The sequence below is a fragment of the Stenotrophomonas bentonitica genome, from assembly GCF_013185915.1.
Classification (GTDB): Bacteria; Pseudomonadota; Gammaproteobacteria; order Xanthomonadales; family Xanthomonadaceae; genus Stenotrophomonas; species Stenotrophomonas bentonitica.
Window position 1 is genome coordinate 2,404,427 of record NZ_JAAZUH010000001.1, and the last position, 57,671, is coordinate 2,462,097.

Consider the following 57,671-nt stretch of genomic DNA (forward strand, 5'->3'; position numbering starts at 1 on the left):
ACCGCAGCAAGGACGGAACCGCGCCGGTGTACTGGAAGCTCTACAGCTGGTGAGCAGGACCTGCCGTACCCGATGACCACGCCTGAACGACGCAAGCCCATCGACCCCGCCGTACTGCGCGAGGGGCTCAGTGCCGAGCAGCGCCAGACGGTGGATACGCTGGAGCAGTTCGGCTGGCAGCTGCGTTTCGTGCGCCGCCCCATTTTCCGCGACGCGGTGCCGGTGCTGTACGACCGTGCCGGGCAGCGCTACGTGGTGGTGCAGGCCGATGGCACGCTGGATGAATCGCAGACGCTGACGATCCGGCCGTAATTCAACGGATCACCAGCACCGGGACCGTACTACGCGCCAACACCTCGGCGGTCTGGCTGCCCAGCAACACCCGGGTCACGCCGCGGCGGCCGTGGGAGGTCATCACGATCAGGTCGCTGTTGCGCTCGGTGGCGGTGTCGATGATGCCGTCGGCAGCGTAGCGGTCGAGCACGTGCAGGGTGGTCGAGCGCAGCCCCTGGGCCTCGCACGCCGCCTTGGCCGGGGCCAGGATCTTCGACGCGGTCTCTTCCCGGTCGGCCTTGTATTCCGGGCTGTTCATGTAGCCCACGCTCCAGCCCATGGCGTCGTACATGCCCACCGCCCAGGGCTCGGACACGGTGACGATGTCGACCTCCGCATCGAGGTCGCGGGCCAGCTCCAGACCCTTGAGCAGGCCCTTTTCGGACAGCTCCGAACCGTCGGTGGCAATCAGGATCCGCTTGTACATGGCACGCTCCTTGGCGCTGGCGATGGGACCACCATTGCACACCGGGTGTGCAGGCGATGCCTTGAGCGGGATCAATCGGCTCGTGACAGCCTTGCGTGGACCCGCTCCAGGGCAGTGCGGCCGTGCGCTGCTGCAGCCGGTTCAAGCGTGGCAGCAAGGGCGTCGGCCATGGCGTGCCGGACCCGGGCGGCGCGTGCCGGATCGGCCTGGATCCACTCGTGGATCTGGGCGGGATCGAACCGCGCCACCAGCGCGTTGCGGCGTTCGACCAGCCGCTGCGCCATCGCCTGCGGCGTGGGCCATGCCGTCGCCTTGGGCCAATGGCATTCGATCACCCGGGCAATCGTGGCATGCGGCAGCAGGGCCAGCCGGTAGCCCATCTCGGCCAGGGTGTCGGCGACCGCCGGATCCGGCGCCACCGGTGGACGGAACGAAGCAGCAACACTTTCGGACTGGAAGCCGTAAGGCCAGCCCAGGATGTCCTGCAGATTGCCGGGGTCCGGCCCGAACGCGTCGAATTCGACGACATTGGAAGCAAATGCGTCCGGTATCGGGAACAGGGAGGGCGGTCGCTGCGCAATGGCCGCCGTGCGGCTGTCGGCTTTGGGCAGCATGGCGCCCGACTGCGGGTGGCGGAAGCCGAGCGGACCGCTGGAGCCGAAGTCCAGCGACATGCCGACCCGCGCGCCGTCGCGCACGGTGTAGCCGAAGTTCTCCAGCCGGTAGTTGAGCTGGTCCCAGTTGCCCAGCCAGCGTGACACCACGTAATGGCGCAGCTGTTCGCAGCGCAGCTCCACCGGCAGCATGCGGTTCATCGCCTCCAGCGCGTCGAAGCGGGCCTGGTCGGTAGCCGCATGCCGTCGCGCGTCGGCGCCCTGCAGGGCCCACCAGTCGACCCCCGCCCCGCGCAGCAGGGCGGCGTTGTCGGCCACGGCCTTGGCATGCCACTCGCGCAGTGCGTCGTAGCAGCGGCATGCGTCGGGATCGCCGGCGGCTGCCAGATCGGCCGCCGCATCGCTGAGCAGGAAGTCGCCCAGGTCCTGGAATGCGGGGTCGTAGCGGGTGCCCACGTGCTGCCCGGTGTCGGCCAGGCCCTCCGCCGCCGACACCAGCGCGTGGTCGGGCGCCAGCAACCCGGTCAGCTGGAACAGCGCGCCCAGGGTGACTTCGATGGCGCTGCTGGCGCTGTCGGCGGTGGCCTTGACCCGCCAGCGCTCGTGGTCGCGCATCACCATCACCGCCGGCTGGCTGCCCGCGCCCTGCCAGGGCGTGGCCGGGCAGGGCGCCAGGTCGAGCGGGCGCGGGCCGACCGGCGCGGCGTTGCTGACCCGTTCCATTGGCAACCGGGGCGACAGCCCACGTTCGGACGGCAGGCCGCTTCGCCTCGGAAGCGCGGCCGGCGGTGACGCACCGAAGACGGTGTTGGGAATCAAGGGGCGCACCCGTCATGAACAGGGCACGGACACTAGCAGCGTCTGCCGACGTTGCCGGTTCGGACTGCGTGCAAAGTGCCTGGGCTTACGACGCCGCGAGCCGTCGCCGACGCGATGGACGGCTGCGGGTGGCCACCAGCACGACAACCATCACGCTGGCGGCAGTCAGCCAGAACACCCAGCCACCCAGCATCAGGTCCCGGGTCACCCCCGGCGGCGCGCAGCGCAGCTGCAGCAGGTCCAGGTGGCCGCCACTGTCCAGGCATGCGGCCACCTGGTCGAACAGGGCCAGCACCGGTGCTGCCCAGCCCGCCGACAGTGTCAGCGCGACCAGTGCCGCCATCAGGTACGGGATTCCCTTGTTCATGTGCGCGCTCCCAGCAGACAGCGCCAGACTCTGGGCGCGTCGCCGGGGCGCGACAAGGAGCACGCGACGAACTGGGTGAATTCCGGGATGAGTCGCGTTACCGCAGGGGCGAAGCTGATGCGCAGGAGCGGGGATGACCCGCCCCGCGCAGGATTCAGGCGACCTGCACGATGCGCGCGCCCTGGCACAGCGGATAGGTGGCCACCAGCTCGGCAATGCGCTCGCGCATCGTCTCGAACGAGGCGCCATACAGGTACAGCGCGGTTTCGCTGGGGCCCTGCCACCAGCTGCAGACCTCGCCGTGGCCGTCGATGCGTTCGACGATCTGGTCGAACACGTAGTTCGAGTCGCACTGTTCGTAGACCTCATCCGGCAGGTCGGTGCCGTTGAGGTACAGCGCCAGGCCTTCGGTGCTGCCGAATGCCAGGTCCGGTGCGCCTTCGCGCTGGATCAGCGAGCCCTTGGGCGCACCAAGTTGTTCGAGCGCTTCGATCAGGTTGGGCAGCGCGGCGCCGTCGTGCAGCAGGATCTCCAGATCGCCGTACTCGACCTCACCGTCTTCGGACAGCGCGGTGCCACCGCCCATGATCTCGCCGATGCCGGCGCCTTCCAGCATCGCATCGAGCGGGTCTTCGAACAGCTGCAGGCGGTGTTCGGGCTGCAGGCGGGCATTCAATTTGACGTTGAGGGAGAGCGGGGTCGTTGACATGGAATGAGCCGACAAAAAAGGTTGGTGGGATGGTTGCGTTGCGCGTCGTCCGTGACATGCCGTGGTCAGATCACCGTCAGGTTGGCGTACGCCATCACCAGCCACTTGCTGCCGGCCTCGGCGAACTCCACCTGCACGCGCGCGTGCGCGCCGCTGCCTTCGTAGTCGGTGACCATGCCTTCGCCGAAGCGGGCGTGGGTGACCAGCGCACCGAGCTTGAGCGGCGGTGCTTCCAGCGCGGCGTGGCCGGCCGGGCGGCTGGCACCGAGCGAGGCACCGCGTGAGACCTGCACCTTGGGCCGCACTTCATTGAGCAGTTCGCGCGGAATCTCACGCAGGAAGCGCGAGGGCACGTTGTAGTTTTCCTGGCCGTGGATACGGCGCGACTCGGCGTAGCTCAGCACCAGCTTCTGGCGTGCGCGGGTGATGCCCACATACGCCAGGCGACGCTCTTCCTCGAGCCGGCCACTTTCTTCCAGCGAGCGCGCGCTCGGGAACAGCCCGTCTTCCATGCCGGCCAGGAACACCAGCGGGAACTCCAGGCCCTTGGCCGAATGCAGGGTCATCAGCTGCACGCCCTCCTCGCCCGCCTGGGCCTGGCCTTCGCCGGCCTCCAGCGAGGCATAGGACAGGAACGCGACCAGCTCGCTCATGGTCTCGCCGGTCTCTTCGATGTCGTCCTCGCGCCGGGTGAAGCGCGAGGCCGCCGAAACCAGTTCGTCCAGGTTGTCCGCGCGCGATTCGGAATCCAGCGCGTTGCGGCTTTCCTTCGACCAGTGCTCACGCAGGCCGGAGCGGATCAACACATGGTCGATGCGTTCGGCCAGGGTCATCTCGCCGGCTTCGTGCTCCAGCTGGTTGACCAGGGTCAGGAAGCCGGCGAGCGCGTTGCGGGCGCGTGCGGCCAGTTCGTTGCCCTGGGTGGTCAGCATGGTGGCCTCCCACAGCGAGATCGCCTGGCTGCGCGCCAGCCGGCGCACTTCGTCCAGGGTACGGTCGCCAATGCCGCGGGTGGGCGTGTTGACCGCACGTTCGAAGGCGGCGTCGTCATTGCGGTTGGTCATCAACCGCAGGTAGGCCAGCGCATCCTTGATTTCGGCACGCTCGAAGAAGCGCATGCCGCCGTACACCCGGTACGGGACCTGCTCGGAGAGCAGCGCTTCTTCGAACGCACGCGACTGCGCGTTGCTGCGGTAAAGCACAGCGGCGTCGCCATAGCTGCCACCGTCGCGCACCCACTGGCGCGCGCGCTCGACCACGTACCGCGCCTCGTCCATTTCGTTGTAGGCCGCGTACAGGTCGATCGGCTCGCCGTCGCCGCTGTCGGTCCACAGTTCCTTGCCGATCCGGTCCGGGTTGTGCGCGATCACCGCGTTGGCCGCGCCCAGGATGTTGGCGCTGGAGCGGTAGTTCTGCTCCAGGCGCACGGTCTGCGCGCCCGGGAAATCCTTCAGGAAGCGCTGTACGTTTTCGACCTTGGCGCCGCGCCAGCCATAGATGGCCTGGTCGTCGTCGCCGACCACGAACACGTGGCCGCTGTCGCCGGCCAGCACGCGCACGAAGGCGTACTGGATGGCGTTGGTGTCCTGGAATTCGTCCACCAGGATCTCGCGGAAGCGCGAACGGTAGTGGGCCAGCAGCGCCGGGTTGTCGCGCAGCAGTTCGTGCGCGCGCAGCAGCAGCTCGGCGAAGTCGACCAGGCCGGCGCGGTCGCAGCGCTCCTGGTAGGCCGCGTAGGCCTGGCGCATGGTCTCAAGCCAGGCGTCGTTCGGCTCGGGCTGGATGTGCTGCGGGCGACGACCTTCGTCCTTCTGCTCGTTGATCCACCACGCGATCTGCTTGGGCGGGTGCTTGCTGTCGTCGATCTCCAGCTGCTGCACCACGCGCTTGACCAGGCGCAGCTGGTCGTCCGAGTCCAGCACCTGGAAGCTGTCGGGCAGCTTGGCGTCCTGGTAGTGCAGGCGCAGCAGGCGATGGGCCAGGCCGTGGAAGGTGCCGATCCACGCGCCGCGGCTGCCGTGCGGCAGCTGCACGTCGATGCGGTGGCGCATTTCGCCGGCGGCCTTGTTGGTGAAGGTCACCGCGAAAATGCCATGGGTAGGCACGCCGCAGACTTCATGCAGCCAGGCGATGCGGTGGGTCAGTACGCGGGTCTTGCCGGAGCCGGCACCGGCAAGCACCAGATGGTGGCCGGGCGGTGCGGACACAGCCTCGCGCTGGGCGGGGTTGAGCCCGTCGAGCAAATGGGAAACATCCATGCGCCCATTTTACCCCGTCGGCTGCCGCCGCAGGCGTGAACCCTGCAACCGGTTCAGGCGCTACTGCGCATTCACCGCAGCGGCGTGCGCCTGCACCCGCAGTTCGGGAATCGCCAGGCTTTCCCACAGGGTGCCGATGCGCAGGCTGCCGATCACCTGGACGTTCGGGTGCGGCTCGCCCTGCGCCGTGCGCAGATGGCCGGACGCATCGCTGTCCAGGCCAAGCCCGTGCGGACCGGGCCGGGCGTGGTCGTCGGCCAGCAGCTGCTGGACCAGTGGGTTGCGCATGCCCAGCGCGCGGGTTTCCACGCCGGTGGCGTTGATCACCGCGCCTACGTTCAGGGGTGCCAGTCCGCCCCGCGCACTGTGTGCGTGCAGCTGCAGGGTGTTGCCCTGCACCAGCAGCGCGTCCAGCCGGGCCCGGTGGCGCTGCAGCTGGCCGGAGTGCTCCAGCGTTTCCAGCTGGGCGTGCACGCTTTCGGCGATGCGGTGGCGGTGCACGTCCCAGTAGCGCACCACGTGGCGCAGGAAGCGGCGCTGGTCGGCCTCGTCCAGGCCCTGCCACAGCGCCTGCCCGAGCGGGCGCAGACGGTCCATCACCGCCTGCCACGGCACCCCCTGTGCTTCGGCGTCGCGCGCGTGCCGGCGCAGTGCGCGCAGGCGCGCGCGCAGCGGCAGGGCCAGCAGCGGCTGCGGATCGAAGTCGGCAGTGGCGCCATGCGCATGCGGCAATGGCAGCAGCGCATGCCGCGACAGTACGTGGATGCGGCCGCGATGGCCGGCGGCGGCCAGGGCAAGCGCGCTGTCGGCCATGCTCAGGCCGGAGCCGATGATCGCAAGGTCGTCGTCGCCGGCCAGCAGGCGCACACCGTCGTAATCCCAGGCATCGACCACGCGGCCTGGCGGGAGGGCCTCCGCTCCGGGCACGGGCAGCGGGCGCATGCTGTTGCCGCAGGCGAGCACTACCTGGCGGGCCTGCCAGGTTTCGCCGTCGGCCAGCCGAAGTTCGCACAGCGGCTCACCCGGGTGCAGCGCCACTACGGCGTCCTGCACGACCTGGAGCTGGGCCGGGCTGTCGGCCTGGGCCTCGTCGAGGCGGTGCTGAAGGTAGGCGGCGTAGTGGCGACGCGGCACGAACGTGTCGGCCAACACCTCGCGCGGTACACCCGGCAGCGCATCGGCCTGCAGCAGGTAGTCGAGGAAATCACCGGGCAACTCCGGCAGCGCGCTCATCTTGGCAGCCGGCACATTCAGCAGGTGCTCGGGCCACGGCGTGGCGTAGGCGATGCCCTGGGCCAGCGTAGAGGCGGGTTCGAACAGCGCGATCTGCACGCCGGTGGTGGCCTTGCGCAGCGCGTTCAGCGCCACCAGCGTGCCGGCGGCGCCGCCACCGATGATGGCCAGGTCTGCCTGGCGCGTGGAATCAGATGCAGTCATGCGCTGCATTGTAGGTCATGGGGGTGATGCGTCCTGTGCGCTACATCAAGGCATCGGCCAGACGCGCGATGCCTTCGCGGCTGCGCCGCCACGCCGGGCGCTGGCGCCAGGCCTCCAGGTCGAGCTGACGCGACTGACGCAGGTAGTCGGCCTCGATGTCGATCAGCTGCCGCACCAGCGTCGGCGCGTAGCAGAGCATGCCGATCTCGGCATTGAGCGCGAACGAGCGGATGTCCAGGTTGATCGAGCCGACCAGCGCGATGTCGTCATCCACGGTGAGGTGCTTGGCGTGCAGGAAGTGCGGTTCGTACAGCGCGATGCGCACGCCGGCGCGCAGCAGTTCGTCGTAATACGCCTCCTGCGCCCACGCGGTGAGGTGCTGGTTGTTGCTGGCCGACAGGATCAGCTGTACCTGCACGCCGGACAACGCGGCGATGCGCAGCGCACTGAGCGTGGCTTCGTCGGGCACGAAGTACGGCGTGACCAGCACGATGCGGCGGCGGGCCAGGTGGATCAGCGCGTTCACCGCGTCGCGCGCATTGCTGAAGGGATACGCCGGACCGCTGGGCAGCAGCTGGGTCGGCACGTCGTCGGCGCAGACCGGCTCGACCATCATCACTTCCAGGCGCTGGCCGGTTTCCATGTACCAGTCGCTGGCGAACACCGCCTCCAGATGCGCCACCGCCGGACCGCGAACGCGCGCGACCAGTTCACGGTTGGGGAAGCCGGGCACGAACTCGGCCTGGGCCAGGTTCTGCGAGCCGATGTAGCCGACCCGGTTGTCGATCACCGCGATCTTGCGGTGGTTGCGCAGGTCCATGCGCCCGCTGCGCCGCCAGCGCAGGCCGCCGGGCAGCATCGCGCGCACGTCCACGTCCACCGCCTGCAGGCGGTGGCGGTAGCGGCGCAGGCCGCGCTTGGCACCCACCGCATCCAGCAGCAGGCGGCACTGTACGCCACGCGCGGCGGCCCGCTGCAGGGCCTGGACGATCAACTCGCCGACCCCGTCGTCGAACATCAGGTAGTACAGCAGGTGGACGCGGTCGCGGGCCTGGTCGATGTCGTCCAGCAGGGCCTGCAGCGAGCCGTCGTAGTCGGTCAGCAGCTCGACCGCATTGCCGTGCACCGGCATGAAATCGCCCTGGCGCTCCACCAGCGGCACCATTTCCGCCGTGGCGGTGTCGGGCAGCGGGGTCCAGCGCAGCGGCGGCTGCAGGGCCTGTTCTTCACGGATGACCTGCGAGGCCTCGGCCTGGCGCTGTACGCGCTGGCGCGACAGCCACGGATGGCCGAACAGCAGGTACAGCGGCAACCCCAGCAGCGGCACGAACCCGACCAGCAACAGCCAGCTGCGCGCGGCCCCCGGCGTGGTGCGGCTGGGAATCCACAACAGCGCCGCCAGCCGGATCAGCCAGTCCAGCAGCAGCAACCAGGAACCCAGCAGCCATTCGAACAGCATCGGTTCGCCCGTGTGGGGGTGTGCGGGCATTCTGCCATGCATGGCCGGAAACGAAAGAACCCGCCGGAAGGCGGGTTCTTTCTTTGGCACTCAGGCAATCCGGCGGGGGATTACTTGATCTTGCCTTCCTTGTACGGGACGTGCTTGCGCACGACCGGATCGTACTTCGAGAATTCCATCTTCCCGGGGGTGTTCTTCTTGTTCTTGTCGGTCGTGTAGAAGTGACCGGTACCGGCGGTCGAAATCATACGGACCTTATCGCGCTTGCCTGCCATGATCGTCTACTCCTCAGACCTTTTCGCCGCGCGCACGCAGCTCAGCCAGAACGGAATCGATGCCGTTCTTGTCGATGGTGCGCAGTGCATGCGCGGAAACACGAAGCTTGACCCAGCGGTTCTCGCTGGCAACCCAGAAGCGGCGCTCGTGCAGGTTGGGCAGGAAACGACGACGGGTCTTGTTGTTGGCGTGCGAGACGTTGTTACCCGTCTGCACTCGCTTGCCGGAAACTTGGCATACGCGGGACATTGCGCACCTCGATGAAAGTATGTGTCAGCCCATAGCCCGGGCGACGGCGGCCTCGACGGTTTCCCGCCACACGTCATGAGAATCAAAGGGTTACGCTGACGAGGGCAGGCCGGATGACGTGTTCCCGGCCGCCAATCCGGACAAATCCGGACACAGCGAGCCGCGCATTATGCAGCAGCAACCCCAGCAGCGCAAGTTGTCCACAGATCCCCGGGGTGCCTGCCTGAACAGGCGCCGCCTGCACATGGCGGTCGCAGCCACTGGCGATACTGGTGCCTTTACGCAGGAGAACCTGATGCGGCTGCTTGCAGTGACCTATGGAACCGAAGGCGACACCCGGCCGCTGGTGATGCTGTGCCATGGGCTGCAGGCGGCGGGGCACGACGTGATGCTGCTCGCGGAGGGCGGGACGCTGGGCACGGCGCAGGCGTTGGGCGTGCCGCATGCGGCGCTGGAGGGCGACATCCATGATGAGGTGGTGGCGCTGGTGTCACGGGGTAACAACCTGGCGGCGGCGTCGCGGGGGCTGGCGCGGATGGCGCAGCGGCATGTGCCGGCGTGGATGCGGCAGGCCGATGCGGCGGCGGCCGGTTGCGATGCGGTGCTGACCGGTGGGCTGGCGGCGTTTGTGGGCATGAGCGTGGCCGAGCATCATGGGGTGCCGGCCATCGGGACCGGCATGATTCCGCTGACGCCTACCGGTGATTTCCCGTCGCCGTTCCTTCCGCGGGTATCGCTGCCCGGCGCGTTCAACCGGTTGAGCTACAGCCTGGTCAATCACGCGGTGTGGCGGACGTTCCGCAAGCCGATCAATGCGGCCCGGAAGGCAATGGGCATGCCCGCGCGACGCTCGCTCTGGCACGACCTGCCGATGCTGTACGGCATCTCGCCCAGCCTGATGCCGCCACCTGCAGACTGGCCGGCCGATCACCATGTGTGCGGGCAGTGGCGTGCGCCCGATGTGGACTGGCAACCCGAGCCTGCGCTGCAGGCGTTCCTGGATGCGGGCCCTGCCCCGGTCTATGTAGGGTTCGGCAGCATGACGGGCTTTGACCGCAGCGTGATGCCCTCGCTGCTGCAGGCGTTGGCGCCGCGACGCGTGTTGTTGTTCCCCGGCTGGGCCGGCGTGCCGGACGGACCGTTGCCTGCGAATGTATTCGTGGTCGGCCCTACCCCGCACGAAGCGCTGTTTCCGCGCTGCGCGATGGTGATTCACCACGGTGGCAGCGGCACCACCCATTCTGCATGTCGTGCGGGCGTTCCGTCGTTGGTCATGCCATTTGCCGCAGATCAGTTCTTCTGGGCAGCACGGTTGCAGGCCTTGGGCGTGGCGCCTGCGCCACTGTCGCAGAAGCGGTTGGATCACGACACGTTGGTGAAAGCGATTGAATTTGCCGAGTCTTCTGACGTCCTTACCCGTGCAACCTCACTGGGACAGGCGATGGCGAGCGAGCACGGCGTCCAGACTGCAGTGACGTTGGTTGAGAAAATGCTGAAGCGAGACCCAGTGCGTGCGTGAGCGGCTCAGGGATGCTGTAATCGGAGCACGACCTCGCCCTTGCCGCCGTCATTCAGTTGACCAAGCGGCTCGGGTTTGAAAAAACCGCCGTGAGGCGGTTTTTTCATGGGCGGACGTTTCACCCCGTCAGGGCGTTTCCTTCCTGTGCAACCACCGGTACAGCACCGGCAGCACCAGCAGGGTGAGCAGCGTGGAGGAGACGATGCCGCCGATCACCACCGTGGCCAGCGGGCGCTGTACTTCCGAGCCGGCGCCGACATTGAAGGCCATCGGCACGAAGCCGAGTGAGGCCACCAGTGCGGTCATCAGCACCGGGCGCAGGCGGCCGAGCGCTCCTTCGCGCACCGCATCCAGCAGCGGCATGCCGCCTTCGCGCAGGCTGCGCACGAAGCTGATCATCACCAGGCCGTTGAGCACCGCCACGCCGGACAGTGCGATGAAACCAACACCGGCCGAGATCGACAGCGGAATGCCGCGCGCGGCCAGCGCGAGTACGCCGCCAGTGAGGGCCAGCGGCACGCCGCTGAACACGATGGCCGCGTCCTTGACCGACCCGAATGCCCAGAACAGCAGCGCGAAGATCACGATCAAGGTGACCGGCACCACGATCGCCAGGCGCTGGCTGGCCGAAATCAGCTGCTCGAAGCTGCCGCCGTACTCGATCCAGTAGCCGTTGGGCACCTGCACGTCGCGGGTGATCGCCTGCTGAAGGTCGCGGACGAAACTGCCCAGGTCGCGGTCGCGCACGTTGGCGGTGACCACGATGCGGCGCTTGCCGTTCTCGCGGTTGATCTGGTTCGGCCCTTCGCTGTTGGCCAGGGTGGCCAGTTCGCGCAGCGGCACGGTGCGCGCGGTGCCGCTGGTCCAGCCGCCGGCCTGGCTGGATTCGTCGGCATCGCCACCGTCCAGCGCCGGCGCCAGCGACACCGGCAGGTCGGCCAGCGCGGCCGGGTCCTGGCGCAGCGCCTCGGGCAGGCGCACCACGATGTCGAAGCGGCGGTCGCCCTCGAACAGCTGGCCGGCCACCTGCCCACCCACCGCCGTAGCCACGGTCGACTGCACCTGGCCCGGATTGAGCCCGTACCCGGCCAGCGCGCTGCGGTTCGGGGTCACGGTGAGCAGCGGCAGGCCACTGGTTTCTTCCACGCGCACGTCGGCCGCACCGGGCACGCTGCCGGCCACGCTGGCAATGCGCTTGCCGACCGACAACAGGGTTTCCAGGTCGTCGCCGAACAGCATCACCGCCACGTCGGCACGCACACCGGAAATCAACTCGTTGGTGCGCATCTGGATCGGCTGGGTGAACTCGTAGTTGTTACCGGGCAGCTGCTCCACCGCTTTTTCCAGCTCGGCCAGCAGGGCGGCACGCGGTTTGCGCGGGTCCGGCCAGTCGCTGCGTGGCTTCATCATGATGAAGGTATCGGCCACCGACGGCGGCATCGGGTCGGAAGCGACCTCGGGCGTACCGATCTTGGAGAACACCTTGGCCACTTCCGGGAACTGCACCAGGCGGGTCTCGATCAGCTTCTGCATCTCGATGGACTGGCTCAGGCTGGTGCCGGGGATGCGCATGGCATGCATGGCCACGTCGCCCTCGTCCAGGTTGGGCACGAACTCGCTGCCCAGCCGCGTGGCGAGCAGGCCGCAGCCAATCACCAGCACCAGCGCACCGGCGACCATCCAGCGTCCGCGCCGCAGCGAGAACGCCAGCAGTGGCTGGTAGCGGCGACGCACCCAGGCCATCACGCGATTCTCTTTTTCCTGCACGTTGCCGCCCAGGAACAGCGCGATGGCGGCGGGCACGAACGTCAGCGCGAGCACCATCGCGCCGCTGAGCGCCAGCACCACGGTGATCGCCATGGGGTGGAACATTTTTCCTTCCACGCCCGACAACGCGAAGATCGGCAGGTACACCGCGGTGATGATGCCCAGCCCGAACAGGCTGGGACGGATCACCTCGGCGGTGGCGCTGGCGGTTTCGGCGAAGCGCTCTTCACGGGTCATGGCACGGCCCAGCGCATGCTGGCGCTCGCCGAAGCGGCGCAGGCAGTTTTCGATGATGATGACCGCGCCGTCGACGATCAGGCCGAAGTCCAGCGCGCCCAGGCTCATCAGGTTGGCCGAGACCCCACCGCGCGCCATGCCGGTGAGGGTGAACAGCATCGCCAACGGAATCACCGCGGCGGTGATCAGCGCCGCACGGAAATTGCCCAGCAGCAGGAACAGCACCACGATCACCAGCAGCGCACCTTCCACCAGGTTCTTCGCCACGGTCTGGATGGTGCGGTCGACCAGGCTGGTGCGGTCGTAGCTGGCGGTGACGGTGACGCCTTCGGGCAGGCTGCGCTGCGCCTGTTCCAGCCTGGCCGCGGCGGCCTGGGCCACTTCGCGGCTGTTCGCACCGATCAGCATCACCACCGTGCCCATCACCACTTCGTGCCCGTTCTGGGTGGCGGCGCCGCTGCGCAGCTCGGGCCCGTCGGCGACCTCGGCCACGTCGTGCACGTGGATCGGCACGCCTTCCCGACGGGCCAGCACGATGTTGCCGATCTCCTCCAGGTTGGCGACCTGGCCGGGAATGCGCACCAGGAACTGCTGGCCGTTGCGTTCGATGTAGCCGGCGCCGACATTCTGGTTGTTGCTTTCCACCGCCCGGGCCACGTCTTCCAGGGTGAAGCCCAGCGCGCGCAGGCGCGCCGGATCGGGCGTGATGTGCACCTGGCGCTGGAACCCGCCGATGGTGTTGACCTCGGTCACCCCCGGCACGTTGCGCAGCTGCGGCCGGATCACCCAGTCCTGCAGGGTGCGCAGGTCGGTGGCGGTGTAGGCACTGCCATCGGGTTTGCGCGCCGCCGGATCGGCGTCGATGGTGTACATGAAGATCTCGCCGAGGCCGGTGGAGATCGGCCCCAGCTGCGGGTCCAGCCCGGCCGGGATCTGCGACTTCACCTGCAGCAGGCGTTCGGCGACCTGCTGCCGCGCGAAGTAGATGTCGGTGCCATCCTCGAACACCACGGTGACCTGCGACAGCCCATAGCGCGACAGCGAGCGCGCCTGCTCCATGCGCGGCAGGCCGGCCATCACCGTTTCCACCGGGTAGGTGATGCGTTGTTCGGCCTCCAGTGGCGAGTACCCCGGCGCGGCGGTGTTGATCTGCACCTGGACGTTGGTGATGTCCGGCGTGGCATCGATGGGCAGCTTGGTGAAGCTCCACACGCCCACCGCGACCAGCGCGGCGGTGAGGGTCATCATCAGCCAGCGATGCGCGATGGAGGTGGCGATGATGCGTTCAAGCAACGCGGGGCGCTCAGTGCTCATGCGCGGCCCCTGCCTTGCCGATGTCGGCCTTCACTACGTAGCTCTGTTCGACCACCACGTCCTCGCCTACCGCCAGGCCGTCGAGTACCTCGACCTGCGTGGCGTCGCGCGCGCCCAGCCGCACGCTGCGCGCGGTGTAGGTGTCGCCGCTGCGCACGAACACCACGTCCTTGCCTTCCAGCGTCTGCAGCGCGCTCAGCGGCACCACCTGCGCGGCCGGCCGGGTGGCCACCACGATGCGCGCCTTCACTGCTGCGCCCGGCCGCCACAGGCCGTCGTCGTTGCGCAGGGTGGCGCGGGCCACCGTGCTCTGGCTGGCGGTGGCGGTGCCGGGCAGCACGCGTTCCAGCGTGGTCGCCTGGGTGACGCCGTCGGTCATGCGCGAGACGGTGACCGGCACGCCGGCGGTGATGTGCTGGGTGTCGTTGCCGAAGATGTGCAGGTCGACCCACAGCGTGGACAGATCGCCGATCTCGAACAGGGGAGTGCCCTCGCCCGCCACGCCACCGACCTGAGCCTGGCGCGCCAGCACCACACCACTGATCGGCGCGCTCACCGTGTAGGTGGTGAGGCTGAGGTTGCTCTCGATGCTGGCCAGCACCTGGCCGGCCTGGACCTTGTCGCCGACGTTGGCCCGCAGCGAACGGATCGGCCCGGGGAAGCGCGCCATCACCTGGGCCACGCGGCCGTCCACCGGCGTCAGCAGGCCCTGCACATCGTGCTCGTCGGCAATGGTGCCGGCGGCGACAGGCGCGACACGGATGCCCGACCGTTCAGCCATGGCAGCGGGGATGACGGTACTTTCCGGCGCATCGTCATGCTCGTCCCCGCGTAGCGACACGCCATGCGTGTCCTCGGAGTGCCCGTCACCCTCGCCCTCCCCGGCAGTCGGCGGTGCATCCTTGCCACACCCCGAAAGCGTAGACAGGCACAGCAGCAGGAAGGCCATGCGCGATGCACGCGAAATGATGGAGATGTTCATCGACGGTCGTCCTCTGGCGTGGCGGCGAGCATGCTCTGCCCGGTAAGGCGCTGGATTTCGATCAGGCCGGTCTGTGCAGCGATCGCCGCGTCCAGCTGGCGCTGCCGTGCTTCGATACGCATGGCCTGCAGCTGGGCCCATTCCATGTAACTGATGGCCCCGGCGCGCCACGCCTTCTCGGCCGCGTTCTCGGCGCGCTGCAGCTGCGGCAGCACATCACGCGTCATCCGCGCCGCTTCCAGCCGCGAGGTTTCGTAGCGGCCATGCGCCTGCGCCAGGGTGGTGTACAGCTGCAGCGCGCGCGCTTCGCGTTCCACGCCGTTGAGCGCGAGTTCGGCTTCTGCCGCGCGGATCTCCGGCGCGGCACGCGCCACGCTGCCCAACGCGAGGCTGAAGCCGCCGACCAGCGAGGTGTCGCGGCTGTCGCGGCTGTTGCGCACACCGACCTGCCAGTTGAAGTCCGACCGCGCCTGGGTGCGCGCCAGCTGCAGCTGCGCGTCGCGTACCCGGCGTTCGCCGGCCAGCACCGCCAGTTCCGGCGTGCGCTGCAGTTCGTCGGCCAGCACCTCGAACGGCTGCAGTGCCGGCAGCTGCAACGGGTCGCCGCTGACCACGTCGAAACCGGGCTCTCGCTCGCGCCACAGTGCGGCCAGCGCCACGCGCGCGGCGCGGTCGGCCTGCAGCGCGCGGTCGCGGTCGACTTCGGCCTGGGCCAGCATGGCCTGGGCGGTCAGCAGCACCGACTCGGGCGAGGCACCGGCCTGCAGCCGCAGCCGCGCGGCAGCCACCGCGCGGCGACGCTGCTCGATGTCGGTCTGGGCTATGGCCAGCTGCGCGCGCGCTTCGGTGATGGCCAGGTAGCGCTGGGCCACCGCCGCCATCAGGTCCAACCGGGCGATCTCGCGTTGCGGCGCCAGGGCGTCCAGGTTGGCCTGGGCCAGCACGCGACGGGCGTCGAGCTTGCCGCCCCGCTCCAGCACGCCGGCCAGGGTGACGGTGAGTTCGGCGGCGTCGAAGCCGCGGCTGGCGCCACTGCCCAGTGCGTTCTCCAGCTCAACGCCGACGGTCAGCGGCGGGCCGAAGGCGGCAGCGTCGCGGCGGGCCTCCCAGATCGGGCGCTGGGCATCGGCCAGGCGCAGGTCCGGGTGCTGCCGTGCGACGCGGGCGATGGCCTGGTCAAGGCTGAGCGGGGTGGCCGACGGCATGGCGACCGCGGGTGGGACATCGACGAACGGGGTAACAGGCGTGCTGCCCTGCGCATGCGCGCACGGCACGAACGCAATGGCAGCAACGGCTGCCAGACGCATCCACATGGGGAATCTCCGAGTTGCGGTTCAAAGGTGACATCGCGGCATCGCGCCGCGTGGGGTCACACCGCTATCGGGGGGCGCAGCAGGCTCTCGGGCGGCTGCGCCAGCAGCTGCGCAGTCAGCCCGGTCGGCACCGCGTGCGCGGGCGCCGTCGGCAACGACCAGGCCGAGGCGGCAAGCGGCAGCACGCCGCCATGGCCATGGCACTGCCCGCAATGCACCAGCGCGTGCAGCAGGCGCGCGCCGTCGTCGTCGTCGTCGTGGTTGGAATCGGTATCGTCCGCCGCTTCACCGGATGCGTGCGAGGCGGCATGCGCCTGCCCGGTCACGTCGGCATGCGACAGCGCGTGCAGGTCGCCCAAGGCCGAGGCCAGCGCGCCGCCGGCCGTGCCAAGCAGCAGCACCACCAGCATCAGCAGGCGGAGCGGCAGCGACAGGTGGCGGCGCAGGCGGGACATCATCGGCGCAGGGTAGCCGCGCCGATGTCCGTTACACAATCGCAGCGGGAGCGGCCGTTCATACCCTGCGCAGCGTTGCCGGTGTGTAACGGGCGTGGTGCAGGTCGTGCTGGCGCAGCGCTTCGGCCGCGCTGCAGGGGCCGGGTGTCCGCTCGCGCGCGCGACCGTCGCGGGCCGGCACCTGCAGCAGGTAGTCGCACTGCACGGTGCCGTCACTGCGGCCCAGGCTGCCCGGTACGCTGCGTACCGGGTCGCAACCGACCCGCACCCGCTGCGAAAACGACGGGCTGATGTCCTCCACCCGCAGGCTCGGCACGCCCAGGCGTTCCCCCAGCCCGACCGTGTCGTTGAAGTCACCGGCATGTCCGTCACTGACCAGCGCCACCCAGCGCTGCATGGGCGCGATGGCGCGCTGCTGCCGCTGATCGTGCTGGATGCGCTGGGCGGCGACATGGTTCATGACCTTGATGCGCAACTCCAGCGAATCCAACCCGGCCGTTCCCTGCGCGCCCTCCAGGTGGTAGCTGGCCATAAGGTCCAGCGCGACAACGCGGATGCCCGCCTCCGCCGCCGCCTGCACCAGGGCACGGAAAGTGCCGCCGCTGGCCGCATGGGTGTGGCGGCCCATGTCCTGCGAGTCCAGGAACCGCTCCAGTGCGTGCGACAGCGTGCCGCTGGCGCGCAAACGGTCAAGGTCGCCCTGGTGCAGTTCGCTCTGCAGGTGCTCCAGGTACAGGGTGGTGACCCCGAGACTGCGCAGCTCGGCCATGTGGTCGATCAACAGGCGCTTGCTGCCCTGGGCAGCGTGGTTCGCGCCGATCACCAGGCCGTTGGAGTACTGGTAAAGCCGTTCCAGCAGTTCGGCGTGACTGGATGGTGGCGAAAGGTCGGGCCACGGCCGACGCACGCCAAGCGCCTGCGCGGGATCACCCAACGCGGCATCCACCAGTTGCGCGCGCGTGGTGAAGAAGCTCTCGATCGCCCTGCGCTCGTCGCGGTCCTGCGACGGCATCGCGTACTGCGAGTCGAGCAGCCGTCGATACTTCTGCATCAACGGGGTCAGCACCTGGATATGCCCGGACGGCAGGGCGAAGCGCTGCAGCGGGTCCGGCTTGGGCGGGCGTGGGGGTGCCGTGTCCAGCCGATGCGCCGTGGCGGCGACGGGCAGCCGGTTGTGTACTTCGAGCAGGTGCGGCGTCGTGGCGGGGCGACGACGCGCCGCGCGCGGAGAGAGAGAAGAAATCAGACGGTACTTCAGTGCGGACAGGGCATCCAGCATGGTCGAGCTCCTTGTGGGGGCCGACCAGCCTAGTCATCTGCCTGGCGCACAGTGCGATGCGCTAAGCAGTTTCCGCATCGTGCCGGAGGGCCATGTGCCGATGCGTGCGCCAGCGCACATCGGCAATGGCCGTTGCCGACATCAGGGGGCGCGGTTCGCGTCGATGTACGCGCGGATCTGCGCATCCAGCACCGGCAACGGCACCGAACCCTGCTTGAGCACGGCGTCGTGGAAGGCCTTGACGTCGAAGCGGTCGCCCAGCGCCTTTTCGGCTTCGCCGCGCAGGCGCACGATCGCAATCTCACCCAGCTTGTAGCTCAGCGCCTGGCCCGGCCAGGAGATGTAGCGGTCCACTTCGGTGGTGACTTCGTGTTCGCTCAGCGCGGTGTGGTCGCGCAGGTAGGCCAGCGCCTGCTCGCGGGTCCAGCCCTTGTGGTGCACGCCGGTGTCGATCACCAGGCGCGCGGCGCGCCACATTTCATAGGTCAGGCGGCCGAAGTCCTCGTACGGGGTTTCGTAGATGCCCATTTCGATGCCGAGCCGCTCGCTGTACAGGCCCCAGCCTTCGCCATAGGCGGAAATGTAGGCGTTGCGGCGGAACTCGGGTTGTTCGCCCTGCTCGGCGGCCAGCGCGCCCTGCAGCGCATGGCCGGGGTCGGACTCGTGCAGGGTCAGTGCGGGCAGGTTGTACAGCGGGCGCGCCGGCAGGTTGTAGGTGTTCACCCAGTAGGTGCCCATGCCGCCACGGCCGGCGGTCCAGAACGGGGCGATGTCCGGCGGCACCGGCACGATCGTGAAGCGGGCGCGCGGCAGGGTCATGTACTTGCCGATCACTCCGTCCACGCGCTTGGAGATCCACGCGGCGCGGTGCAGCAGCTCGTCCGGGGTCTTGGCGTAGAACTGCGGGTCGGTGCGCAGGAAGGTCAGGAACTCGGCGAAGCTGCCCTTGAACCCGACCTGCTTGATGACGTCGTTCATTTCCTTCTGGATGCGCGCCACTTCCTTCAGGCCGATCTCATGGATCTGCTGCGGGGTGAGGTCGAGCGTGGTGTATTCGTGAATCTGCTGCTGGTAGTACGCCTTGCCATCCGGCATCGCTTCGGCGGCCAGGGTGGTGCGCGCCTGCGGCACGTATTCGTTGACGAAGAAGGTGCGCAGCCTGGCGAACGCGGGGACCACGCTGCCGCTGATGGCCTGGCGGGCCTGGGCCTGCAGTTCGGTCTGCTCGGCGGCCGGAATGCTGGCCGGCAGCTTCCTGAAAGGCGCATATAGGGGAGACTGGGTCGGGTCCTTCAGCTCGGACACGGTGGCGATGGAGACCTCGCGGCCGTCGAGCACGGCCTGCGGCACGCTGAAACCGCGCTTGAGGCCGGCGCGCATGTTTTCCGTCTGCTGGTCGAAGTAGCGCGGCACATCGTTGAGCCTGGCGATGTAGTTGCGGTAGTCCTTGGCGGTCTTCATCTCACGGCGCGCCATGAACGAGATGCCGGACCAGAACGAGGAGTCCGAATTGAACGGCATTTCGTACGCGCGCAGGCGCACGTCGGCGGCGAGGTTGTAGACCTGGTCGCGGTAGATGGCGTAGTTGACCTGGTTGGTCGGCGAGAGCGCCTTGGTATCGAGCTTGTCGAGCTGGGCCAGCACGTCGTCCCAGACCACCAGGCGCGCCTGCTGCGCGGCCGCGCCCACGTCGGGCATGCGGGTGGCATTGGCCGGGCCGTCGCTGTCTTCGCTGGCCTCACCGCCGCCGGTCTGGCGCCAGGCCCATTCCTTCTCGTAGATGGCGCGGAACGCGGCGTCGGCCGGAGACTCAGCGGCCAGGCTGGCCGGCGCGGCTGCGGTGGCCGGCGGTGCGGCCTGCACGGCGTGGGCAGGAAGGGCCAGGGCGAGCAGCAACGCAGCAACGAGCGGTGATTTCACGATCAGGGGTTCCCAGGGGACGGCAAACCCCGATCATGGCACCCCGGTCTGGCCCGCGCATGGACCGATTGTCATGCACCTCAGTGTTCCGCGCGGTCCCGTTTCCAGCCGCGGTGCTGGATATCCAACTTCAGGCTGTACAACGCCGTGAACGCCGGGAACAGGTTCTGCAGCACGCCGACCGAGTCCTGTTTGGCCGAAAACAGGAAGTAGCTCAGCGTCATCAGGCTGCCGACCACGCTCATGTACCAGAACAGGCGCGGGATCACCGGCTTGCCGGCGCGGCGCGAGGCCACGAACTGGACCAGCCAGCGCCCGCCGAACATCAGCGCGCCGGTGTAGCCGATCAGCTTCCAACCCGTGACATGCAGGCCGGTCCAGAACAGCCAGGTCAGCGGTTGGTCGAGCCAGTGCAGGGCCATCATCAGCGCTCTTCCACGGCAGTGCGCCGGCTGCGGGTAATCAGCCACGCCACGCCGCGCAGGTCGCGGATGCCGACCAGCGCACGGTCCAGGTTGTTGTACTTGGAGACCCCGGCGGTGCGGTGGCGGTGGTTGACCGGCACGCTCACGGTTTTCCAGCCGGCCCGCTGCATCAGCGCCGGCAGGTAGCGGTGCATGTGGTCGAAGTACGGCAGGTCCAGGAAGGCATCACGCTCGAACAGCTTGATGCCGCAGCCGGTGTCGGGGGTGTCGTCGCGCAGTATGCGCGCGCGGATCGCATTGGCCCATTTGCTGGCCCAGCGCTTGCTGCCGCTGTCCTGGCGGTTGACCCGCCAGCCGGCGAACAGCTTGACCTGCGTTTCGGCGCCGGCACGGGCGGCCAGCAGCCTGGGAATGTCGGCCGGATCGTTCTGGCCGTCGCCGTCGAGGGTGGCGATCCACGGCGCGCGCGCCTGCTTGACGCCGTTGCGCACCGCAGTGCTCTGCCCGCTCTGGGTAACGTGGTGCAGCACCCGCAGTTCCGGGTTGGCGGCCTTCAACGATTCGAGCACGGCCAGGGTGTCGTCGCGCGAGTTGTCGTCGATGTAGACGATCTCGAATGCGATCTGCCCGCGCAACGCAGCGGTGATCTCGTCGATCAGCGGCTGTACGTTGTCGCGCTCATTGAACACCGGGACGACGACCGACAACTGGGGGTGGCTCATGTTCGGGCTCTGCGAGGGGCAAGCGTGACAAAGAGCGCGCATTTTCCGCAATCAAGGTTATCCGAAGATGAACCTGCCGATGTGAGTCAGGCGCGAACCCCGAAATAATCGCGGCACCAGGCCACCACCGGCGGCAGGCCGCGCTCGATGGGCGTGGCCGGTTCATAGCCGAATGCGTCATGGGCACGGTGCGTGTCGGCCATGGTGCGGACCATGTCGCCGGGCTGCATCGGCTTGTACACCTTGTGCGCCGGGCGTCCTGCGGCGGCCTCGATGACCCCGATGAAGTGCTCCAGCTCGACCGGGGTGTGGTTGCCCAGGTTGAACACGCGGTGCGGCACGTCGTCGCTGGACGGATGCGCCAGCGCGCCGAGGATACCGGCCACGATGTCGGAAACATGTGTGAAGTCGCGCTGCATGCGGCCTTCGTTGAACACCTCGATCGGGCGTCCGGCCAGTACTGCGCGCGAGAACAGCAGCGGCGCCATGTCCGGGCGGCCCCACGGGCCGTACACGGTGAAGAAGCGCAGGCCGGTGGCATGCAGGCCGTACAGCTGCGCGTAGGTGTAGGCCATCAGCTCGTTGGCGGCCTTGGTCGCTGCGTACAGCGAGCGCGGCTTGTCGATGCGCTGGTCTTCGGAGAACGGAGGCGTGGCCGAATCGCCGTAGACCGAGCTGCTGGAGGCATACACCAGGTGGGCCACGCCGCGATGGCGGCATAGCTCCAGCATGTTGACGAACCCGGTGAGGTTGCTGTCGACGTAGGCGTGCGGGTTTTCCAGCGAGTAGCGCACCCCGGCCTGCGCGGCCAGGTGGATCACGCGGGTGGGCTGCAGCGCATCGAACAGCGCGGCCAGGCCGTCGCGGTCGGTGAGGTCGAGCACGCGGATGTCGGCATCCGGGCACAGCGCGGCCACGCGATCACGCTTGATCTGCGGGTCGTAGTAGTCGTTGTAGTTGTCCAGCCCGACCACCCGGTGCCCGGCATCGAGCAGGGCACGCACGGTGTAGGCGCCGATGAAACCCGCCGCGCCGGTGACAAGGACGGTCATGGGCTCAGTCCTTGCGGACGCGCAGCTTTTCGAGCACGCCGTCCAGGGTGTCCAGATCGGTGTAATGGATGATCAGCTTGCCCTTGCCGCCGCGGCCATGGTTGATCGCCACGCGCGCACCCAGCGATTCGGACAGCTCGGTTTCCAGCGAGGCGATATCGGCCTGCGGCGCGCTGGCAGTGGGCTTTTTACGCAGGTTGGCGGGCACCTTGCCGGCCGCGAACTGCTGCGCGCGGTGCTCGACCTCACGCACCGACCAGCCCTGGTCGGCCGCTTCCTGGGCCAGCTTGCTGGCCAGTTCCGGGGCCAGGGTCAGCAGCGCGCGGGCATGGCCCATTTCCAGCCGGCGGGTTTCCAGCAGCAGGCGGATCGCCACCGGCAGTTCCAGCAGGCGCAGCAGGTTGGACACCGAGGCGCGCGAGCGGCCCACGGCCTGGGCGGCTTCGGCATGGGTCAGCGCGAATTCGCTGATCAGCCGCTGCAGCGCTTCGGCTTCTTCCAGCGGGTTGAGGTCTTCGCGCTGGATGTTCTCGATCAGCGCCATCGCGATGACGGTGCGGTCTTCCAGCTCGCGCACCACCACCGGCACTTCGTCCAGGCCGGCCAGCTGCGAGGCGCGCCAGCGGCGTTCGCCGGCCACGATCTCGAAGCTGTCCGGGCCGAGCTGGCGGACCAGGATCGGCTGGATCACGCCCTGCGCCTTGATCGACTCGGCCAGCTCGGCGAGCTTGGTTTCGTCCATTTCGCGGCGCGGCTGGTACTTGCCCGGCTGCAGGTGCTGGACCGGCAGCCTGCGCAGCACTTCACCCGGCAGCGGTTCGACCACCGCGGCCGCCTGCACCTGTGTCACCGCGCCCTTGGGCCCCAGCAGCGCATCGAGGCCACGGCCGAGGCCGCGTTTCTTGCCGGGGGCGGGCTTGCTGCTCATCAGGCGGTCTCCATGGCCTTGCCGGCCGTGTTGCGTTGGTGGTGGCGGCGGATGATTTCGCCGGCCAGGCCGAGGTAGGCCACGCCGCCGCGCGAGGCGCGGTCGTAGCCGACAATGCTCTGCCCGTGGCTGGGCGCCTCGGCCAGGCGCACGTTGCGCGGCACGATGGTGCGGAACACGCGGTCGCCGAAGTGCTCGGTCAGTTCAGCCGACACGGCATTGGCCAGGTTGTTGCGCACGTCGAACATGGTGCGCAGCACGCCCTCGATCTCCAGGCTGGGATTGAGGTTGGCGCGCAGCGCGTCGATGGTTTCCACCAGTGCGCTCAGGCCTTCCAGCGCGTAGTACTCGCACTGCATCGGCACGATCACCGAATCGGCGGCGGCCAGGGCGTTGAGGGTCAGCAGCGACAGCGCCGGGGGGCAGTCGATCAGGATGAAGTCGTACTCCTCCTGGATCGGCGCGAGTGCGCGCTTGAGGCGCTGTTCGCGCTCGCCCTGGTCCATCAGCTGGATCTCGGCAGCGGTCAGGTCGATGTTGCCCGGCAGCAGGTCGAAGCCTTCCGGGGTGGTCACCCGGATCTCCGCCGCGGTGCTCTCGCCGAGCAGCAGGTCGCAGGTGGAGGCGGCCACTTCGCGCTTGTCCACGCCGCTGCCCATGGTCGCATTGCCCTGGGAATCGAGGTCGACCAGCAGCACGCGCTTGGGTGCAGCAGCCAGGGCGGCGGCCAGATTGACGGCAGTCGTGGTCTTGCCGACGCCACCTTTCTGGTTGGCGATGGCGATGATGCGAGCCATGCGGGTGAGCCTCATCGGCAGGGAGTGGGACTGGGCATTATGCGGTCAGCGGCCGTGTCATGCACTGTGAGATGCGCGCCGGCCCCCGTCATGGACCGGCCACCACGACCAGGTGACGCTCGCCGGTGAGGCCCGGGACCGTCAACGGCAACACCTGTTCGACCTGCCAGCCGGCCGGCAGCTGGGCGATCTCGTCGTGCGGGTACACGCCCTTCATCGCCAGCAGGCGCCCGCCCGGGCGCAGCAGGTGGCCACCGACCGCAATGATCCCGGCCAGGGTGTCCATCGCGCGCGCGGTCAGGTTGTCATACGCGCCCGGCTCGTCCAGCGCTTCGGCGCGCGACTCGGCCACGCGGGCGTTGCCCAGGCCCAGCTGGCGCACCGCTTCGCGCATGAAGCGCGCCTTCTTGCCGTTGCTTTCGACCAGGGTCACCTGCAGCTGCGGGCGGGCGATGGCCAGCGGGATGCCCGGCAGCCCCGGGCCGGTGCCGAGGTCGGCCAGCGTGCCCTGCTCCAGGTACGGCTGCATCGCCAGCGAATCGAGCAGATGGCGGGTGACCATCTCCAGCGGATCGCGGATCGCGGTCAGGTTGTAGGTCTTGTTCCAGCGATTGAGCAGGGTCAGGTAGGTCAGCAGCGGCGGCGCCAGGGCGGCGTCCAGGCCCATGGCGGCCAGGCCTTTTTCAAGCTCGGCAGCCACGTTGGAAGGAAGAGTGTGCTCGGTCATGCGCCCATTATCGCAGGGTGGCGCGGTTCGCACTGCGCGGATTCGGCGAAGTCAGAGCGCGTGCCAGGCCAGCGCGGCGCGGAAATCATCGGCCGCCTGCCATTCGCGCAGCTGCCAGCGCGCGGCCGGGCCCAGTTCCGGGTCGGCCCAGGCCAGGTGCAGCGCGCCGTCCGGGCCGGGGGCCAGCTGCAGGCGGTGCAGGCCGAATGAGATGCCCTGGCCCTGCGCCTTGAGGATGGCTTCCTTGGCGCACCAGACCCGGAAGAACCAATGATTGCGGGCGGTGTCATCCAGGCCGAGCAGCCAGGCCACCTCGGCCGGGTGGAAGAAGCGTTCGATGATCTCGGCCATGCGCGGGCGCGGGCGCAGCGGTTCCAGGTCCACCCCCAGCCGCACGCCCTCGCCCAGCCCGACCAGCAGCAGGCCGTGGCTGTGGCTCCAGCCGGTGCCCATGTGCGCCAGCGGGCCGTGCAGCTCGGGCCGGCCGCGCGGGTCGCGCTGCAGCGGCAGGGTTTCGGGGCGGCCGCCCAGCTGTTCGGCCAGCAGGACCCGGGCCTGCGGCTCGCCGCGGGTGCCGGGCACGTGCGGCAGCCGCCAGACCGTGACCGGGCCGAACCGCCAGGGGCCGTCCAGGGTGGCCGGCAGGCTCACGCGAATGCCCCGCAAAGGCCAGTGCACGACGATTTCACAGCACCTGCCGTCAACTGGCGCCGCTTCATCCACACAGAGGGAATCACCAACATGGGCATCATCATCTGGTTGATCGTCGGTGGCATCGTGGGCTGGCTGGCCAGCATCATCATGCGTCGCGACGCGCAGCAGGGCATCATCCTGAACATCGTGGTGGGCATCGTGGGTGCGTTGATTGCAGGGTTCCTGTTCGGCGGCAACATCAACGACGGCATCACGCTCTGGTCGTTCCTGTACTCGCTGATCGGCGCGGTGATCCTGCTCGCGATCGTGAACCTGTTTACGCGAAAGAGCATCCGGTAAACAACGCCGGTGGAAAACGGAAAGGCCCGGCACCCGCCGGGCCTTTTCCTTTCTCAGCCCAGCTGCACCCACGCCGGGGCGTGGTCGCTCGGCCGATCCCAGGTGCGCGGTTCGCGGTCGATGCCCGAGGCCAGCGCGCGCGCCTTGAGCGCGTCGGAGACCAGGGTCAGGTCGATGCGCAGGCCCAGGTTGCGGCGGAAGCCGGCGGCGCGGTAGTCCCACCAGCTGAACACGCCTTCTTCTTCGCTGTGCAGCCGGAACGCGTCGTGCAGGCCCAGCTGAAGCAGCTTGTTGAGCGCGCCGCGCTCGGCGGTGGAGGTGAGGATGTGGTTCTCGTTCCAGACCAGCGGGTCGTGGGTGTCGCGCCCTTCCGGGGCGATGTTGAAGTCGCCCATCACCACCAGCTCGGGGTACTTCGCCAGTTCGGCGGCGACCCAGGCATGCACGGCTTCGAGCCAGCGCAGCTTGTACGCATACTTGTCGGTGCCCACGTCCTGGCCGTTGACCACGTACAGGTTGATGATGCGCACGCCGTTGACGGTGCCGGCGATGACGCGCTTCTGCTCATCCTCGAAGCCGGGAATGCCGATCTGCACGTCCTGGGCCGGTTCGCGCGAGAGCAGCGCGACGCCGTTGTAGGTCTTCTGCCCGGCGAACACGCTGCGGTAGCCGAGCCCGGCCAGCACCGCGTCGGGGAACTTGTGGTCCTCCATCTTGGTTTCCTGGATCCCGACCACGTCCGGCGCGAACGCGGTGAGCCATTGTTCCAGGTGCGGCAGGCGCACGTTGAGGGAGTTGACGTTCCAGGAGGCGATTTTCATGAGGGCATTCTACCCGCCCCTACCGCACCAACGCCTTCAACAACCCCGCGATCTTCGAATACGGTGGCTTCAGCAGGTCGCTGGCCGCCCAGCGCGACTGCCAGAGGATCGGCAGCTGCTTGCTCATGGCGTCGAAACCGGCGCGGCCGTGGTACGCGCCCATGCCGCTGGGACCGACGCCGCCGAACGGCAGGCCGTTGATCGCGAAGTGCAGCAGCGTGTCGTTGACGGTGACGCCACCGGCCACCACCTGCCCGAGCACCTGCTCCACCGCTTCGCGGCGGTCGCTGAACACGTACAAGGCCAGTGGGCGGTCGCGGGCCTGCACGTCGGCTACTGCTGCGGCCAGGTCCGGATAGGCGCACACCGGCAGGATCGGACCGAAGATCTCCTCCTGCATCAGGTCCAGGTCCGCCGGCGGGTCGAGCACGATGGTCGGCACGATCAGCCGTTCGCGGCGTGCGCGCTCGGGGTCGACGGTGGCCAGTTCGATCACCGGCACGCCGCGTTCGCGCGCCTGGGCCAGGTAGCCCAGCAGGCGCTGGTACTGGCCCTCGTGGATGATGCGGGTGTAATCGCTGGCGTCGCTGAAGTCGCCGTAGCGCTCGCGCACCTGGGTCTGCAGCTGCTGCACCAGCTCGCGCTGGCGACGGCCGTCGATCAGCACGTAGTCCGGGGCGATGCAGGTCTGCCCGGCGTTGAACCACTTGCCGGTGGCCAGGCGCGAAGCGGCCTTCTCCAGCGGGTAGTCGCTGCAGACGATGGCCGGCGACTTGCCGCCCAGTTCCAGGGTAAGCGGGGTCAGGTGCTGGGCAGCGGCGGCCATGACCTTGCGGCCCACGGCGGTGGAGCCGGTGAATACCAGGTGGTCCAGAGGCGAGCCGGACAGCGCGGCGGCCAGCTCGCCGTCGCCCTGCACCACCGCCACGCGGTCGGCCGGGAACACCGAGGCGAGCAGGTCGTGGAGGAAGGCGCTGGTGCGCGGGGTGTGTTCGGACGGCTTGAGGATGACGTGGTTGCCCGCGGCAATCGCGGTAGCCAGCGGAATCAGCGCCAGGTTCACCGGGTAGTTCCACGGCGAAATCACCCCGACCACGCCCAGCGGTACCGGGCGCGTCTGCGCGCGCGCCGGCCAGAACCGCCAGCCCACCCCGACCCGGCGCGGGCGCATCCAGCCGCGCAGGTGGCCGAGCAGGTGGTCGATCTCGTTGAGCACGGTCATGCCGTCGGCGATCAGCGATTCCTGGGTGGAACGGTGGCCGAAGTCGGCGGCGATGGCTTCGGCCATCTCCGGCATGCGCGATTTCAACGCCGCGCGCAGGCGTTGCAGGTCGTTGCGACGCTGGACCAGCGTCGGACGGTTGGATTGCCAGGCCTGGCGCAGGGTGTGAAGCAGGGCCGGGAGCGCGCCGGGCGCGGTGTGGGTGGAGTTCATGGGGGGAATATAGCAATGGTTTCGGGAGGCACCGCGAGGACACGCATGGCGTGTCACTACGCGTAGCGACACGCCATGCGTGTCCCACGCGGACCCAAACGAAGAAGGGCCGCGGCAAACGCCGCGGCCCTCCCGTGCATCAATCACCGATACAGCTTACTTGGTGATATCCACACCCTTCGTTTCATGCAGGAACAACCCACCGACCACGACCGTCATCAGCGCGATGATGATCGGGTACCACAGGCCGTAGTACAGGTTGCCGGTACCGGCCACCAGCGCGAACGAGATCGCCGGCAGGAAGCCACCGAACCAGCCGTTGCCGATGTGGTACGGCAGCGACATCGAGGTGTAGCGGATGCGGGTCGGGAACAGCTCGACCAGGTAGGCCGCGATCGGGCCGTACACCATGGTGACGTACAGCACCAGGATCCACAGCATCAGGATGGTACCGGCGATGTTGATGCGCGCGTTGTCGGCCTTGGCCGGGTAACCGGCTTCGGTCAGCGCCGCCTTCAGCTCGGCGCCGAACGCATCGCCCTTGGCCTTCAACTCATCCTTGGTCAGCCCGGCCGCTTCGAACGAGGTGACCTGGGTGTTGCCCACGCTCACCATCGCCAGCGAACCGGCAGCGGCAGGCTGCACGTCATACGGCACACCGGCCTTGGTCAGCGCGGCGGTGGCCACGTCGCAGGAGCTGGTGAACTTGCGCAGGCCGACCGGATCGAACTGGAACGAGCAGGTGTTCGGGTCGGCAATGACCAGCGCCGGCGAGCTGCTGCGGGCTTCTTCGATCGCCGGGTTGGCGAAGTGGGTCAGGCCCTTGAACACCGGGATGTAGGTCACCGCTGCCAGCAGGCAGCCGGCCAGGATGATCTTCTTGCGGCCGATACGGTCCGACAGCCAGCCGAAGAAGATGAAGAACGGCGTGCCCAGGGCCAGCGCCGCGGCGATCAGCAGGTAGGAGGTGGTGGCGTCGACCTTGAGCATGCTGCTCAGGAAGAACAGTGCATAGAACTGGCCGCCGTACCACACCACGGCCTGGCCGGCTGCGGCACCCAGCAGCACCAGCAGCATCAGCTTGAGGTTGCCGCCCTTGAGGCTGTCACGGAACGGGGTCTTGGAGCCCTTGCCTTCGGCCTTCATCTGCTGGAACAGCGGGGATTCGCTCAGCTGCAGGCGGATCCACACCGAAATGCCCAGCAGGATGATCGAGACCAGGAACGGGATGCGCCAGCCCCAGGCTTCAAAGGCTTCGTTGCCCAGGAAGTAGCGGCAGGCCAGGATGATCAGCAGCGACATGAACAGGCCGAGCGTGGCGGTGCACTGGATGAAGCTGGTGTACAGGCCGCGCTTGTCCGCCGGTGCATGTTCGGCCACGTAGGTGGCCGCGCCACCGTACTCACCGCCCATCGCCAGGCCCTGGGCCAGGCGCAGCACGATCAGGATCACCGGCGCGGCGAAACCGATCGAGGCGTAGTTGGGCAGCACGCCGACCAGGAAGGTCGAGATGCCCATGATCAGGATCGTGACTAGGAACGTGTACTTGCGGCCGATGCGGTCGCCGAGGCTGCCGAAGAAGGCCGCGCCGAACGGACGCACGAAGAAGCCGGCGGCGAAGGCCAGCAGGGCGAAGATCATGCCCGTGGTTTCGTTGACCCCGCTGAAGAACTGCTTGGCGATGATCGCCGCCAGCGAGCCGTACAGGAAGAAGTCATACCATTCGAAAACGGTACCGAGGCTGGACGCGAAGATGACCTTCTTGTGGCCCTTGGTGAGCTCTGCCTTTGCAGGCAATGGTGTGGTGGACATGGGACGCTTCCCCTCCGAAGCAATCGTGGATGTCGCCGGCCCGTGGGCCGGCGTTCGTTGTATTTAGAAGCTGTATTTGGTGGTGAACTGCACGCGGTTGATGTCGCCCTTGCGGCCGTCTTCGATCTCGCGCACGCCGTACATGTACTCCGCACCGATATCGACCTTGGGCATCGGTGTGTAGAAGATGTTGCCGCGGATGCTCTGCACGCTCTTGGTGACCAGGGGGCCGAGCACGCTGTCGTTGTCGTAGTCGCTGCGCGCATAGATCAGGTTGGTGCGCAGCTTCGGGGTGAAGGCGTGGCGCCAGCCGACATAGCCGGCCAGTACCCCGGTCGGGTTGAGTTCGTCGCGGGCCACGTCGTACGCCGTGTCGGCGGTGACGCCCAGGCCCACGTAGCGGGCAATGCCTTCGCCGCCGCTGATCTGGTAGTGCAGGGTGTCGCTGTCTGCCATCACCCACTTGCCGCCCAGGGTCAGGCCGCCGCCGATCTTGTCGGCGTCGGCGCCGGTGGCCTGGTTGTCCACCTTCAGCTGACGCACGATGCCGCCCACCCCGAAGGTGCCCCAGTCGCCCTTCCAGCCGTAACGCAGGGTCAGGTCCGGCAGGGAGCCGCGGTCGCTGTTGCTGGCGGCATTGGTCCACGCGCCGGTGACCGGGTTGCGGGTGCCGGTGAGCACGGTGGTTTCCGGGTTTTCCAGCGCGACGCTGAAGCCGCCCTGGGTGTAGCGCACCTGGGCCTGGCGGACGAACAGCACGCCGTCGGTGGGACCGACGAAGTCGGCTGCTTCCGGCAGCGAGGCCGCGTCCATGAAGTTCGACCAGGTCTGGCCGGCCAGCCAGTTGTTCCAGTACATGTAGGCGTGACGCAGGGTGACGCCATAGGTATTGGTGGCGGTCTGGTTGCCCAGCGAGTTGCCGAAGAAGTCCATTTCGAAGAACGCACCGGACTTGTTGCCCTTGTCCGAGACGTTGTCGATGCCCAGGTTGAAGCGCGAGAACTTGGCGTGGGCGTTGAAGTCCACGTCCGACTTCTCGCCGCTGCCGCCGGCACCGGCCACCGGGGTCTGGCCCGGCAGGTACAGCGCACGACCGGTGGCGTCGTCGGCGAGCTGGCCGTCGCCGGTCTGGGTGAGCAGGAAGTCGGCCTTGATGAAGCCGCCGATCTTGACCGTGGTACCCGGCGCGGCGCCCGGGGTGATGGTGGTGACCTGGATCGGCTGCTTGCCGGCCGGCACGGCGGCCACGGCGGGCTGCTGCGCCTGCACGGCCTTCACTGCAGTGACGTCGGTCTGGGCCTGGCTGATCTGGCCCTGTTGCTGCTGGGTGGTGGACAGCAGCAGCTGCACCTGGCGTTCCAGTTCGGCAACGCGGGCTTCCAGCTGCTTCTCTTTGGCGGTCTCGGCAAACGCCATGCCAGGGGCCACCAGCGCGACCAGCAAACAGGTCGCCAGCGGCTTGCGCATGGTCTTCAACATACGGGTGCTCATGTTGCCCTCTCTCCCGGGTGGCAAGGTGATCGCCGCGTGTGGGGTCACGGTCGAGCCGAGCGTGCGGCCGGCTGACGCACGCCGGCTATTGGCAATTGGTAGTAGGTATGGACATATCCCCGGTCCGTTCGACCAAGGTCTAACCACACCGATACCGCGCGACCGGGTGGATGCGGCACACTGAGCAGGAACAGTCGCGGGTTATGCTGCGATCGCACAACCCAGTCCTAGTGCAAGTGAGGGTGCCATGGCCGATCTTTACCCCGTCAAGGCGGACGTTGCCGCCAAGGCGCGCATTGACAAGAACACTTACCAGCAGCTCTACCGCGAATCGGTGGAGAACCCCGACGCGTTCTGGGGCAAGGCCGCCGAGCGGCTGGACTGGTTCAAGAAGCCGTCCACGATCCGCAACGTCAGCTACCAGCTCGACGATTTCCGGATCAAGTGGTTCGAAGACGGCGAACTCAACGCCAGCGTCAACTGCCTGGACCGCCAGCTGGACAAGCGCGGTGACAAGGTGGCACTGCTGTTCGAACCGGACAGCCCGGACGCACCGGCGCAGGGCGTGACCTATCGCGAGCTGTACGAGCGCACCTGCCGCCTCGGCAACGCGCTGCGCGCGCTGGGCGTCAAGAAGGGCGACCGGGTCACCATCTACCTGCCGATGATCGTCGACGCCGCGGTGGCCATGCTGGCCTGCGCCCGCATCGGCGCGATCCACTCGGTGGTGTTCGGCGGCTTCGCCCCGAACTCGATTGCCGACCGCGTGATCGACTGCGGCAGCAAGCTGATCATTACCGCCGACGAAGGCCTGCGCGGCGGCCGTAAAATTCCGCTCAAGGCCAACGTGGACGCCGCGCTGAAGCTGCCCGGCACCACCACGGTGGAAACCGTGCTGGTGGTGCGCCATACCGGCGGTGCGGTGGACATGCAGGCTCCGCGCGACCGCTGGTTCCACGACGTGGTGGACCCGCAGCCGGCGCAGTGCGAACCCGAACGCATGAACGCGGAAGACCCGCTGTTCATCCTGTACACCTCCGGTTCGACCGGCAAGCCCAAGGGCGTGCTGCACACCACCGGCGGTTACCTGCTGTATGCGGCCTACACCCATGAAGCGGTGTTCGACCTGCGCGAGGACGACATCTACTGGTGCACCGCCGACGTCGGCTGGGTCACCGGGCACAGCTACATCGTGTACGGGCCGCTGGCCAACGGTGCGACCTCGCTGATGTTCGAAGGCGTGCCGAACTACCCGGACACCTCGCGCTTCTGGCAGGTGATCGACAAGCACCAGGTCAGCATCTTCTACACCGCCCCGACCGCGATCCGCGCGTTGATGCGCGAAGGCGAAGCGCCGGTGAAGCGCACCTCGCGTGCCTCGCTGCGCCTGCTCGGCAGCGTGGGCGAGCCGATCAATCCGGAAGCCTGGCGCTGGTACTACGACGTGGTCGGCGATGGCCGCTGCCCGATCGTGGACACCTGGTGGCAGACCGAAACCGGCGGCATCCTGATTTCGCCGCTGCCCGGCGCCACCGACCTCAAGCCCGGTTCGGCCACCCTGCCCTTCTTCGGCGTGCAACCGGCGCTGGTCAATGCCGACGGCGAGATCAAGGACGGCGCGACCGAAGGCAACCTGATCATCCGCGATTCGTGGCCGGGCCAGATGCGCACCGTCTACGGCGACCACCAGCGTTTCATCGACACCTACTTCCGCACCTACCCGGGCGCGTACTTCACCGGTGACGGCTGCCGTCGCGACGAAGATGGTTATTACTGGATCACCGGTCGCGTGGACGATGTGATCAACGTTTCCGGCCACCGCATCGGCACCGCCGAAGTGGAAAGCGCGCTGGTCTCGCACCCGAAGGTGGCCGAGGCGGCCGTGGTCGGCTTCCCGCACGACATCAAGGGCCAGGGCATCTACGCCTACGTGACCCTGGTGGCCGAAGAGACGCCGAGCGACGAGCTGCAGAAGGAGCTGATTGCGTGGGTGCGCAAGGAGATCGGTCCGATCGCCTCGCCCGACCACCTGCAGTGGGCGCCGGGCCTGCCCAAGACGCGCTCGGGCAAGATCATGCGCCGCATCCTGCGCAAGATCGCCGAGAACGCGCCGGACCAGCTGGGCGACACCTCGACCCTGGCCGATCCGTCAGTGGTCGCCTCGCTGGTTGAAGAACGCAAGGTCAAGTAGTTGGAGTTCGCATCCCCCATGCCTACCCTGCTGATTGCCGACGACCACCCGCTGTTCCGCGAAGCCCTGCGCGGTGCGGTGCAGCGGGTGATGCCGGGCGTGCAGCTGTACGAAGCCGACAGCGTGGAAGCGCTGTACCAGCTGGCCGAGCAGCATGCCGACGCCGACCTGGTGCTGATGGACCTCAACATGCCCGGCGCGCAGGGTTTCAACGCGCTGGTGCACATGCGGGCGTTGCATCCGCAGCTGCCGGTGGTGGTGGTGTCCGCGCGCGAAGAGCCGACGGTGATGCGGCGGGCGCTGGACCACGGTGCGTTCGGCTTCATTCCCAAGTCGGCCGACTCGGACACGATCGGCCATGCGCTGGGCGCGATCCTGGACGGCGAAACCTGGGCCCCGCCGGAGGCGCACAACGTGCCGCAGACCGGGCGTGAGGAACGTGAGGTCGGGCAGCGGTTGCGCGAGCTCACCCCGCAGCAGTTCCGGGTGCTGCAGATGCTGGGCGCGGGGCGCTTGAACAAGCAGATTGCGTACGACCTCAATGTTTCAGAGGCGACGATCAAGGCGCATGTGACCGCGATCCTTCGCAAGCTTGGGGTCACCAACCGCACCCAGGCGGTGCTGATGGCGGGGAAGCTGACGCTGGATGATGAGCCGTTGGTGTTGCCGCCTGAGGAAGATTGATATAGCCGAAGCTATATATCCCAGCACTCCCTGCGCAATTCGCCCATTCCGAGGTAATCCGCGTTCGCGGTGCTAAGCTTCGCGTCCCCTTGGGGAGTAGCCGGTTTCCCGCTGAAGGGAAACGCCCGCATCAACATACTCGGCCAGTGCGCCGTGGTGCGGGCAGCCATCATGGTTGGCGAGACCAGCGGTCCGCGTGCGCAACGACAGGTTGGGCGCGAACGCGGGCCGTTGCCCGTCATTGCCCGACCTGCTCGTGTCCCCGATGTCTCCCATTTCGATGTTGTTGATCGGCTTTGCCATGTCCACCGATGCCTTCGCGGCCGCGGTCGGCAAGGGTGCGGCCATGCGCAGGCCGCGCTTCCCCGATGCCCTGCGTGCGGGCCTGATCTTTGGCGTGATCGAGGCGATCACCCCGGTGATCGGCTGGCTGCTGGGCCGTGCCGCGTCCTCCTACGTGGAATCGTTCGACCACTGGATCGCCTTCGTGCTGCTCGGCGCGCTGGGCGTGCACATGATCATCAACGGCGTGAAGCCGGAGGCGGAGGAAGCCGACGAGGATGCGGACAGGCACCGCGGGTTCTGGCACCTGGCGGTGACCGGTTTCGCCACCAGCATCGACGCGATGGCGGTAGGCGTGGGCCTGGCCTTCCTGGACGTGCATATCGGCGTGATGGCGGCGGTGATCGGCCTGTGCACGCTGGTGATGGTGACCACCGGCATCATGCTGGGCCGCGTGCTGGGCAGCATGATCGGCAAGCGTGCGGAGATTGCCGGTGGCGTGATCCTGATCCTGGTGGGTAGCGCGATTCTGTATGAGCACCTGAGTGGTGCAGTGGGGTGATCGGGGTTGCCGGCCGGCGGCCGGCACTATTGTCATGCGTACCCCGGACGCTGTAGTGCCCGCCGCTGGCGGGCAACCCCTAGGACCGCGGGCGGTGGTAATCGACGATGTCGACCAGCTCGTGGCCGTCGCCGCAGTTAAGGTACAAAAGTCGCCACGCATTGCGGCCGGGGCTTTGCCGCCCTTCCAGATGAATGTCGCATGACATGTATTCCCTCCCGTTGTGGACGATGAGATGCCCACAAGGCCGTCCCGCGGCAAGGTCTTCTTCAATCCGGTTCAGCTCCCGCCACGTGCGGCTGGAGGGCGGCAGGCCGAGGTCCGTAAGTGTCCGCCGCAGGCGCGGACTGCGGGTCACGCGAGCGCTGGCGCAGGTGCTGGCAGCGCTCAGCTCGGTCGACCGGCGGCTCCCCCTGTTGCGCACGCCATGGTGCCCGGTAAGGCGCCGGTTTGTAACTTCAACCAGCGGGCCAATCTCGAAGGAGGTCTGCACCGGGCGCACGCACATCTCGCCACCGGAGTCGTCGGCCGCGAATGCATTCGCGTCTCGCAGTGCATTGTTGGCCAGATCCACGCGCAGATACGGGAAGTGCAGCTGACGCAGCACCGTTCCCGCGCGCGTACCCGGCTGGTTCATGCCATCTTCGATGGCGCGTCGCTGCTCCTCGCGAGCCGCCACCAGATAACACGCAGTCGCGCCCTTGCTGCTCAGCAGCATCACGCCCCGCTCGGCACAATGAGTCAGATAGAAGTGGCGGATGACCCCGGGCATCAGTGGATTGGGCGGCGTGTTGCGCTTTCGGCAGTAATCATTGAACTGCGAGATCATCCAGTTGAATTCCGCCTCAAGCGCGCCCGCCAGTTCTTTCAACGCGTCCAGGTCCTCAACGCTGGTGCCCACGTCAATCAGTCGCTGGCGAACGGCCGGGTAATCCACCAGCGCACGCTCATGCGGCTGCAGTTGGCGACTCGGCGTTTCCCGATCCAGGCAGCGCATCGCGTTCAAACAGCCGACGGCCATCCAACTGGAGACGAGCCCGGGCTTGATCACCTCGGCGAGGGTCCAGGCCGGACCTGCAGCATTGGTGCAGCCACGGAACACCGCCTCGAATCCAGCGCCCACCAGGAAGCCCACGGCGCCTGCGACAAAGGAGGCACCATCGTCATGCATGCGCATGGAGCGGATATCGGGTAACAGGGTAACGGGCATGCGAGCACCGGCGCAGTGTGGCTGGGCTGCGCAGCATAAGCCTCGCAAACGCGAAACTGCAGCAAGCCTGTCGGCTTCAGCCTCTCAAGGTCGAGTGCGCCGCCAGGTACGCGCGCAGCGAGGCCGGCTTGATCGGCTTGGTCAGCAGGCGGTAACCGCGGTCGCGTGCCATGCGCTTGAGTTCGTCGCGGCCATCGGCGGTGAGCAGGGCCCCGGGAATGTCGCGCCCGGCCTGCGCGCGCAGCGCCACCAGGGTGTCCAATCCATCCAGGCGGTCGTGCAGGTGGTAGTCCACCAGCATCACATCCGGCTGCGCCAGCACCTCCTCCAATGCCTGGTCCACGGTGCTCGCGGTGATCACCTGCACCTGCCAGCGGCCGAGCAGCGCGCGCATGCCGTCGAGGATTTCCTGGTCGTTGTCCACGCACAGCACGCGCATGCCGGCCAGCGAGTCGGTGCGCGTGCTGTGTTCGGGCACGGCGGCGGGCGCGTCGCTCGGCGGCAGTTCGGGCACCGCCGCGCGCGGCAGCAGGATCGAGAACATGCTGCCGCTGCCGACCTGGCTGCGGGCATTGAGACGATGGTCGAGCAGGCGCGAGATGCGCTGGCAGATCGAAAGCCCCAGGCCCAACCCCTGCTCGCCCCAGTCGAACGGCTGCTGGTAGCGATGGAACTCGTTGAAGATCTGCTGCATGTGGTGCTCGGGAATGCCCGGGCCGGTGTCCCACACCTGCAGTTCGATCTCCTCGCCACGGTGGCGCACCGCCAGCACGATGCGGCCCTGCCGGGTGTAGCGCAGCGCGTTGGCCAGGAAGTTCTGCAGCACGCGGCGCAGCAGGCGGCGGTCGCTGCGCACCCAGGCCGGGCGCGCGAACAGATCCAGGCGCAGGCCGCGCCCGGCCGCCACCGGCGAGTACTGCGCGGCCAGCTCGCGCATCAGCAGGCTCACGTCGAAGTCGCCGATCACCGGGTGCAGGCCGCCGGCGTCCAGTCGCGATACGTCGAGCAGGCCATCCAGCAGTTCTTCGGCGGCGCGCAGCGATGCATCCACGCGTTCGGCCAGATGCCGTTGCTCGTCATTGTTGTGGTGGCTGTCGCGCAGTGCCGAAGCGAACAGTCGCGCGGCGTTGAGCGGCTGCAGCACGTCGTGGCTGATCGCGGCCAGGAAGCGGGTCTTGGACTGCTGCGCCACCTCGGCTTCGTGCGAGCGTTCGGCCACGCGCTGTTCCAGCGTTTCGTTGGCTTCCAGCAGCGCGTTTTCGGCGTGCTTGTAATCGGTGATGTCGTTGTAGCTGGTCACGTAACCGCCGCCGGGCAGCGCCTGGCCGCGCATTTCGATCACCCGGCCGTCGCTGCGGGTGCGTTCGAAGATGTGCGGCGAACCGGCGCGCATGTAGCCGATGCGCCGGTTGATCTGCACGTCGATATCGCCCTCGCCCAGCTCGCCGCGCTCGGCGTTGTAGCGGATCAGGTCGGCCACCGGGCGGCCCACGTAGAGCATGCCGTCGGGGTAGCCGAACATCTGCTGGTAGCGGCGGTTCCAGGCGGTCAGGCGCATGTCCGGGTCGACCACGCTGACCCCGGCGCTGATGTTTTCCAGCGTGGTGGAGAGGATCTCGCGGTTGAAGCGCAGGTCCTGCCCGGCTTCGTCCAGCACCGCCACCACTTCGCCCAGGTCCATGCCCGAGCCGCGCAGCAGGCTGGTCAACAGCAGCCGCGCCGACGCCGCGCCGATCGAGGCGGCGAGCAGGCGCTCGGTGAACTGCACCCAGGCGCGGTCGGCGGCGGCCGAGGCCTGCAGCTCGCGGCCCAGCGACTGCGCCTGTTCGAAGAACGAGCGCCGCGCATGGCGGTCGCCGACCACGCGCGCGGCCAGCGCCAGCAGGTCGCCCACGTGCACGTGGCCGGGCCAGTCGCCGGCCACCGACGGGCGCTGTGCGTAAGGGTCCAGGAACGGCGCGGCGCGCAGGCGCTCGTCCACGCCGGGTCGCCAGCGCACCGAGACCAGCAGCATCGCTGCGGCGTTGATCAGCAGGGACCAGAACGTGCCGTGGGTGAGCGGGTCCCAGCCGGTCATGCCGAACAGGCCCTGGGGCTGCAGCCAGCTGATGCCGAACGGCCCGTCGCGCAGCCAGCTGCCGTCGGTCCAGCCGGCGTGGGTCAATGCGGGCAGCAGCAGCGTATAGATCCAGGTGCCGAAGCCGAGCAGGATGCCGGCTTCCACGCCGCGGCGGCTGGCACCGCGCCAGTACAGGCCGCCGATCAGCCCGGGCGCGAACTGCGCCACCGCCGCGAACGCCATCAGCCCGTACGAGGCCAATGTGCTGTCGTTGCTGCTGCCGCGGTAGTAGCTGTAGGCCGCCATCGCCAGCAGCAGGATCGCCAGGCGCCGGATCCACAGCACCCGCGAGGCCATGTCCGCCGCTTCCTGGTGGTCGCCACTGCGGCGCAGCAGCACCGGCATCACCAGGTCGTTGCTGACCATGGTGGCCAGTGCGATGGAGGCCACGATGACCATGCCGGTCGCGGCCGAGAAGCCGCCCACGTACGCGACCAGGGCCAGGAACTTGCGGCCTTCGGCCAGCGGCAGGGCCAGCACCATGCTGTCGTCGGCGACGCTGCCACCGGTGCCGAACAGGGTCACGCCGGCGGTGGCGATCGGAATCACCATCGCCGAGATCACCACCAGGTACCCGCCGAACATCCAGCGCGCGCGGCGCACGTCGCGTACGTCGCCGCATTCCACCACCGCCACGTGGAACTGGCGCGGCAGGCAGACGATGGCCAGGAAGCTGAGCAGGGTCTGCGAGATGAAGCCCACCGGCGGCAGCCCGGTGAACAGCGTATGCGCGCTGCGCACCACGGTTTCACCGCGGTCGGCCAGCCACAGGTAGGCGAACAGGCCCAGCGCGACCATCGCGATCAGCTTGATCATCGACTCCAGCGCGATCGCCAGCATCATGCCGTGGTGGTGCTCGGTGGCATCCACCTGGCGGGTGCCGAACAGGGTGGCGAACAATGCCATCAACAGCGCCACGTACAGTGCCGGGTCGCTGAAGTAGCCGGTCGGCCCCACGTGGCCGGTCAGCACCTGCAGGCTCATCGCCACCGCTTTGTACTGCAGCGCCAGGTACGGAATGATGCCGATCAGCGCGATCACCGCGACCAGCGCGGCCAGCCGCCGCGAGCGGCCGAAGCGCGAGGAAATGAAATCGGCGATGGAAACCACGTTCTGGCTGCGCGCGATCAGCGCCAGGCGCTCGATGATGCGCCAGCCGAACAGCAACAGCAGCAGCGGCCCCAGGTAGATCGGCAGGTAGCCGATGCCGTTGCGCACCGCCGTGCCGACCGCGCCGTAGAAAGTCCACGACGAGCAGTACACCGCCAGCGCCAGGCTGTAGACCACCGGGCGCAGCCACGGGCGGTCGGGGTACATCGGGCGCCGGTCGCCCCACCAGGCCACGCCAAACAGCAGCGCGGCGTAGGCCACCGACACCAGGAGCAGGATCCAGCTGGAAACCACGCGCACGTTTCCCCAAGGGCAGACCGGAGTGTAGCCGCTGGGACGGGCAGTGGGCACAGACGACAGGCGCGCGTCGCGTTTGCCGCTTGTCCGGGCAGGCCGTGGCGGTCAGCGTGCAGGCCCATCTTTTGAAGGAAGCTGCGATGCCTGTTGCCACCGTCCGCGACCCGTTGAGCCCGCTGCTGCGCCAACGCCTGGAAGCCTCGCTGTCGGAGGAATACCGCACGGTTGCGCTGCGCGACCTGGATTTCATGCTGTTGTCGGTCCGGAACGTTCCGCCCAAGACCTACTCGCCACCGCCCGTGGACCCAGGCAACCCTTGCCCGCTGGCCAAGGCGTATCAAGGCCTGACCCAGCACAGCGACGGCGCGCAGCGCGGCCCACTTACCGAAAGCGATGCGCACATGCTTCAGCAGCTGCATTACCTCTGCGAAGTACGCAATGCCCAGCGCATGCGGAGCGTGGGCGATCCGGGCAGCTACCGGCCACAGAGCCATGTCCACGCCCGCCTGCTACGGGAGGCGCGGCGCGAGTTCGCGCAGCTGCCGTTCCCCCCGCCGGCGGGGGGGTGGGAACGGTCCGTTCATACGGTCGCTGCCGATCTGCTGGTGAGGGCGATGCTTGCCGGCGTGCAGCCGAGCGAGGTTGCGGTCCTCGCTTCGCAGGAACTGCCCGCCCTGCCCGGCAGGCATCTTGGCGGTGTAAAGGTGCACATCGCGGCGTGGGACGCGGCGATGTCGCTCCCCGAGGTCTCCGACGCAACTGCCAACCCGAATGTCTGGGATCCCAGCAACCCGCTAGGCAATGAACCGGACCTGCGGCGCGCCCCGGTTCAGATGGAATGGAAGAACGTGTGGCCCCTCACCCCGCAGTAAACGGCGGCCGGCCTTACTCGGCCGGCACGCCCATTTCCTTCAGCAGTTCCGGCGCCGGGTAGACCTTGGCCAGCAGCCAGCGCAGGTAGCGCATGTCCACGTGCACGGCGCGCTTGAAGCGCGGGTCGAACCACCAGCTGGCACTGACCGACTCCCAGTTGCTGTCGAAGTTCAGCCCGATCAGCTCGCCGCGTGCGTTCAGCACCGGCGAGCCGGAGTTGCCGCCGGTGGTGTCGAGGTTGGTCAGGAAGTTCACGGTCTGGGTCTCCAGCACCGGGTCGGCGGTGCTGCCGAAGTCGCCCTTGGCGATCGCCGCGAGCAGCGGCTTGGGCGCGTCGAACGGATAGGCGTTGGTGTTCTTCTCGACGATGCCGGCCACGGTGGTGACCGGGTCGAAGTGCACTGCGTCGCGCGGCGACAGCGCTTCGACCTTGCCGTAGCTGATGCGCAGGGTGCGGTTGGCGTCCGGGTACACGGCGCGGCCCTGCTTGGCCCGCCACGCGAACAGGGCCTGCATGTAGGCCGGGCGCAGGCGCAGCTGTTCGCCTTCGCGGGTCTTGCGCTCGTCGTCCAGGCGCAGCTGCACGGCGACCAGCGGGCCGGCCAGGTCGATCAGCGGGTCGTGCGCGAGCGGCTTGCCTTCCTTCGCGGCGGCGAAGCGCGACAGGCGCTCGCTTTCGTCACCCAGCCGGGTACCGGCGTACAGGGTGTCCAGGGCCTTGGCCAGCGCGGTCGGGGTACGGCCGAACGCGGCGTCGAACTCGGGCACGCGCTGCGCGTCGGGCAGCTGCTGGTAGCGGGTGAACAGGTCGGTCAGCAGCGCCTTTTCCACCTCGGGTGCGTAACGGCGCTGGACCTGCTTGAGGGTGCCTTCGATCAGCGCCAGGTCGCGCTGCTGGTAGCCGCTTTCGCGCTCGGCGTCGGGCTTGGCCGACTCGATGCGCAGGCGCTCGAGCATCAGCGCCGAGCGCAGCAGCTGGCTCTGGCTGGCGGCCTGTTCCAGCACGAAATCGCGCTCGCCCATCGAGGCGCCTTGCGAGAGGGTGCCGAACAGGGCCTGGATGTCGGGGCGGTAGGCGGCGTCGGTGGCCTGCAGCATGGCGGCTTCGTCGGCGGCACGCTGGGCCTTGGCGTCGCTGCGCAGCAGGCCTTCGAGCTCGCCGGCGGCGCGCTTGCGGTTGTTCTTCAGCGACTGCAGCTGGGCGGCGTAGCGGGTACGTGCCTGGGCGTCCTTGGCGGTGGCCGCTTCGATGGTGTCGATCAGCTGCTGGAACACGGCCACGCGGCGCGGCAGTACGGCGTCGATCTGGCCGGCGAATTCGGCGGCAGTGCGGTGGCGGTAGGTGATGCCGGGGTATCCGGCGAGCATGGCGTAGTCGCCGGTCTTGGGACCGTCGATGGACATCTTCAGGTGCGCCGGCGGGTGGTAGGGCACGTTGTCGGGGCTGTAGGCGGCAGGCTTGCCGTCCTTGCCGACGTAGGCGCGCAGCAGGGTGAAGTCGCCGGTGTGGCGCGGCCACATGAAGTTGTCGATCTCGTCGCCGTAGTTGCCGATGGCGCGCGGCGGTGCGTAGACCAGGCGGACGTCGCTCAGTTCGAGCTGGCGGATGCGGTAGAAGTCGGTGCCGTAGTACATGTCGGCGACGCTGCAACGCACGTTGCCTTCGGCCTCGCACTCGGCCACGAGGCGCTTGCTGGCGCGGTCGACGGCGTCGAAGTAGGCACGGCCGGTCTTGCCGCGGGCGTCGCGCAGCACTTCATCGGTGACCTTGTCGAAGCCGGTGGTGACCAGCACGCGGAAGTCGGGGTTGGAGGGGCGTTCGTCGGCGCGGCCCTGTGCGATGAAGCCGCCGTCGATCAGGTTGTGCTCGGGCGTGGTGTTGTACTGGATCACGCCCATGGCGACGTGGTGGTTGGTCAGCAGCAGGCCGTCGGCGGAGACGAACGAGCCGGTACCGCCTCCGGCGCGGACCACGGCGCTCAGCGGCGGCGCGGTCACGTTGGCCAGGTCGGCGGGGTTGCCCTTGAAGCCGGCGGCCTTCAGCGGCTTGGCCAGGTCCGGCAGCTGGGTCGGCATCCACATGCCCTCGTCGGCATGGGCGGCGGCAGCGAGGGTGAGGCCAAGCGCCAGGGCGGCGCTGAGGGGCTTGCGTGCAGGCATGGGTGCATCCAGTACGGCGGAACGAGGGGGCACCTTAGCCACTGGGGGCGATTGGGGCAACGCCCGATGGTCGCGCCGCAGCCAAAATGACACGCCCGACCGACGAACGCGTCGCCACGCGCCATTGAAATGAAAGACCGACCGTAGAGCCGGGCCCTGCCCGGCTGCTCGGGTTGCATGCCATCCGTAGAGCCGGGCTCCGCCCGGCTGCTGTTGGGTTCAGGCGAACAGCCCAGGTCTGCGAGGTTTCCCTGGCGTGGGCCGTCGGGGGTGGGTTGGTGGGGGACGCCGTAAACCCATCCATGGGGGCTAAGTCGCCGCATCCATGCGGCTCATTCCCCCACCAACCCACCCCGCCGACCCTTCGATAGTTGGTCGCGGGCCATGGGAAACGCCGGTGTGCCGACCTGCGGTCGACACGAATCTCTGCTGCGCGGTTTACGGTGGACACGCACGGCGTGTCGCTACGCGGCACCGGGATGAGGCGGGTTCGGTAGGGTTGGTTCCCAAACAACCGCCGACCGTGTGCGCTATCGCTTTGACGCAGGGGCCCGTGCAATCCCGGGCCTGACGGAGGCTTGATGTCTGATCGGTGCAATGCCGTTACCGGGCGCGGGGTTGTTATCGGCAGTCGGCTGGGGCGCGACCCTACCAACAGCGCTGGCCGCGCAGGGCCGGGCCGGAGCCCGGCCCACGGCATTACGCGTACCAGCCTGCGCGACGGCAGGCTCTGCGCACGGTGGGCTTCAGGGTGCGAAGCAACACGCAACCGGGTGCAACCTGCACCGTGAGTCGCGCGCCGGGTTCGATGCCCGCGGTGGCCAGCCACATGCCGCGCAGGTGGAGGGACGGGATCAGGATTTCGCCCGGTTCGGGTTCGTGGTCGTCGTGGCGGATCGTGCCGACAAGGACAGTTCGGGGCGTGCGCCAGTGGTAGATGACACGCGGTTGGGTGCCGGCGGATGAATCACGTTCGTGGTCATGCATGGTAGGCATCTCCTGGATGTCTCCCTCGCCGGAATGGCGAGGGAGTCGGGAGGTTGATAGCCGTGCAGATAGGAACGGTGCGACGTATTTCCGCGAGGGTTTTGTATTTCGCCACCCACCCGACATGTTGCGTCCATCCTCTATCTACGGAGCTATCAAACTCCTCGGGTCCACCATGCGGACGTGGCGAAGTTAGCTCAATTCGATTGTTTCTGTTGAAACGCGCGGTTCGATTGACTGTGCCTAAGACGATGTCGGGAATGATCCAGATGCGGGCGCTAGGCGTTGTGGCGCATGCGCATCACAGAGTGTGATGCGTATCGCGGCGTATCATTTCCAACGCGTTTTCAGTTGTGAAGCGCCATTTTTTTCTTGCCGTTTTTGGCATGGATTGCGCGTGCGGATGCAGGCGGTTCCGATGTTTGCAATGCCCCATCGGATGTTGGGGAGTTATCGGCGGTCGGCTGGGGCGCGACCCTACCTGCGATTGAAAGCGTCATTCGTAGAGGCATCCGGATGCCCCGTGGTAGGCTCGGTTCCCAAACGACCGCCGTGAAATCATCCGCGTTCGTTGACGCATGGAAATGATCGGCATCGGCATTTCCCGTGGCCACCGACGCACTGTCGGAGGGTCGGCGGGGGTGGGTTTGAGGGGGCACGAGCCGCATGGGTCGGGCGCATGCGCCCGACGGGTTGGGCAGGAGCCCAACCCCGGTCTTGCCGTGTGCGCAGGACAGCGCACACGTGCAAGCGGCGATGAGCTTACATGGACGTACTTGCAGCGTCCCCCACAAACCCGCACCCGACGGCCCTGACCAGGAGAACTTTGCAGACGGCGGCTGTTCGCCTGAATCCAACAGCAGCCGGGCAGAGCCCGGCTCTACTTCTCTCTACGCCAGTTGATGGAACCACGGTTTTCCACGGTGCTGGATTCCACTTCAATGTCGAAGCCACGCCGCAGCAGGTACTTCAGCGTAATCACCGAACCGCTGCCCACCAGCGAAACGCCGTAGCCCACGTATAACTTGGGCGAGATGTACTTGCCGAAGCCGATCACCGAACCGCCCAGCGCGCGCGACTGGCTGACACCCGCATCATCCAGGCCGAGCTTCGCGCCCAGCTGCGACGCCAGCAGGCCACTGCCGGCCGAAAGCGCCGCCGACGCCGCCGTGACCTGCTGCGTCTGGTCGCTGCTCGCGCCCGTGAGGCTGCGACCCAGCACCAGGAACGCCAGCGCTTCCGACTGCGACATCGCCGGGTCCGACCACACATCCACCCGCGGTGACTGCGCACGCCCGGTCACATCGATGCCCGCCGTGACATCGCCCACCCGGCGCTCCGCACGGATGTTGATGCGCGGGTCCGAGACCGGGTTGAAGTTCCAGTTGAGGTTGCCGCGCGTAATTGTCAGGTCCTGACCGTACGCCTTGTAGCGCCCGCTCACTTCCAGCGCACCGTTGGCCGTCATCTCACGACCCGGCCGCGACCACACCTGCATCTTCCCGCTCAACCCGCCCTTCAGACCGAACCCCGCCATCCGCACGTTGTCGCCCAGGCTTACCGTCAGGTCCATGTCCAGCGGCGAGCTCGGCCCCTCTTCCGGATCGGCCGGGTCCAGCACAACCACATCTTCAGACACCGACGTGCCGCGATCCAGCCGCTCCAGGTCCAGGTCCGCTTCCGGCACGTGCACCGTGCCGCGCAGCTTCATCGCCGCCGCTTCCAGCGTGAAGTCCAGGTTCGGGTTGGCCACGATCCGCAGTTCCGGCGTGTTCGACAACAACACGTTTTCCCCGTGGATGTGCAGCTGCAATGGCTGCGCATCACCGAACCACGACAAGCCGCCATCGACGAACAACGTGCCCTTGCCCGAGTTCGCCTGCGCCGTGATCTTGGCCGAACCGTCCGGCTGCGCGACGAAACTGCCGCTGCCCTGGTCGAAAGTCAGGCCCAGCGCCGGAAGCTCAGCCTTGAAGTTGCTCAGCTTCGCATCGCCACCCAGCGACGGCGTACCGCGCGTGCCACGCAGGCTCACATGACCTTCGATCAGACCGGTCGGCCGCACGATGTCCGGCGAGAACAGCTCCAGCCAGTACAACCGCGACATGTTGAGGTACAGCTCGCCATTGAGCGGCGCATTCGCATCCCAGCCCGTCTGCACCTTCGCATCGACGAAGCCATTGCCCTGGAAGCCCACGCCCAGCTTCGCGTTGATCTGCGCCGGCGTCATCTCCAGCGTCGCCGAGAACTGGTCGTAACGCACCAGCTCACCGCGCGCGTTGTCGCCCAGGCGGATGCCGCCTTCCAGCGACGCGATCTTCGCACTGCCTTCCCACGCGTTGCCACGCGGACGGATGCGACCATCCAAAGTGAGCTCGCCACGCAGGTACAGGCGCCGCCCCGACTGCGGCGGCAGCCATGGCTGCACCAGCGCCAGCGGCAGCGCGTCACCGCGCACCACCAGCCCATCGCGCGGCCAGTTCGCGCTCGCGCACAGCGCGCCACCGGTGGCCGCACCCAGGCAGGTATCGCTCAGCGTGAAATTACTGCCTTGAACGCTGAACGTAGACGACTCGCGCAACGCCCACGGATCGCCCTTGACCGGCGCGATGCGCAGCGCGGAGAGGTCGCCACGCCAGGCATTGCCCTGCTGGCGCACGCCGCCCTGCAGCGCCACTGCGCCCAGTTCGTTCTTCGCCTGTGCGTCCAGCCGCAGGTTGGAGACGCTGCCGGTTGCGTCCACGTTGAGCGTGTCCAGCAACATCCCGACCTGCACCTTCGTACCCTGCAGCGCCAGCGTGCCATTGCTGCCCTGCCACGGCAGGCGGCCGCGGATGCTCAGCGCTTCAGCACTCCAATCGTTGTAACGCAGGCCACTGCCGACCAGGTCGGCGGTGATGTCCGGCGCCGTGCGCGGCCCGCGCACCTGCACCGAGCCGCGCAGCGTGCCGGTACTGCCCGGCATCAGGTCGTCCAGCTGCACCGGTTCCAGCTGCGCCTGCACGTCCAGCCGGTCGCCCACGCTGCCGCGCGCGGTCAGCCGGCTGTTGCCCACCGCCAGGCGCACGTTGCCCTCGCCCTGCTGCCCGCGCAGCGCGAAGCGGCCCTGCGCGTCCACGTTGCGGTTGCGCAGCGTGCCGCGGATCCCCGGCACGTCCACCGTCGCCTCATAGCTCGCGGCCGTGCCGGCCGGGCTGCCCGCCGGCACCGGCAGCTGGCGGCCCTTGGAGGCCACTGAGCCCGACAGGCGCCCGTCCCAGCCCGGCACGAAATAGCCCGGGTCGAACGCCGCCAGGTTCGCCGCCACGTCCCAGTCCAGCTGCGGCGACCACGCCACCTGGCCGGTGACATCCAGCGCACCGCCCGGCGTTTTCGCCTGCAGGCGCTTGATCAACGCGGCCGTGTCGCTGCCGCGGATGTCGAAGTCCAGGTTGGCCGACTGCTGCTCACGCGCCACCGACGCCGTGCCCACCGCCGCCCACGCCTTGAGCGTGCCGGCCAGGCCCATGCGCGCTTCCTTCAGCGTCACCGGCACCGGCTTGGCCGCGCCGGGCGTGGTGGTGTCCGCTTCCGGTACGAAGGTCAGGTCGTGCGCCACGATCGAGAACCGCAGGCTCGCGTTTTCGCGGTCGGTGAAATCAGCGGTGCCCTGCAGGCGCGCCTGTCCACCAAAGCCCTTCACCACCAGCGGCGACACCGTCAGCACCTGGTCGGCCAGGCCCACGTTCGACGGCGCCAGTTCCACCGCCAGGTCGCCCTGCTGGATGCGCCCCTGCAGGTTGGCCTGCCCGCCCTTGCCGGTCGCGGTGAAGTCCAGCGACAGCGGCACGCTGGCCGGGTCCATGCCCGGCACAAGCAGCGCCAGGTCCAGTTCCTTGCTGCGTGCACTGGCCTTCCACACCGGCTCGTCGCGGCCTTCGAACACCAGGCTGGCCTGCAGCGGTGCCGGCGCATGCCCGGCCAGCGCGATTTCCATGCGGCCCAGGTTGCCGCGCGCCACCAGCCCCAGTTTCGCCGGGGTACGCCCGCGCGGTGCCGGCAGCGATGCCCCGATGGTGATGTCGGTGGTGTAGTCGTTGCCGGGCAGGTAATGCCCGTCCACGCGGAAGTCGCCCAGGTTGCTGTCCACCTTCAGCTGGCGCGCGCGGAATTCGCCATTGGCGATTTCCAGCCCACCGCGCAGCTTGGTGATGTCGATCAGCGGTTCCTGCGCCTGGGTGACGCGGAAGCCGTCGATGATGATGGTGTCGGCCTGGATCGCCAGCGGCATCTCGATCTGCGGCAGCGAACCGGGCCACGACGGCATCTCGAACGGCTCATCGCTCTTGGCGAGGTTCAACGTGGCGTTCTTGATCTGCAGCGCGTCCAGCTGCAGCTTGCGACCGAGCAGCGGCCGGATGTCCGGGTCCAGATAGGCACGCTCGGCGGTGAAGTGGATGTCGTCGTAACGGAAATCCAGGTCGTGCAGCACCAGCGGTCCGGACACCGGGCCTTCGATCCGGCTCCAGGTCAGCGTAGCGCCGGCCGGCAGCCGCGCCACCACCTGGGCCAGCAGCACGTCGCGCCCGGCCACGGTCTGCAGCAGCCAGTACACCAGCATCAGCGCCAGCAGCACCAGGCCCAGCACGGTGAAGCCCGACCACGCCCAGAAGCGGCGCTTGCGGTAGAAGCGCACGCGCGGCGGCGGCGGGGTGGCGGGGGTCGGGGTCGGCGTGCTCACAGGTCCGCTCCGATGCTCAGGTACAACTGGAACTGCGAGTCGGGGTTGTTCAGGCCGTGCGCGATATCCACGCGCACCGGGCCCACCGGCGACTTCCAACGCACGCCGAAGCCCACGCCGGTATGCAGGTCGATGGTGTTGTCGAACGCGCTGCCGGTGTCGACGAACACCGCGCCGCCCCACGGACCGCCCTTGAAGTAATGCTCGTATTCTGCCGAGGCGGTCACCACGTTCTTGGCGCCCAGCGCGAACTTGTCCGGCGGCGGCGTACGCGGCCCGACCTCACGGAAGGCGTAACCGCGGATGCTGCGGTCGCCACCGGCGAAGAAGCGCAGGCTGGGCGGCATCGCCACCAGGTCGCTGGTCCAGGTGGTCCCGGCTTCGCCACGCAGGATCAGGCGGTCGGCCTCGCCCACCGGAATGAACCAGCGCGCCATCACGTTGGCCTGCACGAAGCTGGTATCCGAACCCACGCCTTCGATGCCACCGCGCATCGTGGCGGTGCCGCTGATGCCGCTGCGCGGCGCCAGCCGGTCGTCCACGTTGACGTAGTCGGCCACCAGCTGCGGGTAGACCAGGGTGGAGGTGTTGTAGATGGCGTTGGTGAACTCGGTGCCCGAGGCATAGCGCCAGCGCTCGCGCAGTGCGTTGATCGAGGCGATCGCGGTCCAGTGTTCGTTGATCTCGCCACTGCGGCTGGCGATCAGCTTGAAGTTGCGCAGGTCGATGTAGTCGGTCTGCTCGTCGTAGGCGCTGGCGGTGAAGCCATACCAGCCGTCCAGCCACTTGAACGCCGGAATCCGGTAGGTGCTGACCAGGCTCTTGCGCTTCTGCGCGTAGTCGAGCTGGGTGTTCATCTTGTGGCCGCGGCTGTTCATGAAGCGCCGCTCCAGGCCACCGCGCACACCGAATCCGCTTTCGCTGCCGTAGCTCACACCGGCGGTGTAGATGGTGCGCTTGGCGCGGGTCAGGTTGATGTCCACCGGCACGTTGCCGTTTTCATCGGCCTGGTCCGGCTGCGGCTGGATGTCGATCACGCTGAAGTAGTCGAGCTTGGTCAGCGACTCGCGCAGGCGATCGAGCTTGCCCTCATGGAAGTAGCTACCCTTCTCCCAGTACACCAGCGGGTCGAACAGGCGATCCACGAAGTAGTCCTGGTGGAAGCGGATATCGCCCATGTTGTAGCGGCGGCCGCTGTCCCAGGTGAGGTCGATGTCGGCGGCATTCTCGGCGCGGGTGATTTCCACCCGGCGCTGGGTGAAGTCCGCATCGAAGTAGCCACGTTCGGCCAGGCGCCGGGTGATGGTCACGCGGCTGGCGTCGTAGCGGGTGTGTTCGAAGCGCTGCCCCTTGCGCGGACGGAAGTTCTCGATGTCTTCCTGCAGGTACTGGTCCAGCTGCGCCGGACCGGTGATGTCGATGTTCTCGCGGCGCACCAGGGTCGGCGGGCCGCGCTCGACATGGATGGTCACGTGCAGGTTGTCGCCCTCGCGCGGGCTCTCCACCTTGATCACCGGGTTGTAGTAGCCGAACGGCTCCAGCGCGCGGCGGGTCTGGCGCTCGGCCTGCGAAAGCAGGTACTCCAGCCGCGACTCGCCCTGCGGCGTCCCGATGGTGTCGTACAGCGACAGCGAGACTTCGATGTTCTCGATGATCTCGGCGTCGTCGCCCCTGTCCAACCCGGTGATGTCGACCTTCTCGATGGTGCCGCGCGCGTGCGCGGTCGTGGCGAGGGCCAGCGACAGGAACAGGAGGGGCAGGAGGTGTTTCAAGGGCGGCATGGACACAGGATAGCGGGAACGGGCTGAAAACGAAGCCTGTATCCACCCCATCCGGGCTGTCGGACATCACGCCATATTCACGCAGGTGGCAGGTCTGCCAGGAAGGTGGACCAGTCCATGGGCGCCGACACGAAGATGTCATACGGCCCGCTGGTGGCCACGCCCGATTCGATGCAGATGGAGAAGAATGCGAGCTCCTTCTTCCCCGGCATGCAGGCGTAGTAACGGTCTCCGCAGCCGTGGCAGTTGTAGAAGCCGAACACCAGCACCCCTTCGCGCAGCCCCAGGTTGACCTCGTCCGGATCGACGCCCTCTTCGTCTTCGGCCTCGGCAACCAGCCGCTGCACAGGCCCGTCAGCGTCGCTTTCCCTCAGGAAACCCTGCTCGAGGTACCCCTCGAGTTCCGCCGCGATCTGTGTGCGGAAGGTGTGGCAGACCAGCGGCTTGGCCGAAATGCAGAACTGGAGGAAAGTGCCCTCGCGCCTGCCGAGTTCCTGCTCGCGGGCATCGCCGAGCAGGGAGACGGTGGGCTCGACGGCGGCGACTGCATGGGTGCCGGCCGTGGTCATGCCTGCGTTGTTGATGTTCACTTCGAGCTCTCCCTGCGTCGGACGGTACGCCTGCGGCCAAGGATTACAGCCTCGACCGCAGACGCTGGCATGGTGCACCCCGCCAACCCGGCACACCAGCAGGGCTGACTTAAAAGGCCTGTTCCTCCCTGGCGTCCCACAACCTGGGCGTGGGTTGCGCGGGCGGGGTCCTGGCGAGATCTGCCGCGACCCAGTTGGCGAGCACCGAGTCCTTGAGCTGTTCGGTGGCCTCTGCCTGCATCTGCGCGTCGGTGTATCCCTTCGACACCCAGTCCTGCCGGCTGCGCTCGACGAGGCGCTCGATCTTCTTTTCAGCCCACCATTCGCGGCGCTGCTTGTTGTCGTTGAACCGATAGAAAATGTTGATCTTCATCTCCGACAGCAGCTCCACCATTTTCCTGAACCTGCCATTGCAGCTGCTTTCGCACGGGTGCATTTCGGTGAGCACGGAGAGGTCTCCCGACAGCGCCGTGATGGGTGCCTGGCCGTTGCCCTTCAGCGGCGCGGCGATCTCCGTGACGGCGGTGCCGAGGCTGCGGAACAGGTTGTTGATGATCTTGTCCTCGCTGCAGGAGCGCACCAGGTACACCCGATAGGGCTCTGCGGCCACCAGCGCGCGCGCATTGCTGGGCAACAGGCGCGCATCGCCCAGCACGCGCTTCATCGTCGCGGACAGGTCATTGGGTCCCAGCCGTTCGATGTCCGCATCGCTGAGCTCGCCCAGCCGCACTTTCCGGTCGCGTCCCTTGGTGCCCGGTGCATGCACCAGCAGGTCGTCTTCGGTCAGCAGGATCTCGACCGACGCCTGGCCCGGTGCGGCCAGCCTGCCGCCCACCGGCGACAGATCCGCGCCCAGTGCGTACTCGGCCGGGAACATCCCGGTCTGGGTCAGCTTTCCGTCTGCAACTGCGTTGGGGATCAGGACGCGCCGGATGTAGTTCGGCTCGACGAACCCGTCGCTGTTCATCCAGCTTCGCGGGTCGCCGCTGGCAGCCGCCCCGGTGGGTGGGAAGGACGGCCCGAGATCCACCGGCTGTCCCTTGTACGACAGATCGCTCAGCCGATAGTTGGCGAAGTTCATCGTGTCGAATCCCTTCAACAAGCCGAAGTCGTTCCTGCCCAGCGTGCTCATGCGCTTTGCATCTGCCTCATCCAGGGTCAGCTTCTGCTTCTTCAGCGCCTGCGACTTCGCCCACAGGGCGTTGTATTCGCGCTCCAGCGCACTGCGTTCGGTGAATCGGGCATCCATGGTGGCGCGCAGTGCGATCAGGTCCTCGTCGAGCGCATCGCGGACCTGCACCTCCTTCAGCTCAAGCGTTGAACGCGCAACCGCCGGTTCACAGGTATCGGCCGAACGTGCCGTGCGCCCGCCGCTGCGACGCGGCACCGCACATTCGGGCGCGCCCTTGGCCTGCTTCATGCGCTCGATCACCGCGCGCCGCAGCCGTTCCGGGTCGCCCACCGACTGCTGTTCGGCTTCGGCCAGCTGGTCGAACACGCGCTGCTGCCAGCCTTCCAACGGTCGCGCAGCGTCGGTCGGCACGTTCGCCGCGACGTCACCGGCGAAGGTGACCTGGCCGGCGGGTGCGCCGCTGGGCGATGCGCTGAAGGTCAGCATCGTGCCGCCGCCCGAGGGCGCCGAACGGGTACTCCACGCACGACCGGGCAGCACTTCCTGCAGGTGGGACAGCAGGACCTGTGCTTCGGACAGCGTGCGGATGCGCCCCTGCACCACCGACTGGCGCTGTTCGCGCAGCTTGCGGTTGGCCAGCACATTGGCCACCTGTGCAGCCGTGGTGGACGGGAACAACCAGGACTCTGCGGCCCTGGCCAGCTCAGAGTCGGCTGCGGTCAGTTCCTGCGCCTCGGGCCGGGTCAGCTCGGGGTAGTGCTTGACCAGGTTGTCGGCCGCGGTCGGCAAGCGGTGCTGCATCGCCCGCCAGCGGTGCCAGGTGAGCTGGCTCTGCGCGGGCTTTGCGGCGATGACCTGGGCCAGTTCGCGCCGCACGGCCAGCATCACGTCATCGCGTGGGCTCTGCTCGGCCAGGCCCAGCCTGTGGGCCACCTCGGCGAGACCGGCGGCGTCGACCAGCCCATCCACATCCGGCAGCGACTGCGCGTCCAGTACTTCGACGTGCAGGCCGACCGGGCCAGTGCCGAAGCGGGCCCCGCGCATCCAGTCGCCGATCTCATGGTAGTAGGTCTCGACACTGCGACCGTTGCCCAGCCTCGGGCTGTCGGCCCAGGCGCGCAGGATGACCGCGCCTTCACCGGGTCGCCCCAGCGTTTCCGGGCTGGCGATGATCTCCTGGATGCGCTGGCGCATCGTCCAGTCGTTCACCACATTGGTCACGTCGGCCGTCGGCTTCCTGGACAGGGTGAGCACGCCGAAGATCGCTTCCAGCTCATCCAGGCGCGACGCCGGCAGCTCGCCCGCCCCGGGGATCGCCTTCACCCAGCCGGGAACCGCACGCTCGGGATGCGGCATCGGGGTGGTGGTTCGCCCGGTCGTGCTGGAACGCGCCTGCATCCGCCGCCACTGGCCATCCTTGAAGTGCACCGGCGCGCCGGCCGCGTCGCCGTCGCTTCGATCGCGCAGGCGGCGGACCCCGTTGCGGTCGACATAACTTTCGACGAATTCGCCGTTGCGCTGCAGGTACTCGCGGCCCTGCTGCAGGTACAGCGTGCCGCCATCGGGAAGCGGGCGCGACAGCATCGGCGCCTGCTCCAGCGTGGCGCGTGGCTGCACCCATGCCGTGCCCAGCGTGCCGTCGGCGGCGAACGCCCGCGACTGCAGGCGCCATTGGCGCAGGGCGTCGACCGCGTCGGAGACGGTGTCCAGGCTGCGCCTGCCGACCTGGTACAGCAGCTCGCGGATCCGGTTGACCTGCGCGAAGTCGATCCCTTCGTACAGGGCCTCTGCCAGGGCCATCAGCGCGGCGTCACGGTCGCCGCGTTCGAACTGCTCGAAGCCTTCCTCGATGCTTCGTCCCACCAGCCCCAGCGTGCCCGCCAGGCACAGCAGGGTGGCGGTGCCGCCGCTGGCCAGCGAGCACAGCGCGCCCACGCCGGCCGCGCCCATCAGGGTGAACGTGTCTGCGAACCGCTCCAGCTGGCTGACGGTCATCTCGTCCACGTCGTCGACACGCGCGGCGATCAGCGCCTCCGCGGCCGCGTCAGGGCCCTGCGTGGCCGCGAATCCCACCGGGATGGCGTAGCTGGCCGAGGTATGCGCGAACATCGCGGCCAGGTCGGGGTGGTGGCGGTACTGCGCGCGCGCACGGATGTAGGTCTGCGCCCCCGTGCGGCGCAGCCATTCACCGAACGCGCGCTCGTCCAGCAGGCGGTCGCCCTGCGCGGTGTCGGGCAGGAACACAAACGTGCCCGCGCTGCTGCGGATCGCCCACAGACCCACCAGAACGTGGTCTTTGAGGGTCACCGCCTGCAGCGACGACGGCCGCGTACCGTCGGGGTCCAGCCGTGCGTGCGCGGCCTTCAATGCCGTGCGCGTGGCCGCGTCTATCGCGCCATTCTGGTAGGCCACCTCGATCATCCAGCCGGTGCGTGCGCGCAGCTGGTCGGCCAGCGCGCCGGCGAATGCGTTGCCGTCGGCACTGTGCGGCAGCGCCTGCAGGTGGTCGATGTAGGCGTCGGCCAGCGCGTTGCTGTCGGCGTAGTCCTCCAGCACGCCGCACAGCGCGCGGCGCAGCGCCGGGTCCTGCAGCTGCGCGCCCAGCACGGCGTCGACATCCGGAGTGCCGTGTGCGCCGGCCTGGTAGGCCACCAGCTGCATCGCATCCAGGCTGGCGTCGTCCAGCCAGGGCGCCGGCTCCAGCCGCGCCTCGGGCATGCCGGCGGCATCCGGCGACCAGTCGGGCAGGTTGGCCGGCATCGAGGGGCGACGCAGCCCGTGCCGCTGCCACCCGCTGGTGGCCCAGTCGGTCAGGGCCATCTCGTGGGCCCCCACGCGCAAGCGCACCCGGTCCGGGTCGAAGCCTTCCAGCGAACCCTGCAGGCCAGCCATGCGCAGTGCACGCGTCATCGCGTCGCAAACGCTGTCGTGTGCGTGCTGGCGAAGGCTCTGCAGCGCGGTGTCCTGCTGCAGGCGATAGGCGTTTTCCGCGTTGACGTTGGCGATCCCGAGCGGACTCCAGCGCAGTAGGTTGCGGTCCAGCTGCTGCTGCGCCAGCGCCTGACCGTGCACGACCAGCGCGTCGGCCCACGCCTGGCGTGCGCCCGCCGGTGCATCCACCGGGGCGAAGTCGAGCCGGAAACTGTCGGCCGGGTTCCACGCCTTGGCGCTGCGGTCGCCGCTCTGGAAACGCGCCCAGCGCGATTCCCACGATTGCACGCGCTCGCGCAGCGCGGCGCGTTGTGCCGGCATGGCCGCCTGCACGATGTCGCCGGCCAGGGTGCCGTCGATGCTGCCATTGGCGGCGAACATGCCGATGCGCGCACGCTGGGCGTCCAGGAACTGTCGGAAAGCGCCTTCGTCGCCGAATGCCTGGAAGCTGGCCAGGTCGGAGCGGTACAGCACCACCTGGCCGCGCAGGCCCGGCTCGCCGGCACTGCGCAACACCAGGTAATTGGGCACCTGCACGGTGATCGGCGTGCCATTGGGCAGGCGGTCGATGTAGGTCAGGGTGGCGCGTTCCACGGCGCCGGTGCCCTGCAGGAAGCCCAGCACCACGTCGGCGCCGCGCCGGTGCGCGTTGCCGCTGCCCAGCGCACCGTGCGCCTTGGCCTTCAGCGCGTCGATGGCCAGGCGGGCCTGCACCGCGCGACCCAGCGCCGGGCGCAGCTGTTCGACGCGGGCGTTGATGTCGCCACGCAGGCGACGCGCCTCGGCGCTGCGCACGAAGCGGGTCAGCTGGGCGCGTTCGGTGGTCGACACGGGTGTACCGTTGCGCAGGAACACGGGCGTGCCCTGCGCGTCGCGGGCCAGGCAGTATTCGAGCAACGGCAGGCGGTCGTCCACGGCGATGCCGGCGACGCGGGCGGACGGCAGGCGCACTTCGATGTCCTGCCAGTCGCCGTGCCAGCCCGCCGTGCGCAGCGCCGCACGCATCGAGGCGCCGGCGCCGTCCTGCACGGCCGCCAGTGCCGGGCGCAGGCCGCGCAGCGCCTGCCATTGGCCGACCAGCAGCTCCTGCTCGGTGGTGGGCAACTTCGCCACCCATTCCCAGCCCGGACGCGTGGCGATATCGCGCGCCATCGCCACCGACCAGCGGCGCATGCTCTGCACCTGCTGCAGCAGTTCCGGGTCATCGCGCAGGGCGTCCAGCTGAGCGGCGGTCACGCCCTGCAGCTGTGCGGCGTAGTTGCGGTGCGGTGGCGTGGGTGCGGCCGTGGAGGCCGATGCTGCGCGTCGCGTGCGACCGCCGCGCGCGGCGGGTTCGATATCGCCCAGCACCAGATCCAGTGCAGTGCCCCAGTTGCCATCCGGCAGTTCCACCAGGTCGTTGGCGAGCTGGGCGGCCACGTCGGTGGTGGTGGTCGCACTCGGCGCAGCGGGCCACAACAGGTTTTTCAGCCCCCACGCTGCGGCGCCGAGGCCACCGAGGCTGCCTGCAACGGCGCCATACAGCACGCCGCGGCGCAGGCCGGGCGCGCTGCGGGTGGTTGCGCCGGCGGCTGCGCCCGCGCCCCCCTGCAGCGGCGCGGTTACCAGCGGCGTGCTGGCCGTCACTTCCTGCAGCGGCACCGCGCCCATGTCGGTCATTTCGATGGAGGGCGGCCCCTGTGGCACGGGTTGGAAGCCGCCGCGTCCCCACTGGCGCAAGGCCGTGAGGCCGGCACCCAGCCAGGGAATCCACCCCGTCTGCGGACGCGCGGCTGGCGATGCAGCAGCGTCCGACGCCGCTGCAGGAGCTTCAGATGCTGGCGGCGCTGCAACGGCTCCACCCGGGTGTGGCAGCCCGGGCGCCTGCCACGCGTCCTGCCCGACATTCGCCACGTCCCACGGCGGAATGATCGCCTCACGCCGGTCCACCGCCTTCTGATGCGCAATGCGTTCCAGCTTCTGCGCATGCGTCAGCGGGACCTTCGGTGCAGCGAGGTCCGCACCCTGTGCCGATGCAACCGGCTCCAGCAGCGCACTGCCCACGCCGTTGAGCACGGCGATGCGCTGCCAATGGTTGGGCAGCTCGGCGATGAAGCGGCCGATGCCGTGCAGCTGGCGGCTCGGCGAGGGCAGCGCGCGTTGCACCTGCCAGAGCAGCGCGGCCACCGCCAGCGCGGACAGCAGGTGGCCGCCGGCCAGGTTCGGGCGCAGCTGCGCGTCCGTGTCGGCGATGCTGTCGTGCAGGCTGGCCAGGCCGGTGCGTACGGATTCGGGCAGCGACTGCACCAGCGCATCGAACTCGGCATGGCTGCGCAGCGAGGGCAGCGCGGCGGCCAGTGACGGCAACACCCCCGCCAGGCTGCTCCAGCTGCCGCTGAACGCCGCACGCGCCACCTGGCCTGCGCTCAGTGCGCTGTTCGCCCAACCGGGCAGCGCCGCAAGCAGCGTGCTCCAGGCGGCGCGGTCGAGCACGGTGTCCAGCACGTTCAGGCCCAGGTCGCGCACCATGTTGAGCTCGTGATCACGCGCGGCCAGCGCCTTTTCCATATGGGCGGTGACCTCGTCCCGCTCGGCTGGCGTGGTCGCAGCGGCGAGATAGCGGTCCATGATGTCGGCGACCTTCCAGCTCTCGGGCGGGTAGGCGGCGCGGATCCTGCCGCGTACCTCTGCTTCGCGTTGGGTCAGCTCCAGCACCGGTGTTTCGGCGTCCACCGCCGACGGCAATGTCGCGTTGCCCACATGGTCCGGGCGGATGCCGTCCCCGTCCTGCGCGGCGGGTGCGTTGGGCGGGGCCGTGTGCCGATCAATGGTTGAAAGCAGCAGGGCGGTGGGGTCTAGCGAGGGCATGGATACTTCCGTACGACGTGGGGCGGCGCTGGACTATCACGCCGCCCCCGGAAATACCGATTGCAGGAATCTATCGTTTTTCGCGATTTGTGTAGATGCGCTCAATCAAGATTCAGACTGATTGCATTTTTCGTCGCAATCGAACGGATGCAGAAAAAAGAAAGCGCCCGAACGTGTCGGGCGCTTTCAGGGTGTCGCAGGAACGGGACGTTGCCGTCAGCTGGACAGATGCTCGATCGCCGCCACGCTGCCCAGGCG

At 68.2% G+C, this 57,671-nt stretch carries 43 protein-coding genes and 1 riboswitch (2 of these 44 running past the window's edge); of the genes, 8 read left to right on the plus strand and 35 right to left on the minus strand.

The features are described 5' to 3' along the window. Together HGB51_RS10615 and HGB51_RS10620 are read left to right on the plus strand one after the other, a co-directional pair. Positions 1–53, plus strand: partial view of a DUF2782 domain-containing protein gene (locus tag HGB51_RS10615; RefSeq protein ID WP_070207170.1) — the 3' portion only. The gene continues 232 nt to the left of window position 1, outside the view; 53 of the gene's 285 nt are visible here — the last part of the coding sequence; its start codon lies off the left edge, out of view; it ends in the stop codon at positions 51–53. Positions 54–72: 19 nt separating this feature from the next. Beyond that, positions 73–312, plus strand: a complete 240-nt coding sequence (locus HGB51_RS10620) for a hypothetical protein (protein ID WP_070207171.1) — start codon at positions 73–75, stop codon at positions 310–312. A gap of 1 nt (position 313) precedes the next feature. Here HGB51_RS10620 and HGB51_RS10625 read toward each other — a convergent pair whose 3' ends face one another. The 9 genes from HGB51_RS10625 to rpmB form a co-directional block, all read right to left on the minus strand. Then, positions 314–760 carry a universal stress protein gene (locus HGB51_RS10625; protein WP_070207184.1) on the minus strand — a complete coding sequence of 149 codons (447 nt, stop codon included), beginning with the start codon at positions 758–760 and terminating at the stop codon, positions 314–316. 71 nt (positions 761–831) lie between these two features. Continuing rightward, positions 832–2,097 carry a hypothetical protein gene (locus tag HGB51_RS10630; RefSeq protein WP_070207172.1) on the minus strand — a complete coding sequence of 422 codons (1,266 nt, stop codon included), beginning with the start codon at positions 2,095–2,097 and terminating at the stop codon, positions 832–834. Between the two features lie 181 nt (positions 2,098–2,278). Next, positions 2,279–2,560, minus strand: a complete 282-nt coding sequence (locus tag HGB51_RS10635; protein WP_070207173.1) for a hypothetical protein — start codon at positions 2,558–2,560, stop codon at positions 2,279–2,281. A 154-nt stretch (positions 2,561–2,714) separates the two neighbouring features. Next, the gene (locus tag HGB51_RS10640) at positions 2,715–3,269 is read right to left on the minus strand and encodes a hypothetical protein (RefSeq protein WP_070207174.1); all 555 of its coding nucleotides are present in this window, start codon (positions 3,267–3,269) and stop codon (positions 2,715–2,717) included. A 65-nt stretch (positions 3,270–3,334) separates the two neighbouring features. Then, complete coding sequence (gene uvrD, locus HGB51_RS10645; protein WP_070207175.1) at positions 3,335–5,527, minus strand: DNA helicase II; 2,193 nt, start codon at positions 5,525–5,527, stop codon at positions 3,335–3,337. Between the two features lie 60 nt (positions 5,528–5,587). Further along, positions 5,588–6,964 carry an FAD/NAD(P)-binding protein gene (locus tag HGB51_RS10650; protein WP_246233424.1) on the minus strand — a complete coding sequence of 459 codons (1,377 nt, stop codon included), beginning with the start codon at positions 6,962–6,964 and terminating at the stop codon, positions 5,588–5,590. A 40-nt stretch (positions 6,965–7,004) separates the two neighbouring features. Beyond that, positions 7,005–8,423, minus strand: coding sequence for a cardiolipin synthase (gene cls, locus HGB51_RS10655; protein WP_070207177.1), 1,419 nt, complete (start codon positions 8,421–8,423; stop codon positions 7,005–7,007). Between the two features lie 110 nt (positions 8,424–8,533). After that, complete coding sequence (gene rpmG, locus HGB51_RS10660; protein WP_170272460.1) at positions 8,534–8,701, minus strand: 50S ribosomal protein L33; 168 nt, start codon at positions 8,699–8,701, stop codon at positions 8,534–8,536. Positions 8,702–8,711: 10 nt separating this feature from the next. After that, positions 8,712–8,948, minus strand: a complete 237-nt coding sequence (gene rpmB / locus HGB51_RS10665) for a 50S ribosomal protein L28 (RefSeq protein WP_005411638.1) — start codon at positions 8,946–8,948, stop codon at positions 8,712–8,714. Positions 8,949–9,243: 295 nt separating this feature from the next. Here rpmB and HGB51_RS10670 point away from each other — a divergent pair, with 295 nt between their 5' ends. Continuing rightward, a complete protein-coding gene (locus tag HGB51_RS10670; protein ID WP_070207185.1) occupies positions 9,244–10,467 on the plus strand; it encodes a glycosyltransferase in 1,224 nt (407 codons plus the stop codon). Positions 10,468–10,593: 126 nt separating this feature from the next. Here HGB51_RS10670 and HGB51_RS10675 read toward each other — a convergent pair whose 3' ends face one another. The 13 genes from HGB51_RS10675 to HGB51_RS10735 all read right to left on the minus strand — a co-directional run bounded on the left by HGB51_RS10675 (position 10,594) and on the right by HGB51_RS10735 (position 25,036). Beyond that, positions 10,594–13,785 (minus strand): efflux RND transporter permease subunit, encoded by a 3,192-nt coding sequence (locus tag HGB51_RS10675; RefSeq protein WP_141739081.1) that lies wholly within the window; start codon positions 13,783–13,785, stop codon positions 10,594–10,596. Continuing rightward, positions 13,775–14,767, minus strand: a complete 993-nt coding sequence (locus HGB51_RS10680) for an efflux RND transporter periplasmic adaptor subunit (RefSeq protein ID WP_084738885.1) — start codon at positions 14,765–14,767, stop codon at positions 13,775–13,777. The genes HGB51_RS10675 and HGB51_RS10680 overlap by 11 nt, the downstream gene beginning before the upstream one ends. After that, on the minus strand, positions 14,764–16,080 hold the full coding sequence (locus HGB51_RS10685) for a TolC family protein (RefSeq protein ID WP_070207179.1): 1,317 nt from the start codon (positions 16,078–16,080) through the stop codon (positions 14,764–14,766). Before HGB51_RS10685 ends, HGB51_RS10680 begins: the two co-directional genes overlap by 4 nt. Positions 16,081–16,136: 56 nt before the next feature. After that, positions 16,137–16,535 (minus strand): DUF2946 family protein, encoded by a 399-nt coding sequence (locus HGB51_RS10690; RefSeq protein ID WP_141739082.1) that lies wholly within the window; start codon positions 16,533–16,535, stop codon positions 16,137–16,139. A 58-nt stretch (positions 16,536–16,593) separates the two neighbouring features. Then, a complete protein-coding gene (locus tag HGB51_RS10695) occupies positions 16,594–17,814 on the minus strand; it encodes a membrane-targeted effector domain-containing toxin (protein ID WP_070207181.1) in 1,221 nt (406 codons plus the stop codon). Positions 17,815–17,955: 141 nt separating this feature from the next. Further along, entirely contained in the window at positions 17,956–19,734 is a 1,779-nt protein-coding gene (locus tag HGB51_RS10700) for a DUF885 family protein (protein ID WP_171966808.1), read from the minus strand. 80 nt (positions 19,735–19,814) lie between these two features. Next, the gene (locus HGB51_RS10705; protein ID WP_070209275.1) at positions 19,815–20,156 is read right to left on the minus strand and encodes a lipid-A-disaccharide synthase N-terminal domain-containing protein; all 342 of its coding nucleotides are present in this window, start codon (positions 20,154–20,156) and stop codon (positions 19,815–19,817) included. Positions 20,157–20,158: 2 nt separating this feature from the next. Next, positions 20,159–20,881 (minus strand): glycosyltransferase family 2 protein, encoded by a 723-nt coding sequence (locus HGB51_RS10710; protein ID WP_070209264.1) that lies wholly within the window; start codon positions 20,879–20,881, stop codon positions 20,159–20,161. An 86-nt stretch (positions 20,882–20,967) separates the two neighbouring features. After that, positions 20,968–21,933 carry an SDR family NAD(P)-dependent oxidoreductase gene (locus tag HGB51_RS10715; RefSeq protein ID WP_070209265.1) on the minus strand — a complete coding sequence of 322 codons (966 nt, stop codon included), beginning with the start codon at positions 21,931–21,933 and terminating at the stop codon, positions 20,968–20,970. Positions 21,934–21,937: 4 nt separating this feature from the next. Continuing rightward, positions 21,938–22,861 (minus strand): ParB/RepB/Spo0J family partition protein, encoded by a 924-nt coding sequence (locus HGB51_RS10720; protein ID WP_070209266.1) that lies wholly within the window; start codon positions 22,859–22,861, stop codon positions 21,938–21,940. Further along, complete coding sequence (locus HGB51_RS10725; RefSeq protein WP_070209267.1) at positions 22,861–23,658, minus strand: ParA family protein; 798 nt, start codon at positions 23,656–23,658, stop codon at positions 22,861–22,863. The genes HGB51_RS10720 and HGB51_RS10725 overlap by 1 nt, the downstream gene beginning before the upstream one ends. 88 nt (positions 23,659–23,746) lie before the next feature. Next, positions 23,747–24,385: a 16S rRNA (guanine(527)-N(7))-methyltransferase RsmG gene (rsmG, locus tag HGB51_RS10730; protein ID WP_070209268.1), complete on the minus strand. Its 639-nt coding sequence runs from the start codon at positions 24,383–24,385 to the stop codon at positions 23,747–23,749. 51 nt (positions 24,386–24,436) lie between these two features. Next, positions 24,437–25,036: a 4'-phosphopantetheinyl transferase family protein gene (locus HGB51_RS10735; protein ID WP_070209269.1), complete on the minus strand. Its 600-nt coding sequence runs from the start codon at positions 25,034–25,036 to the stop codon at positions 24,437–24,439. A 90-nt stretch (positions 25,037–25,126) separates the two neighbouring features. Here HGB51_RS10735 and HGB51_RS10740 point away from each other — a divergent pair, with 90 nt between their 5' ends. Beyond that, the gene (locus HGB51_RS10740; RefSeq protein ID WP_070209276.1) at positions 25,127–25,378 is read left to right on the plus strand and encodes a GlsB/YeaQ/YmgE family stress response membrane protein; all 252 of its coding nucleotides are present in this window, start codon (positions 25,127–25,129) and stop codon (positions 25,376–25,378) included. Positions 25,379–25,431: 53 nt separating this feature from the next. Here the strand turns inward: HGB51_RS10740 and xth are convergent, their stop codons facing one another. From xth to HGB51_RS10760, 4 genes are all read right to left on the minus strand, one after another. Further along, on the minus strand, positions 25,432–26,199 hold the full coding sequence (gene xth / locus HGB51_RS10745) for an exodeoxyribonuclease III (protein WP_070209270.1): 768 nt from the start codon (positions 26,197–26,199) through the stop codon (positions 25,432–25,434). A 19-nt stretch (positions 26,200–26,218) separates the two neighbouring features. Further along, positions 26,219–27,634 carry a coniferyl aldehyde dehydrogenase gene (locus HGB51_RS10750; protein ID WP_070209271.1) on the minus strand — a complete coding sequence of 472 codons (1,416 nt, stop codon included), beginning with the start codon at positions 27,632–27,634 and terminating at the stop codon, positions 26,219–26,221. Between the two features lie 156 nt (positions 27,635–27,790). After that, positions 27,791–29,446 carry an MFS transporter gene (locus tag HGB51_RS10755; protein WP_070209272.1) on the minus strand — a complete coding sequence of 552 codons (1,656 nt, stop codon included), beginning with the start codon at positions 29,444–29,446 and terminating at the stop codon, positions 27,791–27,793. A 63-nt stretch (positions 29,447–29,509) separates the two neighbouring features. Next, the gene (locus tag HGB51_RS10760; protein ID WP_070209273.1) at positions 29,510–30,937 is read right to left on the minus strand and encodes a DcaP family trimeric outer membrane transporter; all 1,428 of its coding nucleotides are present in this window, start codon (positions 30,935–30,937) and stop codon (positions 29,510–29,512) included. 247 nt (positions 30,938–31,184) lie between these two features. Between HGB51_RS10760 and acs the strand changes: the two genes are divergently transcribed. From acs to HGB51_RS10780, 3 genes are all read left to right on the plus strand, one after another. Next, a complete protein-coding gene (gene acs, locus HGB51_RS10765; protein WP_070209291.1) occupies positions 31,185–33,128 on the plus strand; it encodes an acetate--CoA ligase in 1,944 nt (647 codons plus the stop codon). A gap of 18 nt (positions 33,129–33,146) precedes the next feature. Continuing rightward, positions 33,147–33,812: a response regulator transcription factor gene (locus tag HGB51_RS10770; protein ID WP_070209290.1), complete on the plus strand. Its 666-nt coding sequence runs from the start codon at positions 33,147–33,149 to the stop codon at positions 33,810–33,812. A gap of 85 nt (positions 33,813–33,897) precedes the next feature. Continuing rightward, positions 33,898–33,989, plus strand: a riboswitch (yybP-ykoY riboswitch). An 88-nt stretch (positions 33,990–34,077) separates the two neighbouring features. Beyond that, entirely contained in the window at positions 34,078–34,656 is a 579-nt protein-coding gene (locus HGB51_RS10780) for a manganese efflux pump MntP (RefSeq protein ID WP_070209289.1), read from the plus strand. A 79-nt stretch (positions 34,657–34,735) separates the two neighbouring features. Here the strand turns inward: HGB51_RS10780 and HGB51_RS10785 are convergent, their stop codons facing one another. Beyond that, a complete protein-coding gene (locus HGB51_RS10785) occupies positions 34,736–35,866 on the minus strand; it encodes a hypothetical protein (RefSeq protein WP_070209288.1) in 1,131 nt (376 codons plus the stop codon). Positions 35,867–35,942: 76 nt separating this feature from the next. After that, the gene (locus HGB51_RS10790; RefSeq protein ID WP_070209292.1) at positions 35,943–39,389 is read right to left on the minus strand and encodes a hybrid sensor histidine kinase/response regulator; all 3,447 of its coding nucleotides are present in this window, start codon (positions 39,387–39,389) and stop codon (positions 35,943–35,945) included. Between the two features lie 143 nt (positions 39,390–39,532). Between HGB51_RS10790 and HGB51_RS10795 the strand changes: the two genes are divergently transcribed. Continuing rightward, positions 39,533–40,264 (plus strand): hypothetical protein, encoded by a 732-nt coding sequence (locus HGB51_RS10795; protein ID WP_141739221.1) that lies wholly within the window; start codon positions 39,533–39,535, stop codon positions 40,262–40,264. A gap of 13 nt (positions 40,265–40,277) precedes the next feature. Here HGB51_RS10795 and HGB51_RS10800 read toward each other — a convergent pair whose 3' ends face one another. The 7 genes from HGB51_RS10800 to glyS all read right to left on the minus strand — a co-directional run. Further along, a complete protein-coding gene (locus HGB51_RS10800; protein ID WP_070209286.1) occupies positions 40,278–42,425 on the minus strand; it encodes a S46 family peptidase in 2,148 nt (715 codons plus the stop codon). Positions 42,426–43,124: 699 nt separating this feature from the next. Further along, a complete protein-coding gene (locus HGB51_RS10805; RefSeq protein WP_070209285.1) occupies positions 43,125–43,412 on the minus strand; it encodes a SymE family type I addiction module toxin in 288 nt (95 codons plus the stop codon). An 880-nt stretch (positions 43,413–44,292) separates the two neighbouring features. Continuing rightward, positions 44,293–48,132 carry a translocation/assembly module TamB domain-containing protein gene (locus tag HGB51_RS10810; RefSeq protein ID WP_070208891.1) on the minus strand — a complete coding sequence of 1,280 codons (3,840 nt, stop codon included), beginning with the start codon at positions 48,130–48,132 and terminating at the stop codon, positions 44,293–44,295. After that, positions 48,129–49,913 carry an autotransporter assembly complex protein TamA gene (locus tag HGB51_RS10815; protein WP_070208890.1) on the minus strand — a complete coding sequence of 595 codons (1,785 nt, stop codon included), beginning with the start codon at positions 49,911–49,913 and terminating at the stop codon, positions 48,129–48,131. Before HGB51_RS10815 ends, HGB51_RS10810 begins: the two co-directional genes overlap by 4 nt. A gap of 77 nt (positions 49,914–49,990) precedes the next feature. Continuing rightward, positions 49,991–50,503, minus strand: a complete 513-nt coding sequence (locus HGB51_RS10820; protein WP_070208889.1) for a hypothetical protein — start codon at positions 50,501–50,503, stop codon at positions 49,991–49,993. Positions 50,504–50,612: 109 nt separating this feature from the next. Beyond that, positions 50,613–57,413: a hypothetical protein gene (locus tag HGB51_RS10825; protein WP_070208888.1), complete on the minus strand. Its 6,801-nt coding sequence runs from the start codon at positions 57,411–57,413 to the stop codon at positions 50,613–50,615. A gap of 216 nt (positions 57,414–57,629) precedes the next feature. Then, positions 57,630–57,671, minus strand: the 3' portion of a protein-coding gene (gene glyS / locus HGB51_RS10830; RefSeq protein WP_070208887.1) for a glycine--tRNA ligase subunit beta. 2,055 nt of this gene lie beyond the right edge of the window; 42 of the gene's 2,097 nt are visible here — the last part of the coding sequence; the start codon falls outside the window, past its right edge; it ends in the stop codon at positions 57,630–57,632.

Bases quoted from the DNA above. Each gene is read 5' to 3' on its own strand.
- HGB51_RS10620 (WP_070207171.1), top strand. From the start codon at position 73: ATGACCACGCCTGAACGACGCAAGCCCATCGACCCCGCCGTACTGCGC.
- HGB51_RS10625 (WP_070207184.1), bottom strand. From the start codon at position 760: ATGTACAAGCGGATCCTGATTGCCACCGACGGTTCGGAGCTGTCCGAA.
- HGB51_RS10630 (WP_070207172.1), bottom strand. From the start codon at position 2,097: ATGGAACGGGTCAGCAACGCCGCGCCGGTCGGCCCGCGCCCGCTCGAC.
- HGB51_RS10635 (WP_070207173.1), bottom strand. From the start codon at position 2,560: ATGAACAAGGGAATCCCGTACCTGATGGCGGCACTGGTCGCGCTGACA.
- HGB51_RS10640 (WP_070207174.1), bottom strand. From the start codon at position 3,269: ATGTCAACGACCCCGCTCTCCCTCAACGTCAAATTGAATGCCCGCCTG.
- uvrD (WP_070207175.1), bottom strand. From the start codon at position 5,527: ATGGATGTTTCCCATTTGCTCGACGGGCTCAACCCCGCCCAGCGCGAG.
- HGB51_RS10650 (WP_246233424.1), bottom strand. From the start codon at position 6,964: ATGACTGCATCTGATTCCACGCGCCAGGCAGACCTGGCCATCATCGGT.
- cls (WP_070207177.1), bottom strand. From the start codon at position 8,423: ATGCTGTTCGAATGGCTGCTGGGTTCCTGGTTGCTGCTGCTGGACTGG.
- rpmB (WP_005411638.1), bottom strand. From the start codon at position 8,948: ATGTCCCGCGTATGCCAAGTTTCCGGCAAGCGAGTGCAGACGGGTAAC.
- HGB51_RS10670 (WP_070207185.1), top strand. From the start codon at position 9,244: ATGCGGCTGCTTGCAGTGACCTATGGAACCGAAGGCGACACCCGGCCG.
- HGB51_RS10675 (WP_141739081.1), bottom strand. From the start codon at position 13,785: ATGAGCACTGAGCGCCCCGCGTTGCTTGAACGCATCATCGCCACCTCC.
- HGB51_RS10680 (WP_084738885.1), bottom strand. From the start codon at position 14,767: ATGAACATCTCCATCATTTCGCGTGCATCGCGCATGGCCTTCCTGCTG.
- HGB51_RS10685 (WP_070207179.1), bottom strand. From the start codon at position 16,080: ATGTGGATGCGTCTGGCAGCCGTTGCTGCCATTGCGTTCGTGCCGTGC.
- HGB51_RS10690 (WP_141739082.1), bottom strand. From the start codon at position 16,535: ATGTCCCGCCTGCGCCGCCACCTGTCGCTGCCGCTCCGCCTGCTGATG.
- HGB51_RS10695 (WP_070207181.1), bottom strand. From the start codon at position 17,814: ATGCTGGATGCCCTGTCCGCACTGAAGTACCGTCTGATTTCTTCTCTC.
- HGB51_RS10705 (WP_070209275.1), bottom strand. From the start codon at position 20,156: ATGGCCCTGCACTGGCTCGACCAACCGCTGACCTGGCTGTTCTGGACC.
- HGB51_RS10710 (WP_070209264.1), bottom strand. From the start codon at position 20,881: ATGAGCCACCCCCAGTTGTCGGTCGTCGTCCCGGTGTTCAATGAGCGC.
- HGB51_RS10715 (WP_070209265.1), bottom strand. From the start codon at position 21,933: ATGACCGTCCTTGTCACCGGCGCGGCGGGTTTCATCGGCGCCTACACC.
- HGB51_RS10720 (WP_070209266.1), bottom strand. From the start codon at position 22,861: ATGAGCAGCAAGCCCGCCCCCGGCAAGAAACGCGGCCTCGGCCGTGGC.
- HGB51_RS10725 (WP_070209267.1), bottom strand. From the start codon at position 23,658: ATGGCTCGCATCATCGCCATCGCCAACCAGAAAGGTGGCGTCGGCAAG.
- rsmG (WP_070209268.1), bottom strand. From the start codon at position 24,385: ATGACCGAGCACACTCTTCCTTCCAACGTGGCTGCCGAGCTTGAAAAA.
- HGB51_RS10740 (WP_070209276.1), top strand. From the start codon at position 25,127: ATGGGCATCATCATCTGGTTGATCGTCGGTGGCATCGTGGGCTGGCTG.
- xth (WP_070209270.1), bottom strand. From the start codon at position 26,199: ATGAAAATCGCCTCCTGGAACGTCAACTCCCTCAACGTGCGCCTGCCG.
- HGB51_RS10750 (WP_070209271.1), bottom strand. From the start codon at position 27,634: ATGAACTCCACCCACACCGCGCCCGGCGCGCTCCCGGCCCTGCTTCAC.
- HGB51_RS10755 (WP_070209272.1), bottom strand. From the start codon at position 29,446: ATGTCCACCACACCATTGCCTGCAAAGGCAGAGCTCACCAAGGGCCAC.
- HGB51_RS10760 (WP_070209273.1), bottom strand. From the start codon at position 30,937: ATGAGCACCCGTATGTTGAAGACCATGCGCAAGCCGCTGGCGACCTGT.
- acs (WP_070209291.1), top strand. From the start codon at position 31,185: ATGGCCGATCTTTACCCCGTCAAGGCGGACGTTGCCGCCAAGGCGCGC.
- HGB51_RS10770 (WP_070209290.1), top strand. From the start codon at position 33,147: ATGCCTACCCTGCTGATTGCCGACGACCACCCGCTGTTCCGCGAAGCC.
- HGB51_RS10780 (WP_070209289.1), top strand. From the start codon at position 34,078: ATGTCTCCCATTTCGATGTTGTTGATCGGCTTTGCCATGTCCACCGAT.
- HGB51_RS10785 (WP_070209288.1), bottom strand. From the start codon at position 35,866: ATGCCCGTTACCCTGTTACCCGATATCCGCTCCATGCGCATGCATGAC.
- HGB51_RS10795 (WP_141739221.1), top strand. From the start codon at position 39,533: ATGCCTGTTGCCACCGTCCGCGACCCGTTGAGCCCGCTGCTGCGCCAA.
- HGB51_RS10800 (WP_070209286.1), bottom strand. From the start codon at position 42,425: ATGCCTGCACGCAAGCCCCTCAGCGCCGCCCTGGCGCTTGGCCTCACC.
- HGB51_RS10805 (WP_070209285.1), bottom strand. From the start codon at position 43,412: ATGCATGACCACGAACGTGATTCATCCGCCGGCACCCAACCGCGTGTC.
- HGB51_RS10815 (WP_070208890.1), bottom strand. From the start codon at position 49,913: ATGCCGCCCTTGAAACACCTCCTGCCCCTCCTGTTCCTGTCGCTGGCC.
- HGB51_RS10825 (WP_070208888.1), bottom strand. From the start codon at position 57,413: ATGCCCTCGCTAGACCCCACCGCCCTGCTGCTTTCAACCATTGATCGG.